Consider the following 57,046-nt stretch of genomic DNA (forward strand, 5'->3'; position numbering starts at 1 on the left):
GCGGCAGTGTCCAGATCCTGCTTCGAGATGGCCTGCGTTTTCGCCAGCGCCTGCTGGCGCGTCAGGGTGACCTGGGCAAGATTACGCTCTGCCTGAGCCTGAGCACGCTGCGCGCGCAGCTCCATCAGCGTCGCTTCCACTTCGCGGATCTGGTTTTGCGCCTGCTCAGGATCGATCACCCCCAGCAGTTGGCCTTTTTTAACCTTATCGCCAATCTCAACTGACAGAGTTTTAAGCTGGCCGCTGACCTGCGCGCCCACGTCAACTTTACGCAGAGCATCCAGTTTCCCCGTCGCCAGCACGTTCTGTTGCAGCTCGCCCGGACGGACAATCAGCGTTTGATACTGTGGCACCGGCGCGTTCAGCACCTTCCATAACCAGAATCCGCCCGCCAGCACCACTACCGCCAGCAGCAGAAACAGCTTTCTGCGTTTTCCCTTCAGGTTCATAAATATTCCAAATAGTTGTTCTGGCTACCATCAACGTTGATTTTATCTAAACCACTCCTCAACGAAACCCCCGATCCCCGTAATCGTCGGGAATTGTTTACCCGATGTTGATAAAGCGCCTGCTGAAATAGCGACATTCCACCAGAAGCAGGATCTAACATGTCTTCCATCGTCGATACACCCTATTCAACGCTGCCCCAGCCTAAATCAGGCTGGCAACTGTTCAAAAGCCTGGCATCGGGTTCCCTCACGCCGGGGCTGGCGTGGCAAAATCCGGCCTATCGACGTAAGTTTATGTTGCGCTCGCTGGCAACGCCTCTGACCACTGCGCGCCTGCTCGCGAACCTTGCGAAACAGCCCCGTCTGATGCAGCTCCTGCGCGTGCAGCCCGGCCTGCCGTGCCGCCTGCACCGACCGTGGCTGACCGTCAACATGGACCGTCAGCATACGCTGGAGGCGCTGAACGAGCACTATCAGATGATGAACCGCCATCTTCCTGCGTCGCTGCTGAACGGCTACCTCTCCAGCCAGGGCATCACGCTGGTGACGTTAACGGGCAAAGAGGAGCAGCAGTTTAGCATTCGCCTGAGCGCGGATGCGTTTCTGGATAAAGAAGGGGAAGCGACCCTTACGTTTTGCGACCACCAGAACACGGTGCTGGCCGAACTGACCTTTACGCTGTGCAAATATGAAGGCAAGACAACGCTATTTATCGGCGGAATGCAGGGGGCGAAAGCGCATGTCCCGCACGAGCACATTCAGCTTGCGACAAAAGCCTGCCACGGGCTGTTCCCAAAACGTCTGCTGGTTGAAGCAGTCATGACGCTGGCAGACGCTTTCCCGGTCGAGCAGATCCTCGCGGTGAGCAACGCCACCCACATCTACCGCAGCTGGCGCTATCGCAAGAAAAAAGAGGGAAAATTGCTGGCTGACTACGACAGCTTCTGGCGCTCTCTTGGCGGACAGCAGCAGGAGAATGGCCACTTTGCTCTGCCTTTAACCATGCCCCGTAAACCGATGGAAGAGATTGCGAGTAAAAAACGGGCCGAATACCGCCGCCGCTATGCCCTGCTTGATAGCCTGATCCAGCAGGTTTCGCAGGCGACCGGCCGCTAATCTGCCCTCCCGCGCGCCAGCCAGAGCACGCGGGAGAACATTTTACGCAGCAGGGTCGGCACCGACTCCACGCCCCGCCTGCCCGCTTCCGTCGCCACTTCAATGGCCAAATCCGGCTTCGACGACCGCTGGATGGCTTTGGCAATCACCCGACGCATATTCATGGGCACGTCTACCGGGATCATCGCCACGCGGTGAAAAACGTCGTCAAATCCCTGGCGGTACATGAAGTGCTCCATGTCCATCGCGGGCAGCGTGGTCAGATGCTCCCGCTCCTCTTCACGATCGTTATTGAGCAGGCTGCGCACGGTCGCCGCGTATTTTTTCCCCGCCTCATCGCCGTCTACCAGAACATGCCACTCGATCCCCATCCGGCGTGCAAATTTGATCAGCGGCTTTAAGCCGGACTGGGCAAATTCAATCACCTTGATCCCCTCAGCATCAAAGTGGTGTCCGCACTGGCGAGCCAGCTCGTTTATCACCCAGGTTTCGGTTTCCCCTTCCACCAGCAGCCAGCAGCGGGCAAACAGGGAAGAGGCGCGGTTAAAACGGATATGAAACGCAATTCGACGGCCATCTTCAGCATTTAACCCGCCGGGCCCGAGCCGGTAGGCGGTAACGCGCGACGATTCACGCACCAGGCGGCAGACGTACTCTACCGGCGTCAGGGAGAGCAGCTCGCCGGAATTCGTGGTGGTGACACGCTGCAACGGCAGCAGATTCAGAAGATGCCACGCCACGGAAAGCATAATCGGGTGCAGACGCGTTTCCGGATCTTCCACCAGCAGCAGCGGGCGCGCGTCCCGATCCAGGCGCACCGTCCCTTTCGCCTGTAAAAGCGTGGAGAAGAGTCCCAGCAGGATCACCCGATGCGTGCGTCCGCCGGGGCGGTCGATCATGCGGTTGATGATATCGAGATAGCGCCAGCTTCGTTGCTCATCGTGCGAGCGGCGGCGCATCAGGCGGTGGCGTGCCTGGCCCGTTCCCTGCTCGGAAAAGTAGTGCTCCAGTAATTGCACCATGGCAGAAAGACCCTGACGGATCTGGCCGTCGGTGAGGTTCTGCGGCCGCGAAACCAGTTCCCGGGCGAGAAAATCCAGCTCGCGGGCGGTCACCTCCACCTCTGGCATATTCGGCACGGTGCCGTTACGGATCCGCCGCATAAAGCGCGCGTCACGTAAGCGCAGCACGGGAGACAGGCGGATCAGATGGCGGGCAAGATCGTCAATCTGTTCGAGCGGGATCGGATTTCCCTTCTCATCAAGAAATTCACGCAGGGTGAGTACCCCGTCGTTTTGCGCCATTTCGCCCTCAAGGCGATAGAAAATACGGTGGAAACCGTCTTCACAGGGTACCCAGCAGGGGGACATCGGACGAAAACGACGCACGCGATGGCGACCGGGCTCGGATTCGCGGAAGGTCAGTATGATATGCAGATGTTTTTCTCGTCCGTTGACATCCCCCGGCGGAAACCAGAAGTCGTCATGAACGAAGTGGTACAAGTTCTCTTCGGGCGAAAGCAGCAGCGTCAGGGCATCCAGCAGGCTGGATTTACCCCAGGCATTCTCGCCTATCAGGACGTTGTTCTGTTCCAGCTGTAGTGACAGGCGGTTAATCCCGCGGAACCCGACAATCTCCACACGTTCGAGTAGCATACATCCCCCGCATTTCGGCCACTTTTTCCTTCACGTTATCAGCAGTATAGCGGCAGGCTATGTGTCACGACAGCAGAATATATGCCCGATTAATCATTGGGCCATGCGCGGTTCCCTCCGTTCTGAACAAGGAATGACATCACATTGCCTTAAATCAAATTTAGTGAATTTATTTGAGTGGCGGAGGAAAGTTGATGGTTTCAAAATACTGGCTCTTTGCGTCGTCATCCCTTTATGACGATATAAACCGCGCGCAAAGCTGCGTGCGGAGGTTTATTTTTGAGGTGGTTATGTTCAGAAAATTAGCGGCAGAATGTTTTGGTACATTCTGGCTGGTATTGGGTGGTTGCGGTAGCGCAGTACTGGCAGCCGCATTTCCGGAATTAGGTATTGGATTTGTCGGCGTTGCGCTGGCATTCGGTTTAACGGTATTAACCATGGCCTTCGCCGTGGGGCATATTTCCGGGGGACATTTCAACCCGGCCGTTACGTTAGGCTTATGGGCGGGCGGACGTTTCCCGGCGAAAGACATTATTGGCTATATTATTGCTCAGGTTATTGGCGGTATTATTGCCGCGGCGGTACTGTACGTAATTGCCAGCGGTAAAGCGGGCTTTGACGCAGCGGCCAGCGGTTTTGCCTCGAACGGTTTCGGCGAACATTCTCCGGGCGGCTACTCAATGCTGTCTGCCATCATGATTGAAATTGTCCTCACCGCCGGTTTCCTGCTGGTGATCCACGGCGCGACGGACAAACATGCGCCTGCCGGCTTCGCCCCTATCGCGATTGGCCTGGCGCTGACGCTGATCCACCTGATCTCCATTCCGGTGACCAACACCTCCGTAAACCCGGCGCGCAGCACCGCCGTCGCCATTTTCCAGGGCGGCTGGGCGCTTGAGCAGCTGTGGCTGTTCTGGGTGATGCCGATCGTCGGCGGTATTCTGGGCGGCGTGCTGTACCGCACCCTGCTGGAAAAACGCGATTAATTAAGTGCGGCCTGTAATGTCGGGTGGCGCTAACGCTTACCCGACCTACGTGAGTGTGCACTTTGTAGGCCGGGTAAGGCGCAGCCGCCACCCGGCTTTCTTTTGCCGCTTTACTGTACAGCCTTTATTGGGTAGTGTCTCTGGCGCTTAACGAAAACTCAAAAGGACCGGCTGTTCATGTTCTCAGGACTCCTCATCATTCTTCTGCCCCTGATTGTGGGCTACCTTATTCCGCTGCGTCATGAATCGGCCTTAAAGCTCATTAATCGTTTTCTCAGCTGGATTGTTTACGTCATTCTTTTCTTTATGGGGATCAGCCTGGCCTTCCTGGATAATCTGGCGACAAATTTACTTTCCATCCTGCATTATTCTGCGGTCACGGTCGTGGTTATTTTGCTGTGCAATATTGCCGCGCTACTGTGGCTGGAACGCACTATTCCCTGGAAAAATCACCACCATCAGGAAAAGCTTCCCTCCCGAATTGCGATGGCGCTGGAATCATTAAAGCTGTGCGGCGTTGTGGTGCTCGGTTTTTTACTGGGGCTGACCGGATGGGCATTTTTACAACACGCAACGGAAGCCAGCGAATATACGCTGATTTTCCTGCTGTTCCTGATCGGTATTCAGCTGCGCAATAACGGCATGACGCTGAAACAGATTGTCCTTAACCGCCGGGGAATGATTGTTGCCGTTATCGTTGTGGTCAGCTCAATGGCGGGGGGCGTGATTAACGCCTTTATTCTCGACCTGCCGCTGAAAACCAGCCTGGCAATGGCATCCGGTTTTGGCTGGTATTCTCTCTCCGGTATTTTGCTGACCGAATCGTTTGGCCCGGTGATTGGCAGCGCCGCCTTCTTTAACGATCTGGCGCGCGAGCTGATAGCCATCATGCTGATCCCCGGTCTGGTACGCCGCAGCCGCTCTACCGCGCTGGGCCTGTGTGGCGCCACCTCGATGGACTTTACCCTGCCGGTGCTACAGCGCTCGGGGGGGCTGGAAATGGTCCCTGCCGCCATCGTACACGGCTTTATTCTGAGCCTGCTGGTGCCCATTCTGATGGCGTTTTTCTCAGCCTGATACTGCTTTGGCGGTAGTGACCCTGCCGCCAAAATTGCGCTAAATCAATAACCCTCCATTTAGTACAAGAAAGCACTTTTCTCCGTTGTGCCACAGGCATAACCTTAAACATGTATCTCAAATATAACTTTAACAGGTGTGATTATGTTTTGTGTGCAATGTGAACAAACCATCCGTACCCCGGCAGGCAACGGCTGCTCTTACGCGCAGGGTATGTGCGGTAAAACCGCAGAAACGTCCGATCTTCAGGATCTGCTGATTGCAGCGCTACAAGGCTTGTCCGCCTGGGCCTTCAAGGCCCGTGAATATGGCATTGTCGATCACTATGTCGACAGCTTTGCGCCGCGCGCATTTTTCTCCACGCTGACCAACGTTAACTTCGATTCTCCACGTATTGTGGGCTATGCCCGTGAAGCGATTGCCCTGCGTGAAGCTCTGAAAGCGCAGTGCCTGAATGCCGATGTCAGTGCCCACGTGGACAACCCAATGGCGGAGCTTCAGCTGGTGAGCGACGACCTGGGCGAGCTACAGCGCCAGGCAGCAGAATTTACCCCCAATAAGGACAAAGCGGCGATTGGCGAGAACATCCTCGGCCTGCGTCTGCTGTGCCTGTACGGCCTGAAAGGTGCAGCGGCCTATATGGAACACGCGCACGTGCTCGGTCAGTACGACAACGATATCTACGCCCAGTACCACAAAATCATGGCGTGGCTCGGCACCTGGCCTTCCGACATGAACGCTCTGCTCGAATGCGCAATGGAAATCGGCCAGATGAACTTCAAGGTCATGAGCATTCTGGATGCCGGTGAAACCAGCACCTACGGCCACCCAACCCCGACGCAGGTCAACGTCAAAGCGACCGAAGGCAAATGCATCCTGATCTCCGGCCACGACCTGAAAGATCTCTACAACCTGCTGAAGCAGACCGAAGGCACCGGGGTTAACGTCTATACCCACGGCGAAATGCTGCCCGCCCACGGCTACCCGGAACTGCGCAAGTTCAGTCATCTGGTGGGTAACTACGGCAGCGGCTGGCAGAATCAGCAGGTGGAGTTCGCCCGCTTCCCTGGCCCTATCGTGATGACCTCTAACTGCATCATCGACCCTACCGTGGGCGCGTATGATGACCGCATCTGGACCCGCAGCATCGCCGGCTGGCCGGGCGTGAGCCACCTTGAAGGGGATGATTTCGGTCCGGTTATCGCCCAGGCGCAGCAGATGGCGGGCTTCCCGTACAGTGAAATCGAACATCTGATCACCGTCGGCTTTGGCCGCGAAACGCTGCTGGGGGCGGCAGATTCTCTGATTGACCTCGTCAGCCGTGAAAAACTGCGCCACATTTTCCTGATCGGCGGCTGTGACGGCGCGCGCGGCGAACGTAACTACTTCACCGATTTCGCCACCCGCGTGCCGGATGACTGCCTGATCCTGACCCTGGCCTGCGGTAAGTACCGCTTCAACAAGCTGGACTTCGGCAACATTGAAGGCCTGCCGCGCCTGGTGGATGCTGGCCAGTGTAACGATGCTTACTCGGCCATCATTCTGGCGGTCACGCTGGCGGAAAAACTCGGCTGCGGCGTGAACGATCTGCCGCTGTCGCTGGTGCTCTCCTGGTTCGAGCAGAAAGCGATCGTCATCCTGCTGACCCTGCTTTCTCTCGGCGTGACCAACATCGTCACCGGGCCGACCGCGCCAGGCTTCCTGACGCCGGACCTGCTGGCCATCCTGAACGAGAAATTTGGTCTGCGTTCCGTGACCAATGTTGAAGATGATATGAAACAGCTGCTGAGCGCGTAAGGAGTAATTCATGACCATGCCAACCTCACAATGTCCGTGGCGGATGCAGGTACATCACATCCATCAGGAGACGCCGGATGTGTGGACGCTGTCGCTGCTGTGCCATGACTACTATCCGTACCGCGCGGGTCAGTATGCGCTGGTCAGCGTGCGCAATTCGGCGGACACCCTGCGCGCCTACACGATCTCCTCAACGCCGGGCGTGAGCGAATACATTACGCTCACCGTCCGCCGCATTGATGACGGTGCAGGCTCCCAGTGGCTGACCCGTGACGTGAAGCGCGGGGATTATCTCTGGCTGTCTGACGCGCAGGGCGAGTTCACCTGTGACGATAAGATGGAAGATAAATTCCTGCTGCTGGCGGCGGGCTGTGGCGTGACGCCGATTATGTCGATGCGTCGCTGGCTGGCGAAATACCGTCCGCAGGCCGACGTGCAGGCGATCTTCAGCGTGCGCTCCCCGGAAGATGTGATTTTTGCCGAAGAATGGCGCAACTATCCGGTGACGCTGGTTGCGGAGAACAATGCCACGCACGGGTTTATTGCGGGCCGCCTGAGCCGCGAATTGCTGCAAAGCGTGCCGGACATTGCGAACCGTACCGTGATGACCTGCGGCCCGGCGCCGTACATGGAGAGTGTGGAGAAAGAAGTGAAAGCGCTGGGCGTGACCCGCTTCTTCAAAGAGCAGTTCTTCACGCCCGTGGCGGAAGCGGCGACCAGCGGGATGAAGTTCACGAAGCTGCAACCGGCGCAGACCTTCTTTGGCCGCGTGGGCACCACGCTGCTTGAAGCGCTGGAAAGCAACAACGTGCCGGTAGCGGCAGCCTGCCGCGCTGGGGTGTGCGGATGCTGCAAGACTAAAGTGGTTTCCGGTGAGTACACCGTCACCAGCACCATGACGCTGACCGACGCGGAAATTGCAGAGGGTTACGTGCTGGCGTGTTCGTGTCACCCGCAGGGGGATTTGGTGCTCGCATAAACGGTAACCGTTAGCGCCACCGGGCTTTTAGCCGGTCCAGCTCATTTGTCTCTGTAACCCTTGTAGGCCCGGTAAGCGTCAGCGCCACCGGGCTTTTTTGCCGGGTGGTAGCGACGACCCGCTCATTTGTCTCTGCAACCCTTGTAGGCCCGGTAAGCGTTAGCGCCACCGGGCTTTTTTGCCGGGTGGCACTGCGTTTACCCGGCCTACGTTGTGCCTGCCGCCTGTAAGGCAAGTCGTAACAAGAGTTTGCCGGGTTCGCCACATGCCCCCCCATTGCAGTGAAAGCCATCGTTAAATGCAGGTTGTTGCACAGGCAATACAGTCACTTTCTTCTAAGCTTGTAAGCGATATCACATAAAGGAGAAGGACAACCATGAAACAAACCGTGGCTGCATACATAGCGAAAACCCTTGAGCAGGCTGGCGTAAAGCGTATCTGGGGCGTCACCGGCGATTCGCTGAACGGACTCAGCGACAGCCTTAACAAGATGAAGACCATTGAATGGATGCCCACCCGCCATGAAGAGGTCGCCGCCTTTGCCGCGGGAGCCGAAGCGCAGCTCACGGGCGAACTCGCCGTCTGTGCCGGCTCCTGCGGGCCAGGTAACCTTCACCTTATCAACGGTCTTTTCGACTGTCACCGCAACCATGTGCCGGTGCTGGCGATTGCCGCACACATTCCATCATCCGAAATCGGCAGCGGCTATTTTCAGGAGACGCATCCCCAGGAGCTGTTCCGTGAATGCAGCCACTACTGCGAGCTGGTCTCCTCGCCGGAGCAGATCCCGCAGGTGCTGGCGATAGCCATGCGTAAGGCGGTCCTGAATCGTGGGGTTTCTGTGGTCGTCCTGCCGGGCGACGTGGCGCTGAAGGCCGCACCTGAAACCGCCACCACCCACTGGTACTCGGCGCCGCAGCCGACCGTCACCCCCGCTGAAGAAGAGCTGAAAAAGCTGGCGCAGCTGCTGCGATACTCCAGCAATATCGCGCTGATGTGCGGCAGCGGCTGTGCCGGTGCGCATAATGAGCTGGTGGAATTTGCCGCTAAGCTGAAGGCGCCAATCGTCCATGCCCTGCGCGGGAAAGAGCACGTTGAGTACGATAACCCGTACGACGTCGGCATGACCGGGCTGATCGGTTTTTCCAGCGGCTTCCATACCATGATGAACGCCGACACGCTGATCCTGCTCGGCACCCAGTTCCCGTACCGCGCGTTCTACCCGACGGACGCCAAAATTATTCAGATCGACATCAACCCTGGCAGTATCGGCGCGCACAGCAAGGTGGATATGGCGCTTATCGGCGATATTAAATCTACCCTCGCCGCCCTGCTGCCGCTGCTGGAAGAGAAAACGGACCGCAAATTCCTCGATAAAGCCCTGAGCGATTATCGCGATGCGCGCAAGGGGCTGGACGACCTCGCCAAACCGAGCGAGAAAGCCATTCACCCGCAGTATCTGGCGCAGCAGATCAGTCACTTCGCCGACGACGATGCCATTTTCACCTGCGACGTGGGTACACCCACCGTCTGGGCCGCACGCTACCTGAAGATGAACGGTAAGCGTCGCCTGCTTGGCTCGTTCAACCACGGCTCGATGGCGAACGCCATGCCGCAGGCGCTGGGCGCAAAAGCGACGGCACCTGAACGTCAGGTGGTAGCGATGTGCGGCGACGGCGGCTTCAGCATGCTGATGGGGGATTTCCTGTCGGTGGCGCAGATGAAGCTTCCGCTGAAAATCGTGGTCTTTAACAACAGCGTGCTGGGCTTCGTGGCGATGGAGATGAAGGCCGGAGGCTACCTCACGGACGGTACCGAGCTACACGACACCAATTTCGCCCGCATTGCCGAAGCCTGCGGCATCACCGGCATTCGGGTGGAGAAAGCCTCAGAGGTGGACGATGCCCTGCAACGCGCCTTCTCCATCGACGGCCCGGTGCTGGTGGATGTGGTGGTGGCCAAAGAAGAGCTGGCGATCCCGCCGCAAATCAAGCTGGAACAGGCCAAAGGTTTCAGCCTCTACATGCTGCGCGCCATCATCAGCGGGCGCGGTGACGAGGTGATCGAACTGGCAAAAACCAACTGGCTCAGGTAAAACATTTCACATGACCTCTTAAAGTAAAGGGATGTGAAATGATTGATTTACGTAGTGATACCGTTACCCGCCCGGGTCGCGCCATGCTCGAAGAGATGATGGCCGCCCCAGTCGGGGACGACGTCTACGGCGATGACCCGACGGTCAACGAACTGCAACGCTATGCCGCCGAACTTAGCGGCAAAGAGGCCGCCCTGTTCCTGCCCACCGGCACCCAGGCCAACCTGGTGGCGCTGCTCAGCCACTGCGAGCGCGGGGAAGAGTATATTGTCGGCCAGGGCGCGCATAATTACCTGTACGAAGCCGGCGGCGCGGCGGTGCTCGGCAGCATCCAGCCGCAGCCGATCGATGCCGCGCCGGACGGCTCGCTGCCGCTGGATAAGGTCGCGGCGAAAATCAAAGCCGACGATATTCACTTCGCCCGCACTAAGCTGCTCAGTCTGGAAAATACCCACAACGGCAAGGTCCTGCCGCGCGAATACCTGAAAGCAGCGTGGGAATTCACTCGCGAGCGCAACCTCGGCCTGCACGTGGACGGCGCGCGCATCTTTAACGCCGTGGTGGAGTATGGCTGCGAGCTGAAGGACATCACCCAATATTGCGACACCTTCACCATTTGCCTCTCAAAAGGGCTGGGTACGCCGGTGGGTTCGCTGCTGGTCGGCGGCGCAGACTACATCAAGCGCGCCAACCGCTGGCGCAAAATGACCGGCGGCGGGATGCGTCAGGCGGGGATCCTGGCGGCTGCCGGACTGTACGCGCTGAAAAATAATGTGGCGCGCCTGAAGGACGATCACGACAATGCTGCGTGGATGGCGGCACAGCTGCGGGATATCGGCGCTGACGTGATGCGTCACGACACCAACATGCTGTTTGTCCGCGTCGGCGATGAACACGCTGCGCTGGGCGAATTTATGAAAGCGCGCGGCGTGCTGATCAACGCCTCGCCGGTCGTGCGTCTGGTGATGCATCTGGACGTTAACCGCGAACAGTTAACTGACGTGGTGAAACACTGGCAGGCGTTTTTACAGCGTTAAGGAGCATACCGTGCCGCAACGTATTCTGGTGCTCGGTGCCAGCGGGTATATCGGTCAGCATCTGACCACTGCGTTAAGCCAGCAGGGACATCAGGTGCTGGCAGCGGCACGCAACACTGAGCGCCTGCAAAAGCGCCATTTGCCCGGTGTAACCTGTCACCACCTTGACCTTAGCTGGCCGAAGATGCTTCCCGCGCTGCTGGAAGGGGTGGACACGCTTTACTACCTGGTGCACAGCATGGGCGAAGGCGGGGATTTTATCGCCCACGAGCGTCAGGTGGCGATGAACGTCCGCGACGCGCTGCTGCAAACGCCGGTGAAGCAGGTGATTTTTTTAAGCTCGCTCCAGGCCCCTGAGAACGAGCAATCCGATCACCTGCGCGCCCGCCAGCTGACGGCGGACACGCTGCGCGGCGCGAATATTCCCGTTACCGAGCTGCGGGCCGGGATCATCGTCGGCGCGGGTTCCGCCGCGTTCGAGGTAATGCGCGATATGGTCTATAACCTGCCGGTGCTGACCCCGCCGCGCTGGGTACGCTCGCGCACCACGCCCATTGCGCTGGAGAATTTGCTCCACTATCTGGTGGCGTTGCTGGATCACCCGGCGGAGCAACACCGCGTGCTGGAGGCGGCAGGCCCGGAGGTGCTGAGCTATCAGGAGCAGTTCGAACATTTTATGCGGGTGAGCGGCCGCAAACGCTGGCTGGTGCCCATCCCCTTCCCGACCCGCTGGATCTCGGTGTGGTTTTTAAACGTCATTACCTCTGTTCCTCCGACAACCGCGAAGGCGCTGATCCAGGGACTGAAGCACGATCTGCTGGCGGACGATCGCGCGCTGCGGGCCTTGATCCCGCAGGAACTGATCCGCTTTGACGACGCGGTGCGCAATACGCTGAAAGAAGAAGAGAAGCTGGTGAACTCCAGCGACTGGGGCTACGACGCGCAGGCCTTTGCCCGCTGGCGACCCGAGTACGGCTATTACCCGAAACAGGCGGGCTGTACGGTAAAAACCTCGGCCAGCCTTAGCGCGCTGTGGGACGTGGTGAACCAGATCGGCGGCAAAGAGCGCTATTTCTTCGGCAATATCCTCTGGCAGACGCGCGGGGCGCTGGATCTGCTGGTGGGTCACCGGCTGGCAAAAGGCCGCCCTGCCGCCCCGTATCTGAACGTGGGCGATACGGTCGACAGCTGGAAGGTGATCATCGTTGAGCCAGAGAAACAGCTGGCGCTGCTGTTTGGCATGAAGGCGCCGGGGCTGGGGCGGCTCTGCTTCACCCTTAAGGACCACGGCGACCACCGTGAACTGGACGTTCGGGCGTGGTGGCACCCGCACGGGATGCCGGGCCTGTTCTACTGGCTGCTGATGATCCCGGCACACCTGTTTATCTTCCGTGGAATGGCGAAACGGATTGCGCAACTGGCAGAAGAAAAGCGGGAAGGTAAGTAAATAAAACCCTTTTTCTTTCACCTTTCCCATTGCAACACATCGTAATTCACGAAAGAATGCGCACGAAATTCTTTTCAACACAGTGGATTGTTATGAAGGTACTGGTTACCGGGGCGACCAGCGGCTTAGGCCGAAATGCGGTCGAATTTCTGCGCAACAAAGGCATCAGCGTCAGGGCCACCGGTCGCAACGAGGCGATGGGCAAGCTCCTGCAAAAAATGGGCGCTGAATTTGTCCATGCCGACCTGACGGAGCTGGTCTCCTCTCAGGCTAAGGTGATGCTCGCCGGTATCGATACGCTGTGGCACTGCTCCAGTTTTACCTCTCCGTGGGGGACCCAGGAAGCCTTCGATCTCGCGAACGTGCGCGCCACGCGCCGTCTGGGCGAATGGGCCGTCGCCTGGGGCGTGCGTAACTTTATTCATATCTCCTCCCCGTCGCTCTATTTTGACTACCACCACCACCGCGATATTCAGGAAGATTTCCGCCCGGCGCGCTTCGCCTGTGAGTTTGCCCGCAGTAAAGCGGCTGGCGAAGAGGTGATCGACCTGCTGGCCCAGTCAAACCCGCATACCCGCTTTACCGTGCTGCGTCCGCAGAGCCTGTTCGGGCCGCACGACAAAGTATTCATCCCGCGGCTGGCCCAGATGATGCACCACTACGGCAGCGTGCTGTTACCGCGCGGCGGCGATGCGCTGGTGGACATGACCTATTACGAGAACGCCGTTCACGCCATGTGGCTGGCGAGCCAGCCGGACTGCGATACGCTGGTGTCGGGCCGCGCGTATAACATCACCAACGGCGAACCCTGCACCCTGCGCAGCATTGTGCAAAGGCTGATTGACGAGCTGAAAATCGACTGCCGCATTCGTTCCGTGCCTTACCCGATGCTGGACATGATTGCCCGCAGCATGGAGCGCTTTGGCAGTAAATCGGCGAAGGAGCCTGCGCTGACCCATTACGGCGTGTCGAAGCTCAACTTTGATTTTACGCTGGACATCTCACGCGCGGAGAATGAGCTGGGGTACAAGCCGATTGTATCGCTGGATGAAGGGATTGTGCGTACGGCGGCGTGGTTACGGGATCACGGGAAGTTGCACCGCTAGCCTTTTTGCCCGGTGGCGGCTTCGCCTTACCGGGCCTACAACTGCACCGTACTGTCCCCTCGCCCCTTTGGGGAGAGGGTTAGGGTGAGGGGAAAGAGCAAACAAAAAAACGGCAACCCGAGGGTTGCCGTTTGCTTTTACAGAGCCGTCCAGGCATCAGCCCATGCCAGGCCTGCGCCCGGTTCATAGTACGACGGGGCGTTGTTACACCAGCCGCTGTACGGGAACGGTTTGCACTGGAACAGCTTACCGTGGTTGTTCACGATATCACCCGCGTTGTACTTGCTGTTCGCACTCCATGCCGGGTAAGACGTGTCTTCTTCGGATGGCGTAGACGCTTTCGCCTTCACGTTCAGCAGGTAAGTCGTGGTGCTGCTCAGCTCGCCGTCGCTGACGGTCAGGCTCACTTCATACTGCTGCGCCGTTGCAGACTCCGGTGCAGTGAAGGTCACTACCGCTTTGTCTTCGCCAGCCACGGTCTGACCGTCCTGAGCACGCCAGGTATAAGTCAGCGTGTTGCCGTCTGCGTCGGTAGAGCCTTCCGCGCTCAGCGAAACCTGCGCGCCCGCTTCAACGGCACCGATTGGGCCCGCAATCTGCGCAACCGGCGCGTGGTTCACCACGACAGGCTCAGCCGGCGTTTCATCCGGAACAGGCGCTGGCGCAGGGGCCGGCGTTTCGTCCTCGGCTGGCGTCGGAGCTGGCGTTGGCGCAGGGGTCACCGGCGTGTCGGCAGAGCCGTCATCGTTCACGATATTGACGTTATAAAACTTCTGCACGCACTTGGTGTAGTCACCGTCTTTGAATGCGCTGAACGGCGTCTGGTAGCCCACCAACTGGCAAGAGTAAGTCTTACCGTCTGGGGTATCCGCACTCCATCCCCAGTCCTGCTCCCAGTAAATCTTCAGGGCGCCCGCACCGTACTCGTCGAACTGCTTCATGTTGGCGCAGCCCAGCACTTCGTTTGCCGGAACCTGTACTTTCAGGTAGTTGGCGAACTCTTTGTAGTACTTAATACGGTTCTGGGACTGGGCAATCTCGGTTGGACCGCCGCACTCAACGCCGCCGTTAATGATCTGGGTGGTAACGCCGAAGCCCGGCACCAGGCCGTTGGCTTTATCGTGATCGTTCGGCTGCCACGTTCCGTCGATAACCTGCAACATGCTTGGTTTTGGCGGCTGCGGGTAGGCGAAGAAGAAGATCGCGCTCGCCAGGTTCAGCCAGGTGTCTGCCACCAGCTCAGGCTTGTCGAGCAGGGTACGCACGTCGCCGTACATCGCTTCGGAGAACGGGCCGTAGTTGTAGTTGTAGGACAGCTGCTTCGCGCCGCGACCGAAGTAGCTCAGGAAGTCGCCGTCTTTATCCTTACCGCACGGCCAGGTCTGCCCCTGCCAGACGTCCGGGTTACACTCGCCGTTATAGCCGCCCTTCTGCCCTTCGCTCCAGCCCATCTCACGCACGTGCACCAGCGCCTGACGCCATTCGGCTTCCGGACGCCAGCTTTCGTGGCCGCCGGTTTCCTGGGCAAAGTGGGCAAACATGGTGGCCAGCTCTTTGCGGCAGATGGCATCGCTGTCACGACCGTCGTCGTAGGTCTTACACAGCGCCGGGAATTTACCCACGGCCTTCAGGAAGTTGCTGTAGGTATAGGCCTGAGCGCGCAGCGGGAAGAGATATTCCCAGTCGCTGGCTTTCACAATCCCTTCAACGCGCTTAACGTTTTCCGGGTTCGCCGCGCGGCCTGGCTCAATCATTTCGACCTGCGCGTTATCCAGCGTCCTGATGGTCTCCTTAACCGACGTCATGAGCGGGAAATCGGTTAATTCTTTTTCTTTCTTCGCCAGATCGCTGGCTTTCATGGTGTACGGCTCACTGCTGGTTTCCTTCAGATTTGCAGCCTGGGCCATTAATGGCGCCACGCAGGCTCCCGCAATGAGTACACTCAGTAACGTCCTTTTGTTCATTTCAGTATTCCTGTTTATTCAGATTAAACGTTAAAATCCCGGCTTAGGTATTATTCCGTTAATACATAAACCACATTCAGCTGTTTTCACTTTTCGAAGAACACCTTCAGGAATTCTTCAAAAATAAAAAACGTTAATACCGTGCTGCTAATTTCAGCTGCTGGTATTTCGCCCAGACCTTATGGGCATATTTCATGCGCTGCGGATAATTCTCTTTCTTTAACCCAGCGTTATAGGCACCTACGGCTTCCCAGTTATAGCCATACACTTTAATCATGCCGGAGAGAATCGAGGCGCCCACCATGATGGACGTACACGGCTCCGTCATTAAGCGATACTCATCGATGCCCCGGCTTTCCAGCGCAGTAAAATGCGTGCTGTTAATTTGCATCAGTCCAACATCACGCGTGCCGTCGCGGTTTTGTCCAACCGCATACGGATTCATTCCAGATTCCACATTCGCGATGGCATACAATAAATAAGGATCGACATGATAATAATGCGCCGCTTTATCCCAACAGTTCGCCAGTGCGCTTTGGCTTATTATTAATAATAACAAAATGAGCTTTTTCATTTTTACCTGCTGACAGTATCGGTTATTTCTCCTTACCCACATCCTGTAAAATGAATTTAAATCGCTCACCGCACCGTGACGGGCGCGGTGAGCGTTTATCGGGTCAGATTATTTGCAGTCTGGTGCTGCGCCTTCTTTCACCCATACATCGCTGTTCGCAGGGTTATCACCGCGGGTCCACCATTTCGCATGGTAAACATTGCCCTCGTACGTGGTGGTTTCGCCGCCGTTATAGACCACATCGGAACGCCAGTTGAATTTCACCTGGCTGACCAGCTCCCACGCTTCTGCGCCGAAGCCAGGCTGGTTGCCCTGAGTCCAGTACTTCGCTTTCCACACCAGGTTGTCGAAGCTCACGATGTCGCCACCGTTGTAGACTTTGCTGGATTCCCAAACCGCATGCTGGCTGGCCGCCGGGTCAACTGGCGCATCACAGCTGCCGGTTACCGTACCCTGATCCGCCGGGGTAGTGCCTTCGTCAGACGGGGTATTCCCTTCATCAGACGGCACGTTACCTTCGTCGGCCGGGGTGGTGTCTTCGTCCACAGGCGCCGGGGCCGGGGCCGCTTTCGGGTTCACCGTTACCTGCACGTTAGACTGCACGCTGGTTTTGCCGTCGGTGACCACAACGCTCAGGGTGTAGGAAGAGGTGTTGTTGACCTCTGGCGCAGTAATGCGAACGTTGGCGGTATTTGTCCCCGTTGCGTTCATGTCTGCCGGTACGCTCCAGCTGTAGGTCAGCGCGTCGCCGTCTGGATCGGTCGCCTGTGCATGCAGGGAAATCGCTTCACCGGATTCAACGGTCACGGCGTCCATGGCATTGATTACTGGCGCCTGGTTCGCTTTCGGCGCTTTGTTCACAACCTGCACGTCGATCGCGTTGCTCAGGCCTTTCGCGTCGGTCACGGTCAGGCGGAACACCAGGTTCTGATCGCTGGTCACAGCCGGTACGCTGAAGCTGGCTTTCGCTTTGGTGCTGTTCGCCAGGGTCACGGTAGCGCCGGAAACCTGCGTCCATTTGTAGGTCAGCGCATCGCCGTCCTGGTCGCTGGAGGCTGAACCGTCGAGCGTGACCGTCGCCGGGCCCGTTACCGTCATGTCGGTAGCAGACGCGACCGGTGCATGGTTGGTTACAACCGGCTCTACAGGCGTTGAACTGCCGCCCAGCAGGCTTTCGTTCATGGCGTTCAGGATGTCGCCGTTATCGGATTCGATAGACCACGCGAACAGGCCGCCCAGGTTTTTGTTCAGTACGTATTTGCCCTTCGCGTTCACGGAACGGGCGTTATCGTAGGTCACCAGCTCGCCGGTAGACTTGTTGAACACGTACGGCGCTTCTGCCGCTTCGTCGTATTTGTACTCCCAGCCCGGTTTGCCCAGCATCTGGTTCACAATCTGACGGTAGTCAACGATGCCGTTTTCCCACGTGCCTTTGACCGGGCCGGTGGCGGTGCCGGTGAACGGATTGTCGCCGGTGTAGCCGTGAACGCCGGTCCAGCCGCGTCCGTACATGCCTGCGCCAACCACGATCTTGCCAGGCTGTACGCCCTGCTCGAGCATCGCTTTCACCGCGTTATCGGTGGTGTAGTTGGTGTCTGGTTTCCAGGACGCACCGTACAGCGCGGTCTGGTGGCCGAGGTCGGTATTGCTCCACGCACCGTAGAAGTCGTAGCTCATCAGGAAGATGTGGTCGATGTACTGCTGCGCGGTGTTGTAGTCCACGTCTTCGATCTTATCTTTGCCTGCACCGATAGCGGTGGTCAGCTCGTAGGTACGGCCAGTTTCCGCAGACAGCTCGTTCAGCATCTGGCGCAGGTCGTGCATCAGCGCGGTGTAGGTCGCTTTATCGGTCTGCGGGTTACCCAGCTTGGCGTTTTCACCGCCGCCGCCCGGGAACTCCCAGTCGATATCCACGCCGTCGAACACTTTCCAGGTGGTCAGGAAGTCTTTCACGGACGCAACGAAGCGGTCGCGCAGCACTTTGTTATCCATCTGATAGAACGGGTCGGACAGGGTCCAGCCGCCGACGGATGGCAGAATTTTCAGGTCCGGATGGGCTTTTTTCATCGCCATCAGCTGACCATAGTTGCCTTTATACGGTTCATCCCAGCCGGTCACGCCCTGCTGAGGTTTCTGCAACGCCGCCCACGGATCGTGGATCGCCACGGTGTAGTCCTGGCGGCCCTGGCAGGCGCGCTTCAGAGATTCCAGCGCGCCGGAGGATTTGGCGCTGTCGTTAATGCCGTCGCCGCCGCAGATTGGAATGAAGCCGTACAGCAGGTGGTTGATGTTCGCCGCCGGAATTTTGTCCGCAGAGAAGTTACGGTCGTACACGCCCCACTCGGGGAAGTAAGCACCAACCACTTTATCAGTGTGCTGCGCGAACGCTTTGTTGTTCTCCAGCAGCGGGGTGTTGAGCGGCAGCAGGTGGCTACCGTCGGTGTCCGCCACGATGATCAGCTTGCTGGCGCTTTTGGTGCAGCCGCTGTCGTTACACAGCTCGACCTGCTCCTGATAGCGTCCGCCTTTTTTCACTTTGAACGTCGCAGAGCCGGCGGTGCTGCCCGCTCCGGTCCAGACGGTCTGGCCGTCCAGCAGCACTTTTGCCGACGTAGGGGCGTCGCCGCTCCACACGTTCCACTCAACCTTCACGTCAACGCCATCTTTGTGCACTTTGATGAGGTTGTTGTAGTCCTGTGCCGCCTGATCCACCTCTACCAGCGCAAACTTATCGTTGCCTGATGTAATTGACGGTGTACCCGGTGCCGCTGCAAATACCGAGCTCGTTGCGGCTGCAACAAAAAGCGCCAGATATTTAGGCTTCATAAATTTCATTTTTATTTCCTGATAAATTTATTCGTAACGTTAATAATCCATGTCTTCCGTGAGATCATGGATGCGCTTCGCATAATGCGTATTTAACCAACCTGAATGCCGTGAAAAAAAGCTTTTTACTGCGTTGTATTCCTCCATAAAAAGATACAAGCCTGAATTCCGTCTAGCTTATATCCCTTACGATACACCGGGCGTAAAGAGACGTCCTTCTCTTCCACCGTCAAAAAAATTTATAAAATAACTTGACCGTTATATTTAAAATGTGGAAACCAGTTGCTGGCTGATAAACACAATTATTCCAGCAAAGGCGAGATAAGGTCCGAAAGAAATAGTGAGGTTATTTTTATTTACATTATTCAGGACGAAATAACCGACAATACCGCTTAACGCTGCCGCCAGCTCAATGGTAGGTAGCGCCTGCCAGCCACACCAGGCGCCCAGCGCCGCCAGCAGTTTAAAATCGCCGTAGCCCAGGCCTTCCCGCCCCGTGACCAAACGAAAGGCCCAGTAGAGCAGCCAGAGCGACAAATAGCCCGCTACCGCGCCGAACAGCGCGTCGTGCAACGGCAATTTATGGTCAAACGCATGGAGCAGGAGACCTGTCCACAGCAGCGGCTGGGTCAGGCAGTCCGGGAGAAGCTGATGCTGCCAGTCAATCATCGCCAGAGGCAGTAAAAAGAGCGCCAGTAACCACAGGGAAAACAGCGCCTGAACGTCCGGCATGCACCAGGCCGTGACGCCAAAAAACAGCGCGGAGAACAATTCGACCAAAAATAACCGCAGCGGGATGGTCGTGCCGCACTGGTGGCAGCGCCCCCGTAATAACAGCCAGCTGACCAGAGGAATATTTTCCCATGCGGCCAGCGTGTGCTGGCACACCGGGCAGTGCGAGGCAGGAAAGAGCAGATTGCCGCTCCCCTCCTCGGCCATCATCATCCCCGGCAGGCGCTCGGCCACAACGCCCAGAAAACTGCCCATAATCCCGCCCAGGATCGCACTCATCATCGCGAAACTAACCGGACAGGCCTCCCGGATCAGCGAGACGGTATTCATGCGTTTTTTGCCCAGGTGAGCTGCACCTGCGCTTTTACATCGCTGAGGTGATCAACCGGCGTGAGGTTTATTTTTTGTAACCTGACGCCGGAGGTCTGATTAATTTCGCGCAGCCAGTTTTTTAATTCATACACGTTTACCCGACTCACCACGAACGATAACGTTTGTCCCTCCTGGCGCACGTCCGTCAGTGAAAGGTTAATTTCATGGGCGCTTTTCTCAACCACCGTACGTGGATTATCCGTTTTGACTAACTGGACCTGAAGATGATTTTTATTAATTTCACTGCGCATCCAGTTAAGCGTCTCTTTTTGTCTTTTAAGCGTCGATTTACTATTTTGAATCATATTATCCAAAGGGATGACTCCTGCGTAATACACCGCAGCCCCAAACAGGGCAACGATGCAGAGTTTTAAAATAACTTTCTCCCGGGCGCTGTAATTCTGATAGCGTGATTTCAGCTGCGCGATTCGCTCTTTCATTTATGTTTCCCTGCGATCATGGCGGTATACGGTTCGGTGGTTGAAACAGGCTGTAAGGTGAAATCGAAATTCTCACGGGTCTGATTAACAAACGCCTGCAATGCGGGCTGGTTTTGCGCGCTGACGCTCAGCGTTAGCGTGTTTTGCTGCGCATCGTATTCCAGCAGATCGATTTCCATCGCAGGGACTGACTGCCGGGCGGCGGCCAGCTCGTCCAGCTGAAGGAAGATCCCCTTGCTCTGTTTTTTGACGTTCTGACCAAAGTGATATTTGATGTTGGTCTGGTGACGCATGCTGGGGAAATGGTGCTGATACACCTGGAGGATCTCCTCCTGTATCTGGTTTTCCTGCTGCACCAGCATCCAGGCCATCGCAATGCGCGGCCCCAGCAGCAGGCCAACGGACAGCAGGCCCGCCGCCGCCATTGCGGCTTTCATGCGTTTCGCGACGCGCCCGTTACCGGCCTTAAGGCTGAACTCACCGTGAAGCAGATTCACACGACAGGCCTGCCACTGCGGCTGGATCAGCACCAGCGGATGCTGCCAGGCATGCTGCACATCAACGGTGACGTTTTCAGGCGCGTCGCCGTAGCACCACACCTCGCCTTCCCCGGCTTTCTGCATCAGCAGCGGCAGCAGGCTAGCCTCCATTTCTGCCGCCACGTGGGGCGATAAGCGCAGCCAGTAGCCATTATCCTGCGCGACCAGCGTGCTGCCGCCTGCCGCCACGGGCAGCAGCCAGGCATCAGGCAGAGCCTGAATCACGCGGAGTCCGGCCTCCTGACAGCGGGCCAGTGCCGCGCGCAGGCGGTCGGCGTCAATGGCCACGGCGTCGACCTCGGCCCCCTTTTTGTGAAGCACCGTCCAGTGGAGGGTGTCCACGTCGCCAATCAGCGTCTCTTCCGCCATCCACGAGAAGGCCATCGCCTGAGAAGCCACCTTTTTCGGCAGCGTGAAGTGGCGGAAAATCATGTCACCGGCGGGCAGCAGGAGACAGACGCGTGCCGCCAGCGGGTGATCGGCCAGCGCCTCCAGGCTGTCGAGCACCTCAACGTGCTCGCTGCCGGACTCACACCACATTATTTTCCCGCCCTCGCGGCTGTCGGGACGAACAAAAAGTACCTGTTTCATAACGTTCTACTTTTCTTATTCAATCATTCGGTAACGGCGCTGCCACGTCACGATCTCGCCGGCTTCGTTATTAATCTGAAGCTGGCTGACCACGCGAAGCGTTAATTCGTCGGTATTGCCGCTGTAGTTCACGCGGAAGTACCGGCTGTTTACAGAAAAGCGATCGGCCACCTGCGGGAGATCGTCTTTGACCTGCGGAAAGGTCTGCTCCAGCGCTTTGCTGAACGCCTCCATATTTTCCCAGCCCGATTCAGGCCGCGAATCCAGCAGGCGAACGGCGTCATCCTGCGTGAGTTTTCCGGGGAACATGGCCGCCAGCACGGCGGCCTGTTCCGGTTGCAGGGTGTTCACGTCAACCTTGCTGGCGGCGTCCGGCAGCGCGCACAGCAGCTTGCTCACCTTCGGGTAGGCCGAAGCAGGAAACGCCGGCAGCAGCTTGATTTCCGCGATGCTGCGCATCATCTGGTTTGCCGGTTGCCGCGCGGGCACGACGCCGGCCCACGCGTCGCTTTCGGCGCCCTCTTTCGCCGTTGTGCTGTCACCATCGAGATAATCCACCAGCTGGAAATAGACCTCCTCCGCCGTGCTCTGGCTAAGGCCGCTCTCCGTCAGCAGCTGTTCAACACTCTGCTCTTTACGCGGTTTTTCCACCACGGCGGGCGCGCTTTGTCCCTGAGGTGCGACTTCGGCGGTCAACAGGTTATTGACGTTAAGGCAGTCCTGGGCATCTTCCACCTGGCTCACGACCGTGTAGTCTTCACCCCGGGTCTCAAGCGGCTGATGCCAGTCGCCGTCCAGCGACAGCGGCTTGCTTTCGCCGCTGGCGTCAGTCTGCAACCGATCCTTCACCACTTTTTCCTGAGCCTGCATCGCCCAGCGCAGCTGCTGCTGGCTTACCTGATAATGGGTTTTCTGCAAATTTCGGCAGAACTGCTGGCTGATTTTGGCGGCCAGGGCAGACATCATCACCAGTAAAATCAGCACCACCAGCAGGGCAACGCCCTTCTGTTGACGGATCCGGCTCATGGTTTGGCCTCCGGCAAAGGAGCGGCATCCGGGGTCGCCGCCGGCGCGTCGGCGGCTTTCTCAGGCGCTGCGGCAGCGGTCACTTCCGGCATATCGCCCGGCGTGGTAAACACCCAGCGCCAGGTCTCCCCGTTATCCATCGTCAGCGTCGCCTCCACACCGTCCGGCAGATGGGTGGCATCGGGCCAGGACTTCAGCCAGCCCTGACGATAAAACTGCCACCGTAACGTTTTCACCCCGCTGACAATCGGCACGTCGTCGGGCTTCACGTCTGCCGGACCGTCAATCACCGGCCAGACGTCGCGATACAATCGCCCCTCCTCCAGCCGCCAGCGGACGCGCTCCAGCTGGACCGTTCCGCTCACGCCGTTCAGGGTGGTCAGCTCAAGGGCATCGTCCTCCTGACGAAACAGCTCCGGCTCATTGCGCGGGGCCCGCGCCTGGAGCTGGAAAAAATCACGCTCCATCAGACTCCATGCGCGCTGAAGCTGGTTGAGGCTGGCGGCGCTGGCATCCGTCGCCGAGCTGGTACGCATCGCGCCGTCCAGAATTTGCCAGGCCAGGGTGCTGATCACCGCGAAGATGGTCAGCGCAATCATGATCTCCAGCAGGGTAAACCCGCGCTGGCGTCGCGTTTTTTTCACTTGCTTTCTCCCGGCGGAATGACATGCAGGGAGATGACCGGCTGGCTCTCGTCGCCTTCCGCATAGACGCGAATGGCGTTCGCCCAGACGTTGTCGGCGGTTTTCACCCGCTGCTTGCGCCAGTTCCAGCTGCGCCCGCCCATCATCTCCGTCCCCCGCTGCTCGGCATCCGGGAAGTCGGTTTTGGTGAGCTGTGCTTCCGCCAGCTGGTTTTCCGCTACCCAACTGGCCTGCAAGGTGTCGGCCAGACCATGGGTAAACCGCACGTTCAGGGAGACCGAGTTCATCAGCGCCAGCGCGGCAGTGGAGAAAATCACCAGGGCAACCATCACCTCCAGCAGCGTCATCCCCTTTTGCTTTTTGTTGCCCTTAGTCATCGTTTTCTACCGATACCGGTGCCGCACCCTGCGACACCACGCGGAAATGGTGCTGTTTGTCGAAACTTTGCAGCGTCAGCGTAAAGCGGCTGATTTCACCGTCCGGTAAAAAGATCACCTGCGGCTCGGACGTCACCGTTGCGGCCAGGCGCTGCGGCGAGAGCGAGACGTGCATCTCTTCCGGGAAATGACCTTTGGTGGTAATACGTCCGGCGGATAATGGCACCCAGTGACGTTCGCCATTTTTATCGTCGATCGTCACCAGCTGATATTTATCCGTGGTCATCACCAGCCCGACAATATTTCCGTCCATGACCGCACGGTCTGAACCATAATCAACGAGGGCTTTTAATTGCTGGCCAAATATATCCGCACCGCTGCGTGAAGGTATGGTTGACACCACCATCATGGCGCAACTGGCAAATATCACCAGCGCCAGAATAATTTCCAGCAACGTAAAGCCGCGTTGATTTTTCATTATTTCTCTTTCTTATCCAGAGACCAGTTGGTAATGTCATCGGCGGTATTCGATTCGCCGTCCGGACCGGCGGAGAAAACGTCCACCGCACCGTGTTCACCCGGACTAACCAGAATATAATCACCGCCCCACGGATCCTGCGGCAGGCGACGGATATAGCCGTCCGCGCGGTAGCCGTTCGGGATGGGTGCGATTTCAGGTTTGGTCACCAGCGCCTGCAAGCCCTGCTCTGTGGTCGGGTAGCGGTGGTTATCCAGCTTGTACATATCCAGCGAACCTTCGAGCGCGACAATATCGCTGGTGGCCTTTTGCTCATCCGCTTTTTCTTTATTTCCCATTAAGTTTGGCACCACCATACTTGCCAGAACGCCGAGAATAACAATGACCACCATTAATTCGAGCAAGGTGAAGCCCGCCTGGCGAGCCAGGTTTTTACGTTTTAAAGCCATGATTTAACCTACCATATTATTAAGTTGCAGAAGCGGTTGTAATATTGACAGCACGATGAATAAAACAATCGTCGCCATGGATACCACCAGCGCCGGTTCAAAAACCGACAGCGTTAATGTAATTCGATGTTGTAAAGCCGATTCCTGATTTTCCGCCGCGCGATCCATTAAATTACCTAATTCCCCGCTCTCTTCGCCGGAGGCAATCATATACAGCATGGTTGGCGGGAATAATTTCGCCTGTTCCAGCGCCGCATACAGCGACGCCCCCTGGCGCACGGTGTCGGCGGCCTGCTCCAGCACCTGCCGGGCATAGAGGTTTTCAATCCCGTCCATCGCGATATACATGCCCTCCAGCAGCGGCACGCTGCTGGCCTGCAAAATGCTCAGGGTACGGATATAGCGGGCGCTGTTGATGGCGCACACCAGCTTTTTAATCGGCGAGCCGTTCACCAGCCAGCTGTGCCAGCGAAAACGGTTTTTCACGTTTCGCACCCAGGTTTTAAAGCCGACGAATGCCCCCGCCAGGCTGCCGGCAATATAGATGCCCCAGGCTTGCAGGAAATCACTGACCGCAATCAGCGTGCGGGTGGTGATCGGCAGCTGCTGCTTCATGTGGGTAAACTGCTCAATCACCTGTGGCACCACCGCCACCAGCAGAATGCTGATGACCGCGATGGCGACCACGGTGAGGGTAATCGGGTAGACCATCGCCTGCGTCAGCTTGCTTTTCATCTTCTGGCGCTGCTCGTTGTACTCCGCCAGCTTCTCCAGCACGTCGCCCAGGTGGCCGGTCTTTTCACCGGCCATCACCAGCGTGCAGTAGAGCTTGTCGAAGGTGCGCGGAAACTGGCTGAAGGCGTCGAACAGCGTATGCCCTTCCACCACTTTCTCGCGGATTTCCACGACCATCGCCGCCAGCTTTTTGTCTTCCGTCTGCTTAGAGATGGCCTTCAGCGCGCTCTCCAGCGGCAGCGCGGCGTTCACCAGCGTCGAGAGCTGGCGGGTAAACATCGACAGCACCGGCGTGGAGAGCTTCGCCCCGGTTTTTGCTTTTCCGGCTGCCGCCGCTTCGCGGGTTTCGGTGATGCTTACGGGCATCAGCTTTTGTTCGCGCAACGTCTGGCGAACCTGCTTTTGCCCCTCGGCCTGCATCGTACCGCGCTGGTTTTTCCCCGCGGCATCCGTCGCCGTCCAGGCGTAGAAGGCCATTACGCATCCCCCCCACGCTCGGCGGTAACGCGCATCACCTCTTCCAGAGACGTCACGCCGCTAATCACCTTCAGCAGCCCGTTTTCGCGCAGGCTGTAGGCCTGCTTAAACAGCTGCGTTTCAATGGACATTTCGTCCTTATCTTCATGAATGGCGCGGCGCATGGTGCTGTCCACCACCAGAAATTCATGAATACCGGCGCGGCCCTGATAGCCGCTCTGGCGGCAGTGTTCACACCCCACCGCGCGGTAAATCGCTTTTGGCGGCGCGTCCATAAAGCTGAACAGCGCTTTTTCATTGGCGTCCAGCGGACTGGTGGTCCGGCAGTGCGTGCACAGCCGACGCACCAGACGCTGGGCAATGACGCCGAGCAGCGATGAACCAATCAAAAACGACTCCAGCCCCATATCCCGCAGGCGGGTTATCGCCCCGGCTGCGCTGTTGGTGTGCAGCGTCGACATCACCAGGTGACCGGTGAGCGAGGCCTGCACCGCAATCTGCGCGGTCTCCCCGTCGCGGATTTCCCCGATCATCACCACGTCCGGGTCCTGACGCAAAATCGCGCGCAGCCCGCGGGCAAAGGTCATATCGACACGCGGGTTAACCTGCGTCTGCCCCACCCCTTCCAGCTCGTATTCAATCGGGTCTTCCACGGTCAGGATGTTGCGTTCATGGCCGTTCAGCGCCGAGAGAATGGCGTACAGGGTGGTACTTTTACCGGAACCCGTCGGTCCGGTAACGAGGATGATCCCGTGCGGGCGCTCGATAAGCCCCTTCAGCTTCTCCAGCTCTTCATCAATCAGCCCGAGCTTGTTGATGTCGGGCTTGAGGTTGCTTTTATCGAGCAGACGCATGACCACGCGCTCGCCGTACTGGGACGGAATGGTCGACACGCGCACGTCGATCGCCTTGCGGCCAATGCGCAGGGAGATACGGCCATCCTGCGGCAGGCGCTTCTCGGCGATGTCCAGCTTCGACATGACCTTGATGCGCGACACCAGCAGCGGGGCGAGCTTACGCGCCGGCTGTAGCACCGGGCGCAGCACGCCGTCGACGCGGAAGCGAATGCTCAGCGTGCGCTCGAAGGTTTCGATATGAATATCCGACGCGCCGTCCTTCACCGCCTCGCTGAGAATGGCGTTGATCAGGCGGATCACCGGCGAGTTTTCGTCGTTATCGAGCAGATCTTCGTTATCCGGGATCTCCTCGGTTAGCGCCATCAGGTCGATATCCGCGTCCATATCGTCCACCAGCTGCTGCGAAACGCCGCTGCTCTGCTGCCAGATTTTAGCCAGCAGCTCATCGAAGGCTTCCGGCGTCAGGGTGACCGGAACGAACGCACGTCCCAGTACACGGCGCACCTCCAGCAGTGCATACGCCGGGGTGTCCTCACGGATAAAGACCTCGTTGTTATAAAACAGAACGCCGTTATCCATTGCGTAGCTGCTGCTGCACAGCGCTTTACTCAGTTCGTCCACGTTGCTCCCTCCGCACTATTCTTTAAACGGATTGCGCGTGGCGCTGGTTTTCACCGGCGCGGCGCTGGCGTCGACAGGGAACGCGGGCAGGACGGCATTGTCGCTCGGCGCAATGATGCCGAGCTTTTTCTCTTCCAGCCGCTGCATCTGGCGCACCCGGATCTGGTCATATTTCTCCTTCGACGCCGCGCTGTAGTTGTCGTCGTCACGCAGGACGGTGGTATGAATAAACACCATCAGGTTGCGCTTGGACGTATCCTGCGAGGTGTAGCGGAACAGCTGGCCGACCAGCGGGATATCGCCGAGCAGCGGCACCTTAGAGACCGACTGCTTGGTGACGTTTTCCATCAGGCCACCGAGCACCACCGTCTGGCCGCTGTGGACCATCACCTCGTTATTGATGGTGCGGGTGTTAAAGGTCGGGCCGAGGCTGGCGTCTTCCGTCGCGCTGTTGTCAACACTGGAGACTTCCTGCTCAATCTTCAGGTGGATCATGTCGCCGTCGTTAATCTGCGGCACAATTTTCAGCTTGGTACCCACGGTCTTGCGCTCAACGGAGTTGAAGACGTTGTCGCCGCTGGTGGTCTGCGAGCCGGAAAGCACCGGCACGTCCTGACCCACGTTAAACGACGCTTCTTTGTTATCCAGCGTGACCACGCTCGGCGTGGAGAGGATGTCGTTTTTGCCGTCGGTGGAGAGCGCGGTCACCAGGGCGCCGAAGTCGCCGTTAAAGAATCCGGTCGCCAGGCCGGTGAAGCTCGCCCCCTTCATGGTGCCGTTCTTGATCTGGCTAATCGGTAAGCCGGTGGCGCCGAACTGCACGCCGCCGTGCTTGCCGGTCCACTGCACGCCGAGATCCATGCCGTTACCGTCCTGCACTTCCGCAATGATCGCTTCTACCAGCACCTGCGGACGGCGAATATCGAGCTTGTCGATTACCTTCTCCAGGGAGTTCATCACGTTAGGCTGGGCGGTGATCACCAGCGAGTTGGTTGACTCGTCGGCGGTAATATTCAGGTCCGTCGCGGCGCTCGCGGTTTTCGCTTTGGCCGCACCCGGCTTGTCTTTCAGCTGCTCGCCAATTCCGGTCAGCACCGGAACCACTTTGGTGGCGCTGGCGTACTTGAGGTAGAAGACGCGGGTATTCCCCTCGTTGTTCTGCTCGCGATCGAGCTGGTGAATCAGGGAGCGGGTGCGCGTGCGTGCATCTTCCGAACCGCTGATCACCAGGCTGTTGGTTTCGTCATCCGCCACCACTTTGGTGGCGAGCTGCGGCGCGTTCTGCCCCTTCTGCTCTTCATTGTTGAGGTTGTTCAACATGTCGGAGAGATCTTTGGCAGAGGCAAAGCGCAGCGGCACGATTTCACGGCGCTGAACGCCCTCTCTGTCAACGCGCTGCACCAGATCCACCAGACGGTTCACCACCGAGGCCTTACCGGTTAACAACATCACGTTGGACGGCTCAAAATGCACCACGTTACCGATGCCGGTGGCATCGTTCAGCTGGCGCAGCAGCGGGGCCAGCTCGCGCACCGGCACGTTTTCCATCCGCACCACGCGGGTGATGATCTCGTCACCTTTGCCCGGGTTTTTGCTGTCCGCCAGCGGCGCACCGGCAGTACGTGCCACGCTGGAGCGCACCACTTTGACCATGCCGTTGTCCATCGGGATCACCGACAGGCCGTACAGGTCCAGCACGCTCAGGAAGAACTGGTAATACTCATCTTCCGTCAGCACGTTGTAGGTTCTGACCGAGACGGTGCCCTGAACGGACGGATCGACCAGAATGGTTTTGTTGAGATTGCGGCCTACCGTATCGATAAACTCGCGAATATCGGTATTTTTAAAACTCGCGCTAAAGTTAGCTGCAAGCAGCGAACTGGAATATAACGACAATGCGGTCAGCGCCACGCACGCCCATGGAAATTTCTTCATGTCTGTACACTTGTTAATTGTTTAGAACATTGACCCGAATATTTTCAAGGTGAGCGTGACGCCGAACTACGACCTCCGCCTCTTTCATTTTCGACCAGTTAGCAATAATGCTTTTCGCTTTTGCTTCATCAGTCATATCGACAGAATTAACTTTCACCGCCACATCCCCTTTTTCCAGACCAGACTGGCTGTAGAACGAGGAGGCATTCCGTGGGTTGATCCTGTAGCCTTCCAGCTGGCCCTTTTCTATTAACGGCTTTAACACCAGATAATCATCCAGATGCAAACTGTCTGCACCGGGATCTTTTGTCGATTTGGTCACCGGGCCGCTTTCTGTGCCGCCCTTAAAATAGTCCGGCTTATTTAATGCCAGTACCTGCGTAGCACCTTCATAATTAACAACCACATTGTCTTTATTAATTTCCTGAATAAATGCGTCGTTAAAGCCGGTGAGCGGTTCGCCCTCGCGGTAGCTTTTCTGGCCGCCCGGCGTCTTGATGACGGCAAAGGAGAGCCAGGCGTCATCGCTGCTCACGATGCCCTCGATTTCCGCCGCCAGCGGGGCTTTTACCGCCGCGGGCACGTTATCCTGACGCACGGCCGCGGTGAATAGCGTAAAGGTTTTTTCCTCACGCAAGGTTTTCAGCGGCTGCTCGTCAGAATTAGCCAACTTATTCGTAACTTTTTTATAATCTTTAAAGGTGAGATACCCTTGCTGGCCGCAAAAAATCAGCAACACAAACATAATACAAGGCGTTATCCACCGTGACAGAAATGAGAACCTCATTTTTTATCCGGCCTATAGCAAAGCAAAAATAAGCAGCGTCATACTGCGCCAATATGGATGAAAATAGTAATAAGCTGTTGCAAATGCGACCACTGACTTTGCCGCTAACTTTCATAAAGAAAAATATTGACCGTATAAAATCCAGATGTTAGGCGCTGCCAGCAGGATATTTTTACCCTGTTTGCAAATTGACCACCTCAGAGCATTAACTTACTTTCTGGTGCTGTTGCTATTCCTAATCAGAGACGGTAAGTCGTTATGTATCAGAGCCACTTTAATTTTAAAAACCCGCCATTCAGGACGATCGCCCGTTTATCCGGGGATTTTCTGGTACCTTATCATCAGGATGTGTTTAACCTGCTGAAAGAGAAAACCCAGCAGGCGGGCATTATCGGGCTCTTTAGCGACGACGCGCCGCTCCTGGCTCACTTCAGCGATGCGCTGAAAACCAGCAGCGGCAACGTGCTTGCCATCAGCGCGTTTCCAAAATTGAGTGCCAGTAGCCTGCTGTACAAGCTCAACCCGGGAACGAAAGCGATCGGCAACCGCATGCAGGCGGTGGATGCCATACTGCGCCAGTGGCAGGAGGGAAAAGCGAAATCCAGAGTGCTGACCATCGCCCACTGCGAAGCCATGAAAGAGGGCTGTCTGGAAGTCCTGGGAACGCTGCTCACGCGTGCCCAGGAGCTGAACGTCCGCCTGTCCGTGGTGCTAATGGGCGCAGCGGATCGGGAAAGCCTGATTAAGCAACCTGAACTGCGCGAATATATGCACACCCATCATGTTCTGCGCCCCCTGACCTGCCGCGAATACCTGAGCTACGTGCAGGCGCAGTGTGAAGAACACGGCTGTGAAAATTCGCCGTTAACGCCAGCCCGCGTGCGCAAAATGCACGCGCTGACCAAAGGCAACATCAGCAAACTGAATGCTCTGGCACACCTGTCAATGCTCGCCGCCTGGACGGAACGCGCGGCGCAGGTCAGCCCGCGTCATTTACGCCTGGCGGCGGGAGAGATCCTGCCCGCCAAAAAACACGGTAAGCGCCTGGCGACCGTGGGGCTGTTCGCGTCGGTGCTGTTTGCCGCCTGCGGCTGGTATCTGACCTCGTCGATCAGCGCGCACCTTCCCATCCCGCTGCCGGTCCCCGTCAGCTGGAAACAGCCGACGCCAAAACCTGAAGCAGCCGTGGTGCCGGTTATCGACAACGAAATGGTGAATCAGCCGGATGCGATGCACCAGCTTTATCTGATGTGGGGGTATGACGCCTCGGCAGAAGAGGCCCTGTGCCATAACGCCGCGAAGGTGAACCTGATGTGTAAGCAGGGGAACGCGACGCCGGACGCGCTGGCGCGGGAGGGGTATCCGTGGGTCAGCGAGCTCAAAACCGGCGGTCACCTTAACTATGCGGTTGTCGCCCGGGTCGGCGATACGTCGATTGACCTGCTCATGAATAACCGGACCTGGCAGGTGAGCCGCAGCTGGTTTAACCAGCATGCGACCGGCAACTTCACTCAACTGCACCGCCTGACGCCGGAAGGCCAGGACGCGATCGGCGCCGCCAGCGACGGTAAAGACATGGCCTGGCTCGATCAGCAGTTAAGCCTCGCGCTCAGCAGGCCGGAAACGCACGCCCGGATCTGGACCGCAGAGATGATGAAACGCACCCGCGAGTTCCAGCAACAAATGAAACTGCATGTGGACGGCATCCCGGGAGAAGACACGCTGATGCAATTAATGCGCGTGACCAACAGCACGCCGAGCGTACTGATTCAGGCCGCCCGCACCACTGCGGACGCGAAAACGCAGGAGAAAAAAGCCTAATGTCGACCATCTGTCTTGCGGCCCAGCGCAGCTACTCAACCGGAGAGGCGGTCTGGTTCTCGTACCGTCTCCCCAGCCTGAAAAACGTATTCGGCAAAACGGTGTTATGGGCGTTCGGGCTTTGCGCCATGCTGGTTGCCGGCCTGTATGCACATGTGTACTGGCACCTCCGCCACCCGTCGCCCGAACCGGTCAAAGCCAGCGTGGCGAAGCCGGAAACGCAGCTTTCAGATATGCATTACGTGTATGTGAGTAAACCGTTCCCGCATCCGCAGCCTAAACCTGCGCCGGTGCATGTTGATGTTCCGCCCATGCAGGATCTGCCCATAAACAGTGATGATGCCGACTGGCAGCAGGCGCCCGACGGCGCGGTGCCGCAGGACACGTCGCGGGATACCCTGCCGGGAACCGAGGCGCACGAACGCGACATCGCGCCCGCCAGCGCAGGCAGCAACGATGCGTCGCTGGAAGAATTACTTAAGCAGGCGTTAAAAGAACAGGAGCAGGATTATTCGCAGGGAAAAATACCCGCGCCGCCGGTAGACGAAACGCAGGATAATACGCAGGCAAGCGTAAAACAGAGCGATAATAGCCGGCCTCCGTCAGTTGATTCAGGAGACCGGCGGGAGCAGCATTAATATTTTTCAGGCAGTGAGGTGAGATTAAGCAGTCGACCTTTTTCCACCACAATATACTGGCCTTTTTTAAGGTCGGAGAGAATTTTAATAATGGTGCTGCGCGCCAGGTTAGTGTATTCCTGAATGTAATCATAAACGTTGATATCGCGTTGATGCTGGACAATCAGATCGTTTATTTCATATAAAAATTCGCGGACAACAGAATACGCGCTGCGGGCAACCAGAACATCGTCGCGTTTGCTCAGCATGCAGATATACCAGGAAAGCACCTTCGTCAGTTCAGGCCACAGGTTTTTCTCGGTCATCAGCCGGGCGAAATCCTCTTTCTTAATGGAGCGAACCACGGTATTCGCCCGCACAAGGCCGTACATATGGGCGGACTGGTAGTACATTGAGGAGAGGCCGAATATGCAGTATCCCGTTACGGTAAACATGCACAACTCGTCAGACTCGCGGCGAAACTCTACTTCCCCGCTGACGATAATATGGATATATTCGGAATCAGCCGTAGAAAGTTTTTGCCATTTCTTTAGCGTTTTTTCCTCAACGCCGGAAGTGGCAGCAATAATTTTTTCCATCTCGGCCTGCGGACGTAATTTATTAGCGTATATTCTTAACATTGTTATACCCGATTTAAGATTTTAATGATTAATAATGGCCCCGGCCTGTTGCCGGAACCTGAATATGAGTCCTGATGAAATTCTCAAGAAAAAAAAGAAAGAATAATGCTTTTATTTATTTGCCAATTTAGTTAGCAAGCTATGTGTCTATCTTAAATCCGGATAATTTTAAGTCAATTTACTAAAAGTTAATTGACGATGTACTTAAGATTAATCTTATGACAAGTAAGGAGAATATACCTATTCGGGGGTATTCCGAAGGATTACCCCTGTCCGTATTTCTCTAACAGCGCTTCGGCGATAGCCAGGGATTCAACGTCGGCTACACCGTTCCACAGTTGCGGGCGGAAATGCATCTGGAACGCCATGATGATGCGTTTTTGCTGCGCGGGGGTGCTGTCTTCGGGCACCTCGTAGCCGTAGCGGGCCAGCAGATCGAGCAGCGTTGCGGTATCCACCGGCTCATAACGCGATCGCCCGTTCATATAGAACGCCACGCGCGCCGGATCGGGCCACGCGCCTATCCCCTGCTGCGCCAGCTCGCGCCACGGGAACAGCGGGCCGGGATCGTCCTTACGCTGCGGGGCAATATCGGCATGGGCCACCACGTTCTGCGGTTTGATGTCGTAGCGGGCAATGATGTCTTTAGCGAGAGGGATCAGCGCCGCGATTTGTGCCGGTTCAAAGGGCACGAAGGTTTTTACCCCTCCAACTTTCTGCCAGCCACGGTTCTCCAGCTCAATCCCCACGGAGGTATCGTTGATGCGGTTGGTGCCGCGCCAGAAGCTGATGCCCGCATGCCAGGCAAGCTCGCTCTCCGGCACCAGTTGCCAGATGCGTGGTTTACCGTCCGGCGCGGGGGGCCTGGCGGGGATGAGATAATGGGAGCTGACGTTTTTATCGGTCAGGGTTGCAAGCGAGGTGTCAAAATCGTCTGCGGTGTAGTGAATAACCAGCACCTTTATACGCGGGTAGGCAGCCTGCGCCTGATGGCGCGTATCCAGCTCATAAGCACCCTTATCAACGATGCCTTTTTCCGCGGCGCATCCTGCCAGCAGCAGCGCCAGCAGGACGGCTGAGAGCGAACGCGTCATCAACGGATCTTCACCGCCGTGCCGCTTACGCTCACCATCAGCATGCTGGCATCTTTACCGACTGTTTCGTAGTCGATATCAATACCCACCACCGCATCCGCGCCCAGCGCCTTGGCCTGCTCGCCCAGCTCCTTAAACGCAATCTCTCGCGCTTTACGCAGCTCTTTTTCATACGCGCCGGAGCGCCCGCCGACGATGTCGCGAATGCCGGCAAAAAAGTCGCGGAAGACGTTAGCGCCAAGGATCGCCTCGCCGGTGACCACGCCGCAGTACTCGGTGATCGGTTGCCCTTCCAGGGTTGGGGTCGTTGAAAACTGCATACTTTCTCTCCTTCTTTAGCGTTCAATGCGTTAGCAACTGCATTATCGGTTCGTTACGCTATGATTGAAAGGATAGTTAATAAATAAGGAAATCAACATGCGCTACTCTGCTTTAACGCTTTTAGTGCCCTGCGCGCTGGTGCTCAGCGCCTGCACTACGCCGGTCACGCCAGCCTTTAAGGATATCGGTTCCCGCAGCGGCCCCTGCATCGAGGGCGGCCCGGACGCCGTGGCGCAACAGTTCTATGATTATCGCATTCAGCATCGCGGTAATGACCTCACCGCCCTGCGCCCGTACCTGAGCGATAACCTGGCGAAACTGCTTAACGACGCCTCGCGCGATCCGCAGCATAACGCGCTGCTGTCTGCCGATCCGTTCTCCAGCCGCGCGACGCTGCCCGACAGCGCCGAGGTTGCCAGCGCGTCAACCATCCCGAACACCGACGCGCGCAATATTCCGCTGCGCGTGAAACTAACACAGGGCACCCAGACCTGGCAGGATGAAGTGCTGATGATCCGTGAAGGGCAGTGCTGGGCCATCGATGATGTTCGCTACATTGGCGGCAGCGTTCATGCCCCGGCTGGCACCCTGCGCCAGTCCGTTGAAAACCGCTAACGCAGCGGCGAAATAAACGTTAACCCCGTAAAATGTCCGGCATTTCAGGCGGAATGCCGACATTTATTCTCGCCCCCCTCCCCCTTCGCTATTTTGTGCTATGTTTAAGAAGAAACACGGGTTATATTTAACTTTTAACGCAGAAATATTGCATAACTATTCTGTCAACGGTACTATCTGCGGCCTCAATTGCTATAGATTGCCTGGATGAGTAAAGACTGCCCCGATGAGTATTAAACTAAACGGCATTAACTGCTTCTACGGCGCACACCAGGCGCTGTTCGACATTACGCTGAGCTGCCCGGAGGGCGAAACGCTGGTTTTGCTCGGCCCAAGCGGCGCGGGAAAAAGCTCCCTTCTGCGCGTTCTGAATCTGCTTGAAATGCCCCGCTCGGGCACGCTGGCCATTGCCGGTAACCATTTTGATTTTGCGAAAACCCCTTCTGATAAAGCGATTCGTGAACTGCGTCAAAACGTGGGCATGGTTTTTCAGCAATACAATCTCTGGCCGCACCTGACCGTGGTACAAAACCTGATTGAAGCCCCGTGCCGCGTGCTCGGCTTAAGCAAGGATCGGGCGATGGCGCGTGCCGACAAGCTGCTGGAACGTCTGCGCCTGAAGCCCTACAGCGACCGCTATCCGCTTCACCTCTCCGGTGGTCAGCAGCAGCGCGTGGCGATTGCCCGTGCGCTGATGATGGAGCCGGCGGTGCTGCTGTTTGACGAGCCGACCGCGGCGCTGGATCCGGAAATTACTGCTCAGATCGTGAGTATTATTCGCGAGCTGGCGGAAACCAACATTACCCAGGTCATCGTGACCCACGAGGTGGAAGTGGCGCGCAAAACCGCCAGCCGCGTGGTCTACATGGAAAACGGGTATATCGTTGAGCAAGGTGACGCGAGCTGCTTCACCAACCCGCAAACCGATGCCTTCAAAAATTACTTATCTCACTGACGTGTTAGGGAAATTATAATGAAAAAAGTATTGATTGCCGCGCTGCTCGCTAGCGTCAGCCTTTCCGCTACCGCAGCCCAGACCATCCGTTTCGCCACCGAAGCGTCTTATCCTCCGTTTGAATCCATCGATGCGAACAACAAAATTGTTGGCTTCGACGTGGACCTGGCCAACGCCCTGTGTAAAGAGATCGACGCGACCTGCACCTTCAGCAACCAGTCGTTCGACAGCCTGATCCCGAGCCTGAAGTTCCGCCGCATCGACGCGGTGATGGCCGGTATGGACATCACCCCGGAGCGTGAAAAGCAGGTTCTGTTCACTGCGCCTTACTATGACAACTCTGCCCTGTTCATCGGTCAGAAAGGCAAATACGCTTCTGTCGATCTGCTGAAAGGCAAGAAGGTGGGCGTTCAAAACGGCACCACGCACCAGAAATTCATCATGGATAAGCATCCGGAAATCACCACCGTACCGTATGACAGCTACCAGAATGCGAAGCTGGACCTGCAAAACGGTCGTATCGATGCGGTCTTCGGGGACACGGCTGTCGTGACTGAATGGCTGAAAGCGAACGACAAGCTGGCCGCCGTGGGTGACAAGGTGACCGATAAAGACTACTTCGGTACAGGTCTGGGTATTGCCGTACGTCAGGGCAACACCGAGTTGCAGCAGAAATTCAACGCTGCGCTGGAAAAAGTGAAGAAAGACGGCACCTACGAAACCATCTACAAAAAATGGTTCCAGAAGTAATTCCTGATGAATGAAATTTTTCCTTTAGCAAGCGCCGCCGGGATGACCGTCGGCCTTGCCGTTTGTGCACTGATTATCGGCCTGGTACTGGCGATGTTCTTTGCGGTGTGGGAGTCCGTTAAGTGGCGCCCTGTCGCATGGCTCGGTTCAGCGCTGGTAACCGTGCTGCGCGGGCTACCGGAAATTCTGGTGGTCCTGTTTATCTATTTCGGTTCCTCACAGCTGCTGCTCACGCTGTCGGACGGCTTCACCCTTAACCTCGGCGTTGCGCAGATCCCGGTGCAGATGCAGATCGAGAACTTTGACGTCAGCCCGTTCCTGTGCGGCGTGATTGCGCTCTCCCTGCTCTATTCGGCCTATGCGTCACAAACGCTGCGCGGCGCGCTGAAGGCGGTGCCGCAGGGTCAGTGGGAATCCGGCCAGGCGCTGGGCCTGTCGAAAGCGGCGATCTTCTTCCGCCTGGTGATGCCGCAGATGTGGCGTCATGCCCTGCCGGGGCTGGGTAATCAGTGGCTGGTCCTGTTGAAAGATACCGCGCTGGTGAGCCTGATCAGCGTGAACGATTTGATGCTGCAAACCAAAAGCATCGCCACCCGTACGCAGGAGCCTTTTACCTGGTACATTGTGGCGGCAGCGATCTACCTGGCGATCACGTTGCTGAGCCAGTACGTTCTTAAGCGTATTGATCTGCGTGCAACGCGTTTTGAACGGAGACCAGGCTGATGCTGGACTATTTACCCGAACTGATGAAAGGGCTGCACACCAGCCTGACGCTGACCGTCGCGTCCATCATCGTGGCGCTGATTCTGGCGCTGATCTTCACCATCGTCCTGACGCTGAAAACGCCGGTGCTGGTGTGGATTGTACGCGGTTACATTACGCTGTTTACCGGTACGCCGCTGCTGGTGCAGATTTTCCTGATTTACTACGGCCCGGGGCAGTTCCCGTCGTTACAGCAATACCCGGTGATCTGGCACCTGCTCTCTGAGCCGTGGCTATGCGCCCTGATTGCCCTCTCGCTGAACAGCGCCGCCTACACCACGCAGCTGTTTTACGGTGCGATCCGCGCGATCCCGGAAGGCCAGTGGCAGTCCTGCGGCGCGCTGGGCATGAGCAAGAAGGACACGCTGGCGATCCTGCTGCCGTACGCCTTTAAGCGCGCGCTCTCTTCCTATTCCAACGAAGTCATTCTGGTGTTCAAAAGTACCTCTCTGGCCTACACCATCACCCTGATGGAAGTGATGGGCCACGGGCAACTGCTGTATGGACGCACCTACGACGTGATGGTGTTCGGTGCGGCCGGGCTGGTGTATCTGGTGGTCAACGGCCTGCTGACGCTGATGATGCGCCTGATCGAGCGTAAGGCGCTGGCATTCGAGCGGAGATCGTAGACCGGGCCCGCCCGACAGGAAATGCATAAACGTGAATACACGTGACGGATAACCTTTTGGTTATCCGTTTTTTTTTGTCCACCATCTAATATTTAATCATTTATATTGCATATAAATTCATTAAATGGCATTGTACGTTCATAAGACCTACAGACGGGAGCAACACAATGAAAAAATTAGTTCTGGCCGCATTACTGGCAACCTTCGCCGCTGGCGCGTCAGCCGCAGATAAAATCAATTTCGGCGTTTCTGCCACCTATCCACCGTTTGAATCGCTGGATGCCAGCAACCAGATCGTCGGCTTCGACATCGACCTGGCGAAAGCGCTGTGCAAGCAGATGCAGGCCGACTGCACCTTTACTAACCACGCGTTTGACAGCCTGATCCCGTCCCTCAAGTTCAAAAAATACGATGCGGTGATCTCCGGTATGGATATCACGCCAGAGCGCAGCAAGCAGGTCGCGTTCACCGACCCGTACTACGCCAACTCTGCGGTGGTGATTGCGAAGAAAGGCGCGTACACCTCCTTTGACCAGCTGAAAGGCAAGCGCATCGGCATGGAAAACGGCACCACGCACCAGAAATATCTCCAGGACAAGCATCCTGAAGTCAAAACCGTGGCCTATGACAGCTACCAGAACGCGATTATCGACCTGAAAAATGGCCGTATTGACGGCGTATTCGGCGACACCGCCGTGGTGAACGAATGGCTGAAAACCAACCCGCAGCTGGGGACAGCGACCGAGAAAGTGACCGATCCGCAATACTTCGGTACAGGCCTCGGCATCGCGGTACGCCCGGATAACAAAGCCCTGCTGGAGAAACTGAACGGCGCGCTGAAAGCGATCAAGGCTGACGGTACGTACCAGAAAATCAGCGAGCAGTGGTTCCCGCAGTAATCGCTTTTTGCCGGGTGGTCTGGCCTACGGGGGGGGTCTGTAGGCCGGGTAAGCGCAGCGCCACCCGGCAATTTCTCACAGCGGCACAAAGAACCTGAACCGCGCCCCGCTTACGGACTCCATCAACCGGATCCCCCCGCCGTGCAGCTCCAGCATTCTTTTCACGATCAATAGCCCTAATCCGCCCCGGTTGTCCCGCGACGCCTGAGGATTTAACGCTGAAGGCCGCTGGAACAGATCGTCCCGCAAGGCCGCATCGACGCCCGCGCCGTTATCTTCCACTTCAACCTGCAACCGGTCGTTCTCCTGCCACACCGCCAGACGAATGTCTCCGCCCGGTGGCGTATGGCGTATCGCGTTATCCAGCAGATTCGTCACCACCCGTTCAATCATGGAGACGTCGGCGTTCACCAGCGGCAGCGGACCCGGCACATCAATATGCAGATTTAACTCCCGCGTGCGGGCGGCCAGCTCAAACTTCTGCGCCACGTCGGAAATCAGCTCGGCCATGGCAAAACGCTCGCGCTGGGGCTTGATGCCGCCGTGCTCAAGACGCGCCAGCTCAAACAGCTGCTGCGACAGATGGCGCACCTTTTGCCCCTGACGCAGCGCGGTGGCGAGGTACTGCTGGTGCTCCTGCGGCGTCAGCGTCGCGGATTTCAGCGACAGCGTTTCCAGATACCCCAGCAGCGAGGTCAGCGGCGTACGCAAATCGTGTGAAATATTGGCGATAAACTCCCGGCGCTGACGGTCGCTGTCGGCCAGCCGATCCCACTGAGAGGTGATTTTGCGCGCCAGCTCAATAAAGGTATTGCGCAGGATCGCCACTTCATCCTGGCCGGCAGGCGCCAGCGGCTGGGTCGCCAGCTGCTTGATCGCGCTGATGCTGTCCTGCTCCAGCCCGGCCACGTCCATCGTGAGCTGTTTGACCGGACGCGTCACCCAGTACCAGATGAGCACCCCCGCCAGCAGGCCAAACAGCGCCACCAGCATCATGGACCACAGCGCCGTACTCCAGAGCGCTTTGTGCCAGGCCGTCTCCGCCAGCGCGTTGAACTCCTCCCCCTGCAAAATAATGTACAGATAGCCTTTCAGCTCGCCGTCCTGACGCAGCGGCGTGGCGCTGAAGATCTTTTTATTCTGACTGCGGGGGTCGTCGCCCAGCACCGGCATCACCGTCCCGCTCAGGAAATGTTGAATCGGCGCAAGGTCAATTTTTTGCCGCTGGATGTGGCCCGGCGGGGCGGCATCAGCCAGGATATCGCCATCCGGGGAGACAACATACAGCTCGACGCTCGGATTAAAGGTCATCAGCCGGTCGAACAGGGGCTTTAAGGCACTGCGATCCACCCTGCCCTGCGCGTCCAGAATCGGTTCCCGCTGGACGATCTGCTGCGCCAGGCCGCCGGAGAGCCGCTGCACCATGGCGTTGCCGTACTGCATGCTGCTGTAGAGCTGCACCGCACAGGCAACGGTAGCGCAGAGCAGCAATAACGCCGTAAACAGCAGCGTCAGGCGCTGGCTCAGGCTAAAGCGACGCATCATGGTTACGCTCCGCAAACTTATAGCCTTTACCCCAGACGGTGCGAATGATTTCCGGCTCGGCGGCATCTTTCTCAATTTTGATGCGCAGGCGGTTGATGTGGGTATTGACGGTGTGCTCGTAGCCTTCGTGCTGATAGCCCCACACCTGCTCCAGCAGCGCCAGCCGCGAGAAGACCTCGCCGGGATGACGGGCAAAGAAATAGAGCAGCTCAAATTCGCGCGGGGTGAGATCGACGTGTTGGCCGTTGAGACGCACGCTGCGCGCCAGCGGATCGATAGTCAGGCCGTGCGCCTGGATAATGCCGTCCGCCTGCGCCTGCCCCATCGCCTGCTGACGACGGAACAGCGCCTTAATGCGGGCAATCAGCTCCTGCACCGAGAACGGTTTTGCCAGATAATCATCCGCCCCGGTTTCCAGGCCGGTAATACGATCGGTTTCACTGCTGCGGGCGCTAATGATGATAATGGGCAGGTAGCGGGTCATCTGGCGGATACGGCGGCAAATTTCCAGGCCGTCGACGTTCGGCAGCATCAGATCGAGGATCACCGCGTCCCACGGCTGTTTTTCCAGAAGCGGTAACGCCTTCCCCCCATCCGGCTCGTGGGTAATGGTGTAGCCTTCATCTTCTAAGTTGAGGCGCAGGAGCGCCGCAATATCGTGGTCATCTTCCACCAGCAGGATCTGCTTCATCGGTAAGCCTTTATTCAATTTTTATGACGTAAGCTTACCTGATTTCGCAGGGATGAAGAGTTCACATTTTGTTTAAGATTTCACGAGCAACGTCAGCACTTCGTAATGCGCGGTGTGCGGGAACATATCAAAGAGCTGAACGCGCTCAATGCGGTAACCCGGCAGGCTGGCGATATCTTTCGCCATAGTCTGTGCGTTACAGCTGGAATAAACGATGTACTTAGGCGCCATCTGGCTCAGGTAATCGCACAGTGCCTGGCCAATGCCCCGGCGCGGCGGGTTCACCAGCACCAGCTCCGGCACGTTGCCCTGCCCGGTCGCGAACCGGGTGGAGTCCAGCGCCTGAAAGTGCAGATTGGTTAACCCCAGCTCCGCGGCGGACTGTTTCGCACAGGCGATGGCCTCAGCAGAGATTTCAATCCCAGTGAGCTGCATCTCAGGCGTGGCGCAGTGCAGGCCAAAGCCGCCGACGCCGCAGAACAGATCCCACATATGATGAACCTGTAACGCGCGCACCCAGTCGCGCGCGGTGGCGTACAGCGCGCTGGCGACGGTGGGGTTAGTCTGGAAGAAACTTTGCGGACGGATCCACAGCGGCACGCCGTTAAAGTTCTCCGCCAGCGCATGCTGTTCGGTGAAGAAAATCTCTTTCTCCCCTTCCATAATCGCCATGTGCACCGGCTGAATGTTGGCCGTAATCACCCGCAACGGCGGAAGCTGGGTCTGCAATGCCGGCAGCGCTGCGCGCAGTTGCTCCAGCTTGCTCTCTGAGCGCAGCACGAAGCGCAGCATCATGCCGCCGTCGATCTGGCTTTCGGTCAGCAGGAGGTATTTCAGCTCGCCGCGCCTGCGGGCAACGTTATAGGGCGTTAACCCCGCGCGGGCGATAAACGGCTTCAGTGCGGCAAACACCGGTTCAAACGAAGCGGGATACAGCGGGCAGGCGGTGAGGTCTTCCGGCGTGCCGTCACGGTGGAGCATGCCCAGCAGCGGCTTTTCGACGCTGCCGCTGACCACCATTTTGGCTTTATTGCGAAAGCCCTGCTCCGGCCCGCTGACGGGTGCGCACCACTCGCCTACCGCGTGGCCGGCAAGCAGCTGCTGTAAATCGGCCATTTTGGCGGTGAGTTGTTGAGAGACCGGCTGTTCTATCCACTGACAGGAGCGGCAGCGACCGGCGTCATAGAGTGCGCACTGCATATGAAAACCTCAAGGAAAACGAGGGCTGCGATTATACACATTATTGCAGGCGGAAGAACCGCCGACTGGAGGCGGGAACATAGAGCAGGCAGAGCACCAGCATGTCCGGCAATTTCTGCATCACTAAGGAATGGAAAATCTCGCGGCGGGAACCGCCGGGAATGCTGAACAGCTCCGGATAGCCGTAGCCCAGCGAGGCGGCCCACAGATAGCTGGCAGCGGTGATCTGCGTAAGAAAATAGACCCAGCGCGCCCAGTTGCGCCCCTTTACCAGCGAGAACGCGCAGTAGATCTCAATAAACACCAACATCAGGCTACTGAGAAACACCAGCGTCAGATTCCACGTCTGCGCGCTGCGATGAATGAACTCCCCCATGCCCCGCGGGCCCAGCGTGTTCATAATCATCAGCACATCCAGGCAGCGGATCATAATAATGGCGAGCGCCGCCACCTGAACCAGCGCAGGGACGTTCGGACGGGCGTGCGAATGACGTGTTTTTTGCAAGAATCCCAATGTTTTTACTTCCCTGAAAAACAGTGCCGCGTCATACGCGGCACATCACTGGAAATAATAATTCCTTCAGCCGCGTCTTGCACGCTGGATATCGCGAACGCGCTGCTTTTCCGCGCGCGCCATCAAATACCAGGCGATAAATCCGACAATTCCGACCACGCCAAGGATGATAGACGCCAGAGCGTTAATCTCCGGATTTACCCCCATGCGCACGCTGGAGAAGACCAGCATCGGCAGCGTCGTCGCGCCCGGCCCCGAGACAAAGCTGGCGATAACGAGATCGTCGAGCGAGAGCGTGAACGCCAGCAGCCAGCCGGAGATGACCGCCGGCATAATCATCGGCAGCGTGATGATGAAGAAAACCTTCAGCGGCGTGGCGCCGAGATCCATCGCCGCCTCTTCAATGGAGCGGTCCAGCTCGCGCAGACGCGAGGAGATCACCACCGCCACGTACGCCGTACAGAAGGTCACGTGCGCCAGCCAGATGGTAAGCATCCCGCGATCCGCCGGCCAGCCGATGGCGTGCGCCAGCGCCACAAACAGCAGCAGCAGCGACAGGCCGGTGATCACGTCCGGCATCACCAGCGGCGCGGTGATCATAAACGCAAAGCCGTTGGCCCCGCGGAAGCGGCCAAAGCGCACCATCACCAGCGCGGCAATCGTGCCCAGCACGCAGGCCATCGTCGCCGCCAGCGCTGCAATGGTCAGGCTTAATCCGACCGCGCTCATCATCGCCTCGTCGTGGAACAGCGCGCTATACCAGCGCGTTGACCAGCCCGCCCAGACGGTCACCAGCTTTGAGCTGTTGAACGAGTAGATCACCAGCATCAGCATCGGCGCGTACAGGAAGGTGAAGCCAATCACCAGGATCAGAATGCGCCACGGAGAGCGTACTACCGGCAAGTTGTTCATCCGCGATCTCCCATCTGTTTCTGCTGATGCTTGTGGAACCACATGATCGGCACGATCAGCAGCAGCAACATGACGATCGCCACCGCCGAGGCCACCGGCCAGTCGCGGTTATTGAAGAACTCCTGCCACAGCACGCGGCCAATCATGATACTGTCCGGTCCGCCGAGGAGTTCCGGGATCACAAACTCCCCGACCGCCGGGATAAACACCAGCATCGACCCGGCAATGATCCCGCCTTTGGTCAGCGGCACGATCACGCTGAAGAAGGTCTTCAGCGGCCGCGCGCCGAGATCCAGCGAGGCTTCCACCAGCGAGTAGTCAATGCGCGTCAGGGCGGTGTAAATCGGCAGCACCATAAACGGCAGGTAGGCGTAAACAATCCCGATATACACCGCGAGGTTGGTGTGCAGGATGGTCAACGGCTGGTCGATGACGCCAAGCCACAGCAGAAAGTTATTCAGGATGCCGTTATTTTTCAGGATCCCCATCCAGGCGTATACGCGGATCAGGAACGACGTCCACGACGGTAAAATCACCAGCAGCAGCAAAATGTTTCGCGTTGACGGTTTGCTGTGCGCCACCGCCCACGCCAGCGGGTAGCCCATCAGCAGACAGCAAATCGTCGAGACGGCAGCCACCTGCAACGACTGCAAATAGGCTTCGAAATAGAGCGGATCCTCGGTGAGCTGGAGGAAGTTGCCCAGATTTAGCGTCAGCGTCAGCTGCCCGTCGGCCCACTCCCACAGATCGGTGTAAGGCGGGATCGCCCGCGCCATCTCCGCCAGGCTGATCTTAAAGACGATCAGGAATGGCAGCAGAAACAGCAGGATCAGCCAGATATACGGCATGGCGATGACCAGCTTGCGGCCATGCGCCATCTGCACGCGCGCCAGCCAGCGCGCTAAGCCGCCCGGTGTTTTGCGGGCTGGAGGTTCAAGTGTACTCATGGCCGCTCCTTATACCGTCAGTACGACGCAGCTGTCCGCATCCCAGCACAGGCTCACTTCGTCGCCCCAGGTTGGCTGTCCCTTGCGATACCGGTGCTCGTTCTGTAGCTGGGCGCTGAGCATCTGCCCGCTTTTCAGGCGAACGTGATAAATCGACAGGTCGCCGAGATAGGCAATGTGCACCACTTCGCCCACGGCAAAGTTATAGCCATCGGCGGGCGGCTCATCGCAGAGCATGATTTTTTCCGGGCGCAGGGCCACGTAGACCGGCACGTTGTCCACCACGGAGTTGTCAGAGTCAACCTTCAGCGGGTGCACCAGCCCCGGCGATTCTATCACCAGGCCATCGTCCTGACGCTCCTTCAGCAGCCCTTCAAAGACGTTCACCGAGCCGATAAACTCCGCGCTGTAGCGGGTGGTCGGGTGCTCGTAGATCTCTTCCGGCTCGCCAATCTGCACGAACTTACCGCGATTCATGATCGCAATGCGCCCGGCCATGGTCATCGCCTCTTCCTGGTCGTGGGTCACCATCACGCAGGTCACGCCCACGCGCTCGAGGATATCCACCACTTCCAGCTGCATCCGGTCGCGCAGCTTTTTATCCAGGGCGCCCATCGGCTCGTCGAGCAGCAGCAGCTTCGGACGCTTCGCCAGGCTTCTTGCCAGCGCCACGCGCTGACGCTGGCCGCCTGAAAGCTGGTGCGGCTTGCGCTTCGCGAACTCCTGCATGTGCACCAGGCTCAGCATCTCCGCCACGCGCGCGGTGATTTCGGCTTTCGGCAGCTTGTCCTGCTTCAGGCCGAAGGCGATATTCTGCTCGACGGTCATGTGCGGAAACAGCGCGTAGGACTGAAACATCATGTTTATGGGCCGCTGGTATGGCGGCACGCTGGATAGATCAACGCCGTCCAGCACTATCTGCCCGGCGGTCGGCTGTTCAAACCCGGCGAGCATGCGCAGCAGCGTGGACTTACCGCAGCCCGATGCGCCGAGCAGGGCGAATATTTCGCCTTTGTAGATCGTCAGGCTGACGTCGTCCACGGCATGCTGGCCGTCGAAGGATTTGGTGAGGTTACGAATTTCAAGAAGCGGGGTCAGCGCTTTACGGACTTTCGCCTGCGGGCGGGGGATCGCGTCATTCACGGGGTGCTCTCCGGCATAGATCAACACTGGTGCAAACGCACCGTCAGGGTGCGCATCGCCGGGCGGCGCTAACGCTTGCCCGGCCTACGAGTTGTGTCGGCCCGGTAAGCGTTAGCGCCACCGGGCAACGATATCAAACGCCGTTACTTACCGCTTTTCACCTTCGTCCACGCGCGGGTACGCACGCGGTCGATCTTAGGCTCCTGCACCTTCAGGGTGAACAGCTTGGCAAAGACGTCCGCTGGCGGATAGATCGCCGGGTTATTGCGGATATCCTCGCTGACCATCGGCACGGAGGCCTTGTTACCGTTAGCGTAGTAAACGTGGTCGCTAATGTGGGCAATCACTTCCGGACGCATCAGGTAGTTGAGGAACTGATACGCTTCCTCTTTGTTTTTCGCATCAGCCGGCATGGCGAAGACGTCGAAGAACGCCAGCGCGCCCTCTTTCGGAATGAAGTAGGAAACATTCACGCCGTTTTTCGCCTCTTTCGCACGGTTCGCCGCCTGCCAGACGTCACCCGCCCAGCCGATCGCTACGCAGATATCGCCGTTCGCCAGGTCGTTGATGTACTGAGAGGAGTGGAAGTAGCGAATATTCGGACGCAGCTTCAGCAGCAGGTCGGTTGCCGGACCGGTGTAGTCGTCGGCCTTGCTGCTGTTGGGATCTTTGCCGAGATAGTTAAGCACGGTGGCAAAAATTTCTTCCGGCGCATCGAGGAAAGAGACGCCGCAGCTTTTGAGCTTTTCAAGGTTTTCCGGCTTCAGCACCACGTCCCAGCTGTCCAGCTTGACGTCCGGGCCCAGCGCGGCTTTGACCTTATCCACGTTAAAGCCGATGCCGGTGGTCGCCCACAGGTATGGCATCGCGTATTTATTCTCCGGATCGTGCTTAGCCACCAGCTTCAGCACCTCCGGGTCGAGGTTTTTCCAGTTGGGTAATTTGCTCTTATCCAGCGGCTGGAAAACGCCGGCGGTCAGCTGACGCTCAAGGAAACTTGCCGACGGCACAACCAGGTCAAAGCCGGTGCTGCCCGCCATCAGTTTGCCTTCCAGCACTTCGTTGGAATCGAATACGTCGTAGACCACTTTAATGCCGGTCTCTTTTTCAAAATTGGCGACGGTGTCCGGCGCAATATAGTCAGACCAGTTATAAACGTGCAGCGTTTTTTGTTCCGCAGCGAGCGTGCCGGCAGAGACGGCCATCAGAGCACCCGCAACCAGACCCGATAACCATTTTTTATTCAAGGCGATCATATTGTTATTCCTTCTGAAAGCTCGTTAACAAACGAACCAAAACTGTGCAGCCTGAAGATATGCAATAATCATGCATAGTTTGTCGCTCTGCCCGAAATAAATATAACCCCCTTTTTCCGGCAGGATCCGCTCGCTTTTTTAAGCATCGCAAGAATAACTGTAGCCCGTGTCTCCGGCTATAGCCCAGACGAAAAAACGCCTTTTATCAATTTTTTATGCAGATTATGTCTACGTGATAAGCCGAAACGGCCTGAGAGGAGGTGAAAAATTCTTTAAAGAAAGGTTAAAAGCAGCAGAAAAAACGGTGTTATGCAGCCGCTCTGGCAGCGACTGCGCAAAAGTCAGACGGCATTAGTGGAGAAAATTGGGAGATGCATCATTATTCTCAGCATCATCTTCCGCGCTGTACAGCAGGTGGTGTGCGTTGGCTTCCATCATTACCATGGAAATCTGCTCTTCGCTCAGGCGCATAAACCAGGCGAACTGCTTGAAGGAGAGCCCGGCGCCGGAGAATAAAGACTGGCAAACCACCAGCTTCGGCAGGTTATCATCCTGTATGTCGAGAAACGCTTTGACCGTCAGAGAGCTGGCGTTAATTGCAGACAGATCGGACGCCAGCGCCAGCAGCGCGGAAGGCTTCACTTCGGCCAGCGCCGAGAAAAGAATGACGTCGTTAATCAGATCGATTTTGGCATCAAAAATGCCGTCGAAATTTTGCATGTGAGGCAGATGCAGCGCCTGGCAGGAGTCGCATTCGAAGAAAGTAATACCGGCATCATCGAGCCATTGACGTAACGTATCCAGTGTAGGTACGACCTGTAAATCCATCGCTGTGCAGCCTCTTAAATAAAAACGTTGTCCAGATTACGCAAAAAGTGCGCGCCGATCCATTTAACCGCCCGTTTTCAGGCAAAATCCCGGCGTTGCGTGACGTTCAATCCACGCGATCATTTTACCTGCAATATCGACGCCCGTGGTTTTTTCCACCCCTTCCAGTCCCGGCGAGGCGTTGACCTCCATCACCAGCGGCCCGCGCTCGGCGCGCAGCAGATCGACCCCCGCAACGTCCAGGCCTAACGTCTGTGCGGCTTTCACCGCGATCGCACGCTCGCGCTCGCTGATAATGGCCACCCGCGCAATGCCGCCGCGGTGCAGGTTTGAGCGGAAGTCGCCCTCTTTCGCCTGCCGCTCAATGGCAGCCACCACTTCATCGCCCACCACAAAGCAGCGGATATCGCACCCTTTGGCCTCTTTAATATATTCCTGCACCAGAATATGGGCATTCAGACCGCGAAACGCGTCAATCACGCTTTCAGCCGCCTGACGCGTCTCCGCCAGTACCACCCCGATTCCCTGCGTGCCTTCCACCAGCTTTATGACCAGCGGCGCACCGCCCACCATGTCGATCAAATCGCTGGTGTCGTCCGGGGAGTGGGCAATCCCGGTGACGGGCAGATCGATCCCCTGGCGCGCCAGCAGCTGTAGCGAGCGCAGTTTATCGCGGGCGCGGGAAATCGCCACGGACTCGTTGAGCGGATAGCTTCCCAGCATTTCAAACTGGCGCAGCGCAGCCGTGCCGTAATAGGTGATCTGGGAGCCAATGCGGGGGATCACCGCATCGAAGTGCGGCAGCTTGCGGCCCTTGTAGTGAATCGACGACGCCGCAGGGTCGATGTTCATATAGCAGGACATCGGATCGAGGATCTCAATCTGATGCCCGCGCTTCGCCGCCGCTTCTCGCAGACGTTTACATGAATAGAGCGTTCCATCCCGGGACAATATGGCAATCTTCACCCTGCACCTCTCTAAAGACATGGTAAAAGCCTGCCTATCATACACGAGGCGCGGGAGGAATGGACTACCGCGTTGCCCAGCCCTGCTTGTGCAGGTAATCAAGAATGAACGGGCGGCTCTCCTTGATAATGGTACGACGAATATGGTCGCTCCAGGTGTCGCGACGGTTGTTGCTGTCGCGCGTCAGGTAGTAGTTCGCCAGCTCTTCGTCGTATTGATTCAGAACGTCCTGGTCGACCGGCTGGTAGTGGTTTTCATGCACCAGCATCGCGGCAGGAATACGCGGCTTCAGATCCGGGTTGTCCGCCGGCCAGCCGAGGCACAGGCCAAACAGCGGCAGCACGTGTTTCGGCAGCTTCAGCAGCTCGGTCACGCTTTCGATGTTGTTGCGCAGCCCGCCGATATACACCCCGCCAAGCCCCAGCGATTCCGCCGCCGTGAAGGCGTTTTGCGCCATCAGCGCCGTATCGACCACGCCCAGCAGCAGCTGTTCCGCCAGCCCCAGCTCCGCCTCAGGGCAGATTTGCAGGTGACGGTTAAAATCGGCGCAGAACACCCAGAACTCGGCCGCCTGGGCAACGTGCTTTTGTCCACCCGTGAGCGTCACCAGCTGTTCACGCATCGCCGGATCGGTGATGCGGATAATCGAGCTGCACTGCAAAAAGCTGGAGCTGGAGGTACCGCGCGCGCTGTCGATGATCGCTTCCCGCTGCGCCTGAGTAATTGGCTCATCGGTAAAATGGCGAATGGAACGGTGGGAACGAAGCAGGTCAATGGTTGGCGTCATTTTGTCTCTCTTTGTATTGCGTAAAACGTATGGCAGCCAGTATAGGCAATGATCCCCATGATGTAATTGGCGAAACATAGCCTGACTGTATCAAAGTGACAGGTGAAACCTTCTTTCCATGACGACAGGTTATCGTGCACTATAGGCATTATTCGCCGTCAGGCTTGTTTTTTGAGGAGAGAGAAATGTTTGCAGTAATTTTTGGTCGTCCAGGATGTCCTTACTGTGTGCGCGCGAAAGAGCTGGCTGAGAAACTGACTGAAGAACGTGATGATTTTAACTTCCGCTACGTGGATATCCACGCGGAAGGCATCAGCAAAGCCGATCTGGAAAAAACCGTGGGTAAACCGGTTGAAACCGTGCCGCAGATCTTCCTCGACCAGAAACACATCGGCGGCTGCACCGATTTTGAAGCCTACGCCAAAGAGCACCTTGGCCTGTTTGCCGCTCAGTAAGGCAATCCGAAGACGCCCTCACCCTGAGGGCGTTTTTATTTACGGTGCTTCCGCTGTTGCAGCAGGCTGCGCGTAAATAAGAAACACAGCGCGCCCAGCGCACACCAGAAAACGCCGCTCAACAACCACGCCACTTCCTGCCAGACGCTTCTCGACGAGAGAAACAGCACGCGCATCAGAAGCAAGCAGATGGGCGCCGCAAGGATTGCCCCCAGAAGCGGCATCACCACCTCGCCTTTGCGCGAGAGAAAACTGGCCACTGCCCCCGGCAGAATGAAAAACAGCAGGCCCAGCTCCGGATGACCGGACGCTCTGAAGGCGCCCTTCACGTTAAATGCAAGCGACATGCAAACGACCGTAAACAGCAAAAAACAGCTGATGACGCCAGCCCAGTTTCGTTTAAAGTTCAAACTATCCTCCTGACTTATCTCTATCAAATACAAAAATCGTCCGGTGGACGCCCAGTCAGATAAAGCATTGCGGCAATCCTTGCCAAAACACGCACGGAAGTCGTGCGATAATAGGTGGCTGTCGGTAGCTATTACGATTAAACTAACCGCCTGCTAGTGTTTAGGGTATTTATCAGGAAGCAGGGAGAGTCTCAGTGATTCCCTGACTCTGAAAACAGTAGCCCAAATAGTCCTTTCATTCAACAACTTACTGGTAAACAAGAAGTTAGCCTCCGTGAATATAAACGTCGCAGACTTGTTAAATGGGAATTACATCCTGTTATTATTTGTGGTACTGGCACTGGGCCTTTGTCTGGGTAAATTGCGCCTGGGTTCAGTTCAACTTGGTAATTCCATTGGCGTTTTAGTCGTCTCGCTGTTATTAGGTCAGCAACATTTCAGTATTAACACGGACGCGCTTAACTTAGGTTTCATGCTGTTTATTTTTTGCGTAGGCGTGGAAGCCGGCCCGAACTTTTTTTCGATTTTCTTCCGTGATGGCAAAAATTATCTGATGCTGGCGCTGGTGATGGTCGGCAGCGCGCTGCTGATTGCGTTAGGGCTGGGCAAACTGTTTGGCTGGGACATCGGCTTAACGGCCGGTATGCTGGCCGGCTCGATGACCTCCACGCCGGTGCTTGTGGGTGCCGGGGACACGCTTCGTCATTCTGGCATGGCAGGCACGCCGCTTTCCGTCGCGCTGGACAACCTGAGCCTGGGCTATGCCCTGACCTATCTGATTGGTCTGGTAAGCCTGATTGTTGGCGCGCGCTATCTGCCGAAACTTCAGCATCAGGATCTCCAGACCAGCGCCCAGACCATTGCCCGCGAGCGCGGCCTGGACACGGACTCCAAACGTAAGGTTTACCTGCCGGTGATCCGCGCGTACCGGGTCGGCCCGGAGCTGGTTGCCTGGACTGACGGGAAAAACCTGCGCGAACTTGGGATCTACCGTCAGACCGGCTGCTACATCGAACGAATTCGTCGTAACGGTATTCTGGCTAACCCGGACGGTGACGCGGTGCTCCAGATGGGCGATGACATCGCCCTGGTCGGCTACCCGGACGCCCACGCGCGTCTCGATCCCAGCTTCCGCAACGGGAAAGAGGTGTTCGACCGCGACCTGCTGGACATGCGTATCGTCACCGAAGAGATTGTGGTGAAAAACCACAACGCCGTGGGCCGCCGTCTGGCGCAGCTGAAGCTGACCGACCACGGCTGTTTCCTCAACCGCGTGATCCGCAGCCAGATTGAAATGCCTATCGACGATAACATTGTGCTCAATAAAGGCGACGTGTTGCAGGTCAGCGGCGATGCCCGACGTGTTAAAACGGTTGCCGACCGTATCGGCTTTATCTCCATTCACAGCCAGGTGACGGACCTGTTAGCGTTCTGCGCCTTCTTCATTGTCGGCCTGATGATTGGGATGATCACCTTCCAGTTCAGCAACTTTAGCTTCGGCATCGGTAACGCTGCCGGCCTGCTGTTCGCCGGGATCATGCTGGGCTTCCTGCGAGCGAACCATCCGACCTTCGGCTATATCCCTCAGGGGGCGCTGAACATGGTGAAAGAGTTCGGCCTGATGGTCTTTATGGCGGGTGTCGGCTTAAGCGCCGGGAGCGGCATTGGCAACGGCCTGGGCGCTGTCGGCTGGCAAATGTTGCTTTCCGGACTTGTCGTCAGCCTGGTGCCAGTGGTGATCTGCTTCCTGTTCGGTGCCTACGTGTTACGCATGAACCGCGCCCTGCTCTTCGGCGCGATGATGGGCGCGCGTACCTGCGCACCGGCGATGGAAATCATCAGCGACACCGCGCGCAGCAATATCCCGGCGCTGGGCTATGCAGGCACGTACGCGATCGCAAACGTGCTGCTGACGCTGGCAGGTACGCTGATCGTCATTATCTGGCCTGGACTCGGATAAGTCTCAAGTTTGCGCGTGGCTGAAAAAATTTTCGTTACGCGCAGAACTTTTTACACAGGTCACAGTCATAACTATTGCCACTGCTTTTCTTTGATGTCCCCAATTTGTGGAGCCCATCAACCCCGCCGTTTTGGTTCAAGGTTGATGGGTTTTTTGTTGCCTGAAATTTACCCATCTTTCCATTTTCGCTTCCCCCAGCTCATGTAAACATATATGATTTATCGAATGTGAATGAAATACCCTCAGGATGACCAAATGCTTCACCCCCTTCAGCTTTTCAAAACCCTCTCCGACGAAACGCGGCTCGCCATCGTCATGCTGCTGCGTGAAGCGGGGGAACTGTGCGTCTGCGATCTCTGCGCCGCCACCAACGAGCCACAGCCGAAAGTCTCCCGCCATATGGCACTGCTCCGCGAGGCCGGGCTGGTCATCGACCGGCGTGAAGGGAAATGGGTCCATTACCGTTTATCTCCGAACATGCCCGCGTGGGCAGCGTCCATTATCGATAACAGCTGGAACTGCCTGCGTGAAGACACCCGCCTGAAGCTGAAAGGTAAAGTTCCGGGTGCATGCTAAGCAAAACATATTCACTAAATCAGATATAATGGAGTAAACAATGTTTCTGGCAGGAGCGATTTTTTTATTCACGCTGGTGCTGGTCATCTGGCAACCCAGAGGGCTCAGCATTGGCTGGAGCGCGACCATTGGCGCCGCGCTGGCGCTGGCGAGCGGCGTTATTCATATTAACGATATTCCGGTGGTCTGGAATATCGTCTGGAACGCCACGGCCACGTTTATCGCGGTGATCGTTATCAGCCTGCTGCTGGATGAGTCCGGTTTTTTCGAGTGGGCGGCGCTGCACGTTGCCCGCTGGGGAAACGGTCGGGGGCGGTTGCTGTTTACCTGGATCGTGCTGCTGGGTGCGGCCGTTGCGGCGCTGTTCGCCAATGACGGTGCGGCGCTAATCCTGACGCCTATCGTTATCGCCATGCTGCTGGCACTCGGGTTTAGTCAACAAGCCACGCTGGCGTTTGTGATGGCGGCAGGCTTTATCGCCGATACCGCCAGCCTGCCGCTGATTGTCTCCAACCTGGTCAACATTGTGTCGGCAGACTTCTTCTCGCTGGGGTTCAGCGAATACGCCTCGGTGATGATCCCGGTTGATATCGCCGCGATTGCCGCAACGCTCATCGTGCTGCACCTGTTCTTTCGCAGGGAAATTCCTCCGACGTACGATCTGGCGAAACTCCGGGAGCCGGCACGGGCCATAAACGATCTGCCAACCTTCAGGACGGGCTGGATCGTGCTGCTGCTACTTCTCGTCGGATTCTTTGTGCTTGAGCCTCTCGACATCCCTGTCAGCGCCATCGCGAGCGTGGGCGCGCTGATTTTGTTTGCCGTCGCAAAACGCGGGCACGCTATCAATACCGGAAAAGTGCTTCGCGGCGCACCGTGGCAGATCGTTATCTTCTCGCTGGGGATGTATCTGGTGGTGTATGGCCTGCGCAACGCCGGGCTGACGGAGCATCTCTCAGACGTTCTGGATCGCTTAGCCGGTTATGGACTCTGGGCCACCACGCTGGGCACCGGATTCATCACCGCCTTCCTGTCATCCATAATGAACAATATGCCAACGGTACTGATTGGTGCGCTCTCAATTGATGGCAGTTCGGCAACAGGTTTGATTAAAGAGGCGATGATTTACGCGAACGTGATTGGTTGCGATCTGGGGCCGAAAATCACCCCTATCGGTAGCCTGGCCACCCTGCTCTGGCTCCATGTACTGGCGCAGAAAAACATGATCGTTTCCTGGAGCTACTATTTCCGGACGGGCTTGATAATGACGCTGCCGGTCCTGTTTGTAACGCTTGCCGCGCTGGCGTTACGTCTCTCCGTTACACTGTAGTGAGTACCTGATATGAGCAACATTACCATTTACCACAACCCCGCCTGCGGCACGTCGCGCAATACGCTGGAGATGATCCGCAACAGCGGCACCGAACCCGAGATTATTTTGTATCTGGAGACGCCGCCGTCTCGCGACGAACTGGTGAAGCTGCTGGCTGAGATGGGCATTTCACCCCGCGATCTGCTGCGAAAAAACGTGGAGCCTTACGAAAACCTTGGCCTGGCGGAAGACAGGTTTAGCGACAGCCAGCTCGTTGACTACATGCTGCACTATCCGATTCTGATCAATCGCCCGATTGTCGTTACTCCGCTGGGGACGAGGCTGTGTCGCCCGTCGGAGCGCGTACTGGATATTCTGCCCTACGCACAAAAAGGGGCGTTCACCAAAGAGGATGGCGAAGCGGTTGTAGACGCTTCCGGCAAAAAAATTCAGGGACGGTAACGTCGCGGTTGCCCTGCGGTTAATCGCAGGGCACCTGCTCCCGCGCGATGCGTCCCACCATCGTCCGAATCTCCTCCCGGGTTAGCGGCGCGCGGTCGGTCACGAAGTGCAGCGTCATCCCTTCGATAAACGCATCCAGCGCGCGGGCGGTCGCCGGATCGAACCACTGTTCAAGCGTGGTCTGGCTCATCTTCATCCAGTCCTGCATGACCGTTTTCAGCGCGGCGCTGCGGTGCATAAAGGCGTACAGCTGATACATCAGCGCCATATTGTGTGGCGTGGTCACGGCTGAGCTGTGGATCAGCGTGGTAATGGCCTCGCATGCCCTCTCCCGCCCGGTAACGCCCGCGAAGAAATCCCGGTACTGCCTGGACATCTGCTGCGTAAACCACGTGAATGCCTCTTCCAGCAGCGACTCCATCCCGTCGAAATAGTAGGTCATCGACCCCAGCGGTACGCCTGCGCAGGTGGCAATCTTGCGGTGCGTGACGGCATGAATACCGTGCTCTGCAATAGTGTCCAGCGTCGCCTGAAGTATCTTCTCCCGACGGTTAGGGTCGTTCGGTGGTCTGCTCATAAATTCCTCATCCGGTTTGTGTACAAATGTACACAAAGTTGCTAGTGTTGTCGCTATTGTTGTTCTTCTGGTGCTGATCCCAATGACGTTATCTTCTCCCCGCAAAGCCCTGCATCTGCGCATGTGGGCGCTGTTTATGTTCTTCTTCATACCCGGGCTGCTGATGGCTTCCTGGGCGACGCGCACCCCGGCCATCCGCGATACGCTATCCGTCTCGACGGCAGAGATGGGGATTGTGCTGTTTGGCCTGTCGATTGGCTCGATGAGCGGCATCCTGTGCTCGGCCTGGCTGGTGAAGCGCTTTGGCACCCGTACGGTGATCCGCACGACCATGTGCTTCGCCGTGGTCGGAATGGTCGCGCTGAGCGTGGCGCTGTGGTTTGCCTCGCCCCTGATGTTCGCCCTCGGGCTGATGGTGTTCGGCGGGAGCTTTGGTGCGGCAGAAGTCGCCATTAACGTTGAAGGCGCCGCCGTCGAGAAGGAGATGAACAAAACGGTGCTGCCGATGATGCATGGCTTTTACAGCCTCGGCACGCTGGCGGGCGCGGGCGTGGGGATGGCGCTGACGGCGCTGGGCATTGCGGCTAACGTGCATATTTTGCTGGCGGCGCTGGTCTGCATTATCCCTATCCTCACCGGCATCAGGGCTATTCCCGCCGGTACGGGACAAAACGCCTCGGATGAACAGAAGTCTGCGGCAAAAGGGTTGCCCTTCTACCGTGACTTCCAGCTGATGCTGATTGGCGTGGTCGTGCTGGCGATGGCGTTTGCAGAAGGTTCCGCCAACGACTGGCTGCCGCTGCTGATGGTGGACGGACACGGCTTTAGCCCCACCTCCGGCTCGCTGATCTACGCCGGGTTTACGCTCGGCATGACCGTCGGGCGCTTCACCGGCGGCTGGTTTATCGACCGCTACAGCCGCGTGGCGGTGGTGCGTGCCAGCGCTCTGCTGGGCGGGCTGGGCATCGCGATGATCATCTTTGTGGATGTTGACTGGATTGCTGGCGTGTCGGTGATCCTGTGGGGACTTGGCGCCTCCCTTGGCTTCCCGCTGACCATTTCTGCTGCCAGCGATACCGGCCCGGATGCGCCGACGCGCGTGAGCGTGGTGGCAACCACCGGCTACCTCGCCTTCCTGGTGGGGCCGCCGCTGCTTGGGTTCCTCGGTGAGCACTACGGATTACGCAGCGCGATGCTGGTGGTATTAGGGTTAGTTATTATTGCCGCACTGGT

General features: G+C 57.4%; 56 protein-coding genes (2 of these 56 cut by a window edge). 23 read left to right on the top strand and 33 right to left on the bottom strand.

The genetic code is table 11. From position 1 onward, the window contains the following. Positions 1-449, bottom strand: partial view of a macrolide transporter subunit MacA gene (gene macA, locus IM267_RS01665; protein WP_063449191.1) — the beginning only. Its footprint begins 667 nt before the window's first position; 449 of the gene's 1,116 nt are visible here — the first part of the coding sequence; the start codon lies at positions 447-449; its stop codon lies beyond the left edge, outside the window. A 159-nt stretch (positions 450-608) separates the two neighbouring features. On the opposite strand from macA, the gene IM267_RS01670 reads away from it, so the two are divergent. After that, on the top strand, positions 609-1,565 hold the full coding sequence (locus IM267_RS01670; RefSeq protein WP_193032554.1) for a VirK/YbjX family protein: 957 nt from the start codon (positions 609-611) through the stop codon (positions 1,563-1,565). Here IM267_RS01670 and IM267_RS01675 read toward each other — a convergent pair. After that, positions 1,562-3,220 (bottom strand): ATP-dependent endonuclease, encoded by a 1,659-nt coding sequence (locus tag IM267_RS01675; protein ID WP_107535040.1) that lies wholly within the window; start codon positions 3,218-3,220, stop codon positions 1,562-1,564. The genes IM267_RS01670 and IM267_RS01675 overlap by 4 nt on opposite strands. Positions 3,221-3,510: 290 nt before the next feature. Between IM267_RS01675 and aqpZ the strand changes: the two genes are divergently transcribed. The 8 genes from aqpZ (at position 3,511) to IM267_RS01715 (ending at position 13,744) form a co-directional block, all read left to right on the top strand. Beyond that, a complete protein-coding gene (gene aqpZ, locus IM267_RS01680; RefSeq protein ID WP_193032555.1) occupies positions 3,511-4,206 on the top strand; it encodes an aquaporin Z in 696 nt (231 codons plus the stop codon). A 177-nt stretch (positions 4,207-4,383) separates the two neighbouring features. Further along, positions 4,384-5,283, top strand: coding sequence for a lysine exporter LysO family protein (locus IM267_RS01685; RefSeq protein ID WP_102750849.1), 900 nt, complete (start codon positions 4,384-4,386; stop codon positions 5,281-5,283). 144 nt (positions 5,284-5,427) lie between these two features. Then, positions 5,428-7,080 carry a hydroxylamine reductase gene (gene hcp, locus IM267_RS01690; RefSeq protein WP_193032556.1) on the top strand — a complete coding sequence of 551 codons (1,653 nt, stop codon included), beginning with the start codon at positions 5,428-5,430 and terminating at the stop codon, positions 7,078-7,080. A gap of 10 nt (positions 7,081-7,090) precedes the next feature. Then, a complete protein-coding gene (gene hcr / locus IM267_RS01695) occupies positions 7,091-8,059 on the top strand; it encodes an NADH oxidoreductase (RefSeq protein ID WP_193032557.1) in 969 nt (322 codons plus the stop codon). Between the two features lie 376 nt (positions 8,060-8,435). Then, positions 8,436-10,154, top strand: a complete 1,719-nt coding sequence (gene poxB / locus IM267_RS01700) for a ubiquinone-dependent pyruvate dehydrogenase (RefSeq protein ID WP_155024272.1) — start codon at positions 8,436-8,438, stop codon at positions 10,152-10,154. Positions 10,155-10,192: 38 nt separating this feature from the next. Beyond that, positions 10,193-11,191: a low-specificity L-threonine aldolase gene (gene ltaE / locus IM267_RS01705; RefSeq protein ID WP_193032558.1), complete on the top strand. Its 999-nt coding sequence runs from the start codon at positions 10,193-10,195 to the stop codon at positions 11,189-11,191. A 10-nt stretch (positions 11,192-11,201) separates the two neighbouring features. Then, a complete protein-coding gene (locus IM267_RS01710) occupies positions 11,202-12,638 on the top strand; it encodes an SDR family oxidoreductase (RefSeq protein ID WP_193032559.1) in 1,437 nt (478 codons plus the stop codon). Between the two features lie 92 nt (positions 12,639-12,730). Further along, complete coding sequence (locus IM267_RS01715) at positions 12,731-13,744, top strand: NAD(P)-dependent oxidoreductase (RefSeq protein ID WP_063866510.1); 1,014 nt, start codon at positions 12,731-12,733, stop codon at positions 13,742-13,744. A gap of 137 nt (positions 13,745-13,881) precedes the next feature. On the opposite strand, the gene IM267_RS01720 is transcribed toward IM267_RS01715, so the two are convergent. From IM267_RS01720 to gspC, 15 genes are all read right to left on the bottom strand, one after another. After that, on the bottom strand, positions 13,882-15,708 hold the full coding sequence (locus IM267_RS01720; RefSeq protein ID WP_193032560.1) for a chitinase: 1,827 nt from the start codon (positions 15,706-15,708) through the stop codon (positions 13,882-13,884). 133 nt (positions 15,709-15,841) lie between these two features. Next, a complete protein-coding gene (gene iagB, locus IM267_RS01725; protein WP_063449202.1) occupies positions 15,842-16,282 on the bottom strand; it encodes a type III secretion system invasion protein IagB in 441 nt (146 codons plus the stop codon). 108 nt (positions 16,283-16,390) lie between these two features. Further along, positions 16,391-19,117, bottom strand: coding sequence for a glycosyl hydrolase family 18 protein (locus tag IM267_RS01730; protein ID WP_193032561.1), 2,727 nt, complete (start codon positions 19,115-19,117; stop codon positions 16,391-16,393). 255 nt (positions 19,118-19,372) lie between these two features. After that, on the bottom strand, positions 19,373-20,170 hold the full coding sequence (locus IM267_RS01735) for an A24 family peptidase (RefSeq protein WP_193032562.1): 798 nt from the start codon (positions 20,168-20,170) through the stop codon (positions 19,373-19,375). Next, entirely contained in the window at positions 20,167-20,652 is a 486-nt protein-coding gene (gene gspM / locus IM267_RS01740; RefSeq protein WP_193032563.1) for a type II secretion system protein GspM, read from the bottom strand. Before gspM ends, IM267_RS01735 begins: the two co-directional genes overlap by 4 nt. Further along, entirely contained in the window at positions 20,649-21,782 is a 1,134-nt protein-coding gene (gene gspL / locus IM267_RS01745) for a type II secretion system protein GspL (protein ID WP_193032564.1), read from the bottom strand. Before gspL ends, gspM begins: the two co-directional genes overlap by 4 nt. 15 nt (positions 21,783-21,797) lie before the next feature. After that, positions 21,798-22,808, bottom strand: coding sequence for a type II secretion system minor pseudopilin GspK (gene gspK, locus IM267_RS01750; RefSeq protein ID WP_193032565.1), 1,011 nt, complete (start codon positions 22,806-22,808; stop codon positions 21,798-21,800). Then, positions 22,805-23,452: a type II secretion system minor pseudopilin GspJ gene (gene gspJ, locus IM267_RS01755; protein WP_193032566.1), complete on the bottom strand. Its 648-nt coding sequence runs from the start codon at positions 23,450-23,452 to the stop codon at positions 22,805-22,807. Before gspJ ends, gspK begins: the two co-directional genes overlap by 4 nt. Then, on the bottom strand, positions 23,449-23,829 hold the full coding sequence (gspI, locus tag IM267_RS01760) for a type II secretion system minor pseudopilin GspI (RefSeq protein WP_193032567.1): 381 nt from the start codon (positions 23,827-23,829) through the stop codon (positions 23,449-23,451). The genes gspJ and gspI overlap by 4 nt, the downstream gene beginning before the upstream one ends. Further along, the gene (gspH, locus tag IM267_RS01765) at positions 23,822-24,307 is read right to left on the bottom strand and encodes a type II secretion system minor pseudopilin GspH (RefSeq protein ID WP_193032568.1); all 486 of its coding nucleotides are present in this window, start codon (positions 24,305-24,307) and stop codon (positions 23,822-23,824) included. The genes gspI and gspH overlap by 8 nt, the downstream gene beginning before the upstream one ends. Continuing rightward, complete coding sequence (gspG, locus tag IM267_RS01770) at positions 24,307-24,756, bottom strand: type II secretion system major pseudopilin GspG (RefSeq protein ID WP_193032569.1); 450 nt, start codon at positions 24,754-24,756, stop codon at positions 24,307-24,309. The genes gspH and gspG overlap by 1 nt, the downstream gene beginning before the upstream one ends. Before the next feature lie 3 nt (positions 24,757-24,759). Next, a complete protein-coding gene (gene gspF / locus IM267_RS01775) occupies positions 24,760-25,968 on the bottom strand; it encodes a type II secretion system inner membrane protein GspF (RefSeq protein WP_193032570.1) in 1,209 nt (402 codons plus the stop codon). After that, positions 25,968-27,446, bottom strand: a complete 1,479-nt coding sequence (gene gspE / locus IM267_RS01780) for a type II secretion system ATPase GspE (RefSeq protein ID WP_193032571.1) — start codon at positions 27,444-27,446, stop codon at positions 25,968-25,970. The genes gspF and gspE overlap by 1 nt, the downstream gene beginning before the upstream one ends. 15 nt (positions 27,447-27,461) lie before the next feature. Then, positions 27,462-29,381, bottom strand: coding sequence for a type II secretion system secretin GspD (gene gspD, locus IM267_RS01785; protein ID WP_112792523.1), 1,920 nt, complete (start codon positions 29,379-29,381; stop codon positions 27,462-27,464). Positions 29,382-29,394: 13 nt separating this feature from the next. After that, the gene (gene gspC, locus IM267_RS01790; RefSeq protein WP_193032572.1) at positions 29,395-30,126 is read right to left on the bottom strand and encodes a type II secretion system protein GspC; all 732 of its coding nucleotides are present in this window, start codon (positions 30,124-30,126) and stop codon (positions 29,395-29,397) included. Positions 30,127-30,426: 300 nt separating this feature from the next. Here gspC and IM267_RS01795 point away from each other — a divergent pair, with 300 nt between their 5' ends. Together IM267_RS01795 and IM267_RS01800 are read left to right on the top strand one after the other, a co-directional pair. After that, positions 30,427-31,989 carry a peptidoglycan-binding domain-containing protein gene (locus IM267_RS01795; protein WP_193032573.1) on the top strand — a complete coding sequence of 521 codons (1,563 nt, stop codon included), beginning with the start codon at positions 30,427-30,429 and terminating at the stop codon, positions 31,987-31,989. Beyond that, entirely contained in the window at positions 31,989-32,627 is a 639-nt protein-coding gene (locus tag IM267_RS01800; RefSeq protein ID WP_193032574.1) for a hypothetical protein, read from the top strand. Before IM267_RS01795 ends, IM267_RS01800 begins: the two co-directional genes overlap by 1 nt. Here IM267_RS01800 and IM267_RS01805 read toward each other — a convergent pair. The 3 genes from IM267_RS01805 to IM267_RS01815 form a co-directional block, all read right to left on the bottom strand. Continuing rightward, positions 32,624-33,247 (bottom strand): helix-turn-helix domain-containing protein, encoded by a 624-nt coding sequence (locus IM267_RS01805; protein WP_193032575.1) that lies wholly within the window; start codon positions 33,245-33,247, stop codon positions 32,624-32,626. The two genes, IM267_RS01800 and IM267_RS01805, sit on opposite strands and share 4 nt — an antisense overlap. 263 nt (positions 33,248-33,510) lie before the next feature. Further along, positions 33,511-34,341 (bottom strand): N-acetylmuramoyl-L-alanine amidase, encoded by an 831-nt coding sequence (locus tag IM267_RS01810; protein ID WP_193032576.1) that lies wholly within the window; start codon positions 34,339-34,341, stop codon positions 33,511-33,513. Continuing rightward, positions 34,341-34,661: a heavy metal-binding domain-containing protein gene (locus IM267_RS01815; protein ID WP_063449218.1), complete on the bottom strand. Its 321-nt coding sequence runs from the start codon at positions 34,659-34,661 to the stop codon at positions 34,341-34,343. The genes IM267_RS01810 and IM267_RS01815 overlap by 1 nt, the downstream gene beginning before the upstream one ends. Before the next feature lie 97 nt (positions 34,662-34,758). Between IM267_RS01815 and IM267_RS01820 the strand changes: the two genes are divergently transcribed. The 6 genes from IM267_RS01820 to artJ all read left to right on the top strand — a co-directional run bounded on the left by IM267_RS01820 (position 34,759) and on the right by artJ (position 39,272). After that, entirely contained in the window at positions 34,759-35,277 is a 519-nt protein-coding gene (locus IM267_RS01820) for a lipoprotein (protein ID WP_063449219.1), read from the top strand. 226 nt (positions 35,278-35,503) lie between these two features. Then, positions 35,504-36,232: an arginine ABC transporter ATP-binding protein ArtP gene (gene artP / locus IM267_RS01825; protein WP_063449220.1), complete on the top strand. Its 729-nt coding sequence runs from the start codon at positions 35,504-35,506 to the stop codon at positions 36,230-36,232. A gap of 18 nt (positions 36,233-36,250) precedes the next feature. Further along, positions 36,251-36,982 (top strand): arginine ABC transporter substrate-binding protein ArtI, encoded by a 732-nt coding sequence (gene artI, locus IM267_RS01830; RefSeq protein ID WP_063449221.1) that lies wholly within the window; start codon positions 36,251-36,253, stop codon positions 36,980-36,982. 6 nt (positions 36,983-36,988) lie between these two features. Then, complete coding sequence (gene artQ, locus IM267_RS01835; RefSeq protein WP_063449222.1) at positions 36,989-37,705, top strand: arginine ABC transporter permease ArtQ; 717 nt, start codon at positions 36,989-36,991, stop codon at positions 37,703-37,705. After that, positions 37,705-38,373 carry an arginine ABC transporter permease ArtM gene (artM, locus tag IM267_RS01840; protein ID WP_193032577.1) on the top strand — a complete coding sequence of 223 codons (669 nt, stop codon included), beginning with the start codon at positions 37,705-37,707 and terminating at the stop codon, positions 38,371-38,373. Before artQ ends, artM begins: the two co-directional genes overlap by 1 nt. Before the next feature lie 167 nt (positions 38,374-38,540). Beyond that, entirely contained in the window at positions 38,541-39,272 is a 732-nt protein-coding gene (gene artJ / locus IM267_RS01845; RefSeq protein WP_021240923.1) for an arginine ABC transporter substrate-binding protein ArtJ, read from the top strand. A 75-nt stretch (positions 39,273-39,347) separates the two neighbouring features. Here the strand turns inward: artJ and IM267_RS01850 are convergent, their stop codons facing one another. The 11 genes from IM267_RS01850 to nfsA form a co-directional block, all read right to left on the bottom strand. Further along, entirely contained in the window at positions 39,348-40,817 is a 1,470-nt protein-coding gene (locus tag IM267_RS01850) for a sensor histidine kinase KdpD (RefSeq protein WP_193032578.1), read from the bottom strand. Beyond that, positions 40,801-41,508 (bottom strand): response regulator transcription factor, encoded by a 708-nt coding sequence (locus tag IM267_RS01855; RefSeq protein WP_193032579.1) that lies wholly within the window; start codon positions 41,506-41,508, stop codon positions 40,801-40,803. Before IM267_RS01855 ends, IM267_RS01850 begins: the two co-directional genes overlap by 17 nt. Before the next feature lie 72 nt (positions 41,509-41,580). Continuing rightward, the gene (gene rlmC / locus IM267_RS01860) at positions 41,581-42,708 is read right to left on the bottom strand and encodes a 23S rRNA (uracil(747)-C(5))-methyltransferase RlmC (protein WP_193032580.1); all 1,128 of its coding nucleotides are present in this window, start codon (positions 42,706-42,708) and stop codon (positions 41,581-41,583) included. A gap of 40 nt (positions 42,709-42,748) precedes the next feature. Then, complete coding sequence (locus IM267_RS01865; protein ID WP_087878582.1) at positions 42,749-43,246, bottom strand: YbjO family protein; 498 nt, start codon at positions 43,244-43,246, stop codon at positions 42,749-42,751. 42 nt (positions 43,247-43,288) lie between these two features. Beyond that, positions 43,289-44,134, bottom strand: coding sequence for a putrescine ABC transporter permease PotI (potI, locus tag IM267_RS01870; protein ID WP_063449228.1), 846 nt, complete (start codon positions 44,132-44,134; stop codon positions 43,289-43,291). After that, the gene (potH, locus tag IM267_RS01875) at positions 44,131-45,081 is read right to left on the bottom strand and encodes a putrescine ABC transporter permease PotH (RefSeq protein ID WP_193032581.1); all 951 of its coding nucleotides are present in this window, start codon (positions 45,079-45,081) and stop codon (positions 44,131-44,133) included. The genes potI and potH overlap by 4 nt, the downstream gene beginning before the upstream one ends. Before the next feature lie 9 nt (positions 45,082-45,090). Then, positions 45,091-46,224: a putrescine ABC transporter ATP-binding subunit PotG gene (potG, locus tag IM267_RS01880; RefSeq protein ID WP_017693732.1), complete on the bottom strand. Its 1,134-nt coding sequence runs from the start codon at positions 46,222-46,224 to the stop codon at positions 45,091-45,093. A gap of 143 nt (positions 46,225-46,367) precedes the next feature. Next, positions 46,368-47,480: a spermidine/putrescine ABC transporter substrate-binding protein PotF gene (gene potF, locus IM267_RS01885; protein WP_063866227.1), complete on the bottom strand. Its 1,113-nt coding sequence runs from the start codon at positions 47,478-47,480 to the stop codon at positions 46,368-46,370. A 351-nt stretch (positions 47,481-47,831) separates the two neighbouring features. After that, on the bottom strand, positions 47,832-48,308 hold the full coding sequence (locus tag IM267_RS01890; RefSeq protein ID WP_003858385.1) for a YbjN domain-containing protein: 477 nt from the start codon (positions 48,306-48,308) through the stop codon (positions 47,832-47,834). A gap of 63 nt (positions 48,309-48,371) precedes the next feature. Beyond that, positions 48,372-49,274, bottom strand: coding sequence for a 30S ribosomal protein S6--L-glutamate ligase (gene rimK / locus IM267_RS01895; RefSeq protein WP_064910791.1), 903 nt, complete (start codon positions 49,272-49,274; stop codon positions 48,372-48,374). Positions 49,275-49,338: 64 nt separating this feature from the next. Continuing rightward, positions 49,339-50,061: a nitroreductase NfsA gene (gene nfsA / locus IM267_RS01900; RefSeq protein ID WP_063449232.1), complete on the bottom strand. Its 723-nt coding sequence runs from the start codon at positions 50,059-50,061 to the stop codon at positions 49,339-49,341. Between the two features lie 185 nt (positions 50,062-50,246). Between nfsA and IM267_RS01905 the strand changes: the two genes are divergently transcribed. Next, the gene (locus IM267_RS01905) at positions 50,247-50,516 is read left to right on the top strand and encodes a GrxA family glutaredoxin (protein WP_014169305.1); all 270 of its coding nucleotides are present in this window, start codon (positions 50,247-50,249) and stop codon (positions 50,514-50,516) included. 35 nt (positions 50,517-50,551) lie between these two features. On the opposite strand, the gene IM267_RS01910 is transcribed toward IM267_RS01905, so the two are convergent. Then, positions 50,552-50,926 (bottom strand): inner membrane protein YbjM, encoded by a 375-nt coding sequence (locus IM267_RS01910; protein WP_063449233.1) that lies wholly within the window; start codon positions 50,924-50,926, stop codon positions 50,552-50,554. Between the two features lie 274 nt (positions 50,927-51,200). Here IM267_RS01910 and IM267_RS01915 point away from each other — a divergent pair, with 274 nt between their 5' ends. From IM267_RS01915 to arsC, 4 genes are all read left to right on the top strand, one after another. Next, positions 51,201-52,886 (top strand): aspartate:alanine antiporter, encoded by a 1,686-nt coding sequence (locus IM267_RS01915; RefSeq protein ID WP_063866223.1) that lies wholly within the window; start codon positions 51,201-51,203, stop codon positions 52,884-52,886. A 255-nt stretch (positions 52,887-53,141) separates the two neighbouring features. Continuing rightward, the gene (locus IM267_RS01920; protein ID WP_193032582.1) at positions 53,142-53,462 is read left to right on the top strand and encodes a metalloregulator ArsR/SmtB family transcription factor; all 321 of its coding nucleotides are present in this window, start codon (positions 53,142-53,144) and stop codon (positions 53,460-53,462) included. A 40-nt stretch (positions 53,463-53,502) separates the two neighbouring features. Then, the gene (locus IM267_RS01925) at positions 53,503-54,792 is read left to right on the top strand and encodes an arsenic transporter (RefSeq protein ID WP_193032583.1); all 1,290 of its coding nucleotides are present in this window, start codon (positions 53,503-53,505) and stop codon (positions 54,790-54,792) included. Between the two features lie 12 nt (positions 54,793-54,804). Continuing rightward, positions 54,805-55,236 carry a glutaredoxin-dependent arsenate reductase gene (gene arsC / locus IM267_RS01930; RefSeq protein WP_193032584.1) on the top strand — a complete coding sequence of 144 codons (432 nt, stop codon included), beginning with the start codon at positions 54,805-54,807 and terminating at the stop codon, positions 55,234-55,236. 19 nt (positions 55,237-55,255) lie between these two features. Here arsC and IM267_RS01935 read toward each other — a convergent pair whose 3' ends face one another. Then, positions 55,256-55,813 carry a TetR/AcrR family transcriptional regulator gene (locus IM267_RS01935; protein ID WP_112792538.1) on the bottom strand — a complete coding sequence of 186 codons (558 nt, stop codon included), beginning with the start codon at positions 55,811-55,813 and terminating at the stop codon, positions 55,256-55,258. Positions 55,814-55,895: 82 nt separating this feature from the next. On the opposite strand from IM267_RS01935, the gene IM267_RS01940 reads away from it, so the two are divergent. Continuing rightward, positions 55,896-57,046 carry the 5' portion of an MFS transporter gene (locus tag IM267_RS01940; protein ID WP_063866215.1) on the top strand. The gene runs 64 nt beyond the window's last position, so only the first 1,151 of its 1,215 coding nucleotides appear in the window; the start codon lies at positions 55,896-55,898; its stop codon lies beyond the right edge, outside the window.

The organism is Enterobacter cloacae complex sp. P15RS (genome assembly GCF_014895905.1).
Classification (GTDB): domain Bacteria; phylum Pseudomonadota; class Gammaproteobacteria; order Enterobacterales; family Enterobacteriaceae; genus Enterobacter; species Enterobacter quasihormaechei.

Coding starts and splice junctions, on each gene's coding strand:
- artM (WP_193032577.1), top strand. CDS start 37,705: ATGCTGGACTATTTACCCGAACTGATGAAAGGGCTGCACACCAGCCTG.
- nfsA (WP_063449232.1), bottom strand. CDS start 50,061: ATGACGCCAACCATTGACCTGCTTCGTTCCCACCGTTCCATTCGCCAT.
- IM267_RS01890 (WP_003858385.1), bottom strand. CDS start 48,308: ATGGATTTACAGGTCGTACCTACACTGGATACGTTACGTCAATGGCTC.
- IM267_RS01905 (WP_014169305.1), top strand. CDS start 50,247: ATGTTTGCAGTAATTTTTGGTCGTCCAGGATGTCCTTACTGTGTGCGC.
- artQ (WP_063449222.1), top strand. CDS start 36,989: ATGAATGAAATTTTTCCTTTAGCAAGCGCCGCCGGGATGACCGTCGGC.
- IM267_RS01850 (WP_193032578.1), bottom strand. CDS start 40,817: ATGATGCGTCGCTTTAGCCTGAGCCAGCGCCTGACGCTGCTGTTTACG.
- IM267_RS01675 (WP_107535040.1), bottom strand. CDS start 3,220: ATGCTACTCGAACGTGTGGAGATTGTCGGGTTCCGCGGGATTAACCGC.
- poxB (WP_155024272.1), top strand. CDS start 8,436: ATGAAACAAACCGTGGCTGCATACATAGCGAAAACCCTTGAGCAGGCT.
- ltaE (WP_193032558.1), top strand. CDS start 10,193: ATGATTGATTTACGTAGTGATACCGTTACCCGCCCGGGTCGCGCCATG.
- gspD (WP_112792523.1), bottom strand. CDS start 29,381: ATGAAGAAATTTCCATGGGCGTGCGTGGCGCTGACCGCATTGTCGTTA.
- IM267_RS01920 (WP_193032582.1), top strand. CDS start 53,142: ATGCTTCACCCCCTTCAGCTTTTCAAAACCCTCTCCGACGAAACGCGG.
- IM267_RS01730 (WP_193032561.1), bottom strand. CDS start 19,117: ATGAAATTTATGAAGCCTAAATATCTGGCGCTTTTTGTTGCAGCCGCA.
- gspG (WP_193032569.1), bottom strand. CDS start 24,756: ATGGCTTTAAAACGTAAAAACCTGGCTCGCCAGGCGGGCTTCACCTTG.
- gspL (WP_193032564.1), bottom strand. CDS start 21,782: ATGAAACAGGTACTTTTTGTTCGTCCCGACAGCCGCGAGGGCGGGAAA.
- IM267_RS01820 (WP_063449219.1), top strand. CDS start 34,759: ATGCGCTACTCTGCTTTAACGCTTTTAGTGCCCTGCGCGCTGGTGCTC.
- gspI (WP_193032567.1), bottom strand. CDS start 23,829: ATGACTAAGGGCAACAAAAAGCAAAAGGGGATGACGCTGCTGGAGGTG.
- hcr (WP_193032557.1), top strand. CDS start 7,091: ATGACCATGCCAACCTCACAATGTCCGTGGCGGATGCAGGTACATCAC.
- potH (WP_193032581.1), bottom strand. CDS start 45,081: ATGAGTACACTTGAACCTCCAGCCCGCAAAACACCGGGCGGCTTAGCG.
- IM267_RS01855 (WP_193032579.1), bottom strand. CDS start 41,508: ATGAAGCAGATCCTGCTGGTGGAAGATGACCACGATATTGCGGCGCTC.
- hcp (WP_193032556.1), top strand. CDS start 5,428: ATGTTTTGTGTGCAATGTGAACAAACCATCCGTACCCCGGCAGGCAAC.
- IM267_RS01815 (WP_063449218.1), bottom strand. CDS start 34,661: ATGCAGTTTTCAACGACCCCAACCCTGGAAGGGCAACCGATCACCGAG.
- IM267_RS01670 (WP_193032554.1), top strand. CDS start 609: ATGTCTTCCATCGTCGATACACCCTATTCAACGCTGCCCCAGCCTAAA.
- IM267_RS01685 (WP_102750849.1), top strand. CDS start 4,384: ATGTTCTCAGGACTCCTCATCATTCTTCTGCCCCTGATTGTGGGCTAC.
- rlmC (WP_193032580.1), bottom strand. CDS start 42,708: ATGCAGTGCGCACTCTATGACGCCGGTCGCTGCCGCTCCTGTCAGTGG.
- gspH (WP_193032568.1), bottom strand. CDS start 24,307: ATGAAAAATCAACGCGGCTTTACGTTGCTGGAAATTATTCTGGCGCTG.
- IM267_RS01805 (WP_193032575.1), bottom strand. CDS start 33,247: ATGTTAAGAATATACGCTAATAAATTACGTCCGCAGGCCGAGATGGAA.
- aqpZ (WP_193032555.1), top strand. CDS start 3,511: ATGTTCAGAAAATTAGCGGCAGAATGTTTTGGTACATTCTGGCTGGTA.
- arsC (WP_193032584.1), top strand. CDS start 54,805: ATGAGCAACATTACCATTTACCACAACCCCGCCTGCGGCACGTCGCGC.
- gspC (WP_193032572.1), bottom strand. CDS start 30,126: ATGTTTGTGTTGCTGATTTTTTGCGGCCAGCAAGGGTATCTCACCTTT.
- potI (WP_063449228.1), bottom strand. CDS start 44,134: ATGAACAACTTGCCGGTAGTACGCTCTCCGTGGCGCATTCTGATCCTG.
- iagB (WP_063449202.1), bottom strand. CDS start 16,282: ATGAAAAAGCTCATTTTGTTATTATTAATAATAAGCCAAAGCGCACTG.
- IM267_RS01935 (WP_112792538.1), bottom strand. CDS start 55,813: ATGAGCAGACCACCGAACGACCCTAACCGTCGGGAGAAGATACTTCAG.
- artP (WP_063449220.1), top strand. CDS start 35,504: ATGAGTATTAAACTAAACGGCATTAACTGCTTCTACGGCGCACACCAG.
- IM267_RS01720 (WP_193032560.1), bottom strand. CDS start 15,708: ATGAACAAAAGGACGTTACTGAGTGTACTCATTGCGGGAGCCTGCGTG.
- artJ (WP_021240923.1), top strand. CDS start 38,541: ATGAAAAAATTAGTTCTGGCCGCATTACTGGCAACCTTCGCCGCTGGC.
- gspK (WP_193032565.1), bottom strand. CDS start 22,808: ATGAGCCGGATCCGTCAACAGAAGGGCGTTGCCCTGCTGGTGGTGCTG.
- potF (WP_063866227.1), bottom strand. CDS start 47,480: ATGATCGCCTTGAATAAAAAATGGTTATCGGGTCTGGTTGCGGGTGCT.
- IM267_RS01795 (WP_193032573.1), top strand. CDS start 30,427: ATGTATCAGAGCCACTTTAATTTTAAAAACCCGCCATTCAGGACGATC.
- IM267_RS01925 (WP_193032583.1), top strand. CDS start 53,503: ATGTTTCTGGCAGGAGCGATTTTTTTATTCACGCTGGTGCTGGTCATC.
- artI (WP_063449221.1), top strand. CDS start 36,251: ATGAAAAAAGTATTGATTGCCGCGCTGCTCGCTAGCGTCAGCCTTTCC.
- IM267_RS01810 (WP_193032576.1), bottom strand. CDS start 34,341: ATGACGCGTTCGCTCTCAGCCGTCCTGCTGGCGCTGCTGCTGGCAGGA.
- gspF (WP_193032570.1), bottom strand. CDS start 25,968: ATGGCCTTCTACGCCTGGACGGCGACGGATGCCGCGGGGAAAAACCAG.
- IM267_RS01800 (WP_193032574.1), top strand. CDS start 31,989: ATGTCGACCATCTGTCTTGCGGCCCAGCGCAGCTACTCAACCGGAGAG.
- gspM (WP_193032563.1), bottom strand. CDS start 20,652: ATGAAAGAGCGAATCGCGCAGCTGAAATCACGCTATCAGAATTACAGC.
- IM267_RS01715 (WP_063866510.1), top strand. CDS start 12,731: ATGAAGGTACTGGTTACCGGGGCGACCAGCGGCTTAGGCCGAAATGCG.
- IM267_RS01735 (WP_193032562.1), bottom strand. CDS start 20,170: ATGAATACCGTCTCGCTGATCCGGGAGGCCTGTCCGGTTAGTTTCGCG.